Raw genomic sequence first — 51,267 nt, 5'->3', positions numbered from 1 at the left:
AAGGAATTCGGATTCGTTCTATTCTTACCAATTGATGTTTTTTATACACTCGAAAAGATCTGCAATGTGACGTGCAACTGTGCTCAGCAAGACAAACGTTTGCGCTGGACTCAACTGCAGTGGATGCGCAAATAAAGGAAAACGATGAGCAACTGCAGTTGGCACAGCCGAACAGATGGGGGCATGTCACGAGAACCCAACCTCAAGGGCTGGCGTCCTCGGCACGCTGCGCGCAATGCGCTGAACGCAATTTCCAGCTTTCTTGTGATCATATCGGCTCCGTATGCCAACGCGTCGAGTCTGGCGAATCTCGCTAGCGAGGCGCTTGCCCAAGATGCTACGTTCAGGAGTGCAGAAGCTGCATGGCGTGCGGGAATCGAAAAATCCCCGCAGGGGCGGGCGGGATTGTTGCCGCAAGTTGGTATCCAGCAGGTCATCTATCGCAATGGCATGCAGATTCCAGGCCAGACCATACCCGGCTATTCGACAAATGGCTTCACCTTGACACTGAACCAGCCACTCTTGAATTGGGCCGCCTGGGAAAACTGGCAGCAAGGCCGACTCCTTGCGATGGATGCCGATCTTGCGTTGGCTCAAGCGAAGCAGGACTTGCTCCTTCGCGTTGCCCAGGCCTATCTGGCCGCGCTGAATGCACAGGACGACCTTGCGCTTGCCATCGGCCACCGCAAGGCCGTCGCGGAACAACTGGCGCTTGCGAAACGCCGCTTCGCACTGGGCGATGCGACCATCGTTGATACGAACGAAGCATTGGCCGGCTTCGATGCTGCGCGAGCGGATGAAGTCGCCGCGCAAACGCAACGCGATACCAGCTACGCGGCGCTCCAGAAGATTGTCGGCCATCCTGTCGACAGAGTAGACGGATGGCGCGGCGATGCGCATCTGCCGCCCGTGGCGCCCGAGGACCTACAACAGTGGATGGACACGGCCGCCACCGCGGATTATGGGGTGCGTCGGAAAATGATCGCGATCCAACTCGCCAGCCGCGAGCGAAACAAGGCGCGCGCCGGTGACTATCCCACCGTCTCGCTGGTCGGGAATGCCAGCAACGGCAACGCGGCGTTTATCAATGGACAGACGAACTTCTACACCGGCGCGAGCCGCGGCAGCTCCGGCTACGTCGGCGTCCAGATCTCGTTGCCCCTGACCGACGGCCTGATGACCCGCAGCAAGATTCGCGAAGCGCTCGCGCTGGAAGACAAGGCTCGCGAAGATCTGGACGACGCCCAGCGGAGTGCCCGGCTCACGGCCCACGACGCGTATTTGGGCGTCACACGGGGACTGGCGCAGACCGATGCGCTGGCGAGCGCGGTGCGCTCCGCCACGGTCGCATTGCGCTCGAATCAGACCGGCTACCGGGTCGGCGTTCGCGTGAATGCTGACGTGCTCGACGCCGGTGACAAGCTCTACCGGGCTCAGCGCGACTTTGCGCGCGCCCGTACGGAGGCGCTCGCCCAAGCGCTCAAGCTGAAAGCGAGCACCGCCGACCTGGGCGAGGCCGACCTTGCGGCACTCGATACGATGCTGGTCGAGCACACGCCTGCCCGCATCCCGAGCTCCGGCGCATCGGGAGGACACTGATGTATCAACTCATCAGGCGCCATCTGGTGATCGCGGCCGCGTTCGGTATCGCGTCAAACTTGCTGCTGCTGACGCCGACCATCTATCTGCTGCAGGTCTACGACCGCGTGCTACCGAGCCGGAGCATTCAAACGCTGCTGATGTTGATGGCCTTCATGGCGATCGCACTCGGGATGAATATTGGCGTCGATATTGCCCGCAGCCGGATCTTGTCGGACCTGGGCGTGCGAATCGGCAACCGGCTCGAGCGACTCGCGTTGCAGGCGCAGATTTCCGTTCGCGCCTATCGGCTGCCATCGCGCGCGCTCGCGAGTCAGGGTGACATCAATACGCTGCGGGCGTTTCTCGCAGGGTCGGGCGTGATTGCGTTTTTCGACGCGCCTTGGCTGGTGGTCTACGTAGCTGTCATCGGCCTCTTTCATTGGTCTTTGGCGCTGATCGCGGTGCTCAGCGCACTGCTGTTGGTGAGTGTCGCGATGGTCAACGACCGGCTTACGCGCAAGGGTATCGAGTCTTACCTTGCGCGGCAGCGGGAGGGTGATGCGTTCTACCAGCACCTCATCCGCAATGCCGAAGTCATGACCGTGCTCGGCATGACGGAAAACCTGGTGGGTGCCTGGGATGTACGCAAGCGCGACTACATCGCCGCGCAGCGCGACGTGTCGGATCGCAGCGCGTTTTATCGCGACCTGACCAAGGGGCTGCGGCAGGCGATCCAGGTGATCATGATGGCGGCCGGCGCATGGCTGGTGATTTCGGGCCATGCGACGCCGGGCGTGATGCTGGCTACGACCATCCTGCTCGGCAAGGCGTTGGCGCCGATCGAACAGTTGATTGGCAACTGGAGGCAGGCCGGCGAACTGCGCGAGGCATGGCCTCGCCTAGAGGCGCTGCTGGTCAGCCAGACCGAGGCCGAACCGATCGCGTTGCCACCGCCCACCGGCGAAATTCGGGTCGAGCAGATCGCGTTCAGCGTGCCGTCGCGAACGCCAGGTCTGGGGCGGCTGCTGCTGCGCGGTATCAATTTCACGCTGGCGGCGGGCCAAACGCTGGTGATCACGGGGCCTAGCGCGTCCGGTAAATCGACGTTGCTGCGGGTCATCGCGGGGTTGTGGCGACCGCAGGCAGGTGCGGTGCGGCTGGACGGCGCCGACATGGCGCAGTGGCCCCGATCTTCCCTGGGCCGGTATCTCGGGTACGTGCCGCAGGACGTCGAGCTGTTCGCAGGCACCGTCGCGGAAAACATCGCCCGGACCGCGAAGCCGCTCCCGCTCGATTCGGCCGCGATCGTGCGCGCGGCGAAGCGAGCCGAGGTTCACGAGATGATCCTGAATCTCCCCGATGGATACGAGACGCTGATCGGTGATGCGGGAGAGTTGTTGTCCGGTGGCCAGCGTCAACGCATCGCCCTCGCGCGCGCTCTGTACGGCGAGCCTGCACTGCTGCTGCTGGACGAACCCAATGCGAGCCTCGACACGATGGGGGAAGCCGCGCTCGAACGCGTGCTGCGCCATCTGAAAGCCGATGGAATGACCATTATCGCGGTCACCCACCGGCCGTCGCTGCTCGCACTGGCTGACCGGATATTGCGGCTGAAAGATGGTCAAATGGAACGGCTTGAAATGCCATCTGGACCGGAGCAGGCCGATAGTGGCTCGTGCCCAGCGAATGGGCAAACCGACGACGCCAGCGGCTTACCGCAGGGAATCGATTTCGCCGCGTTGCAGGCAAGCCGGTCTTCGTTGCAGGCCGCCCGGGTGCCAACGCTTGATCCGGCGATGGAAGGCAACCGATGAGAACATCCATGCCCTTACTTCGTGTGAGCGAAAGTCTGAAACGCTGGCGGCCTGCGTCCGTGGCATCCGACGGCAGCGTGCTGCCGTTGCCGCGCCGGTTGATCTGCGCCAGCGTCGCCGGGGTCGTCGTCGGTCTGGGTTTGATGTGGGTGTGGGCCGCGCTCGCGCCGATTTCCGGCGCCGTCGTCGCAGAGGGCTCGGTGCGCACCGAAGGTGAACGTAAAACAGTGCAGCACCTGGAAGGCGGGATCGTGAAGCAAATCCTGGTCCGGGATGGCGACCGTGTGAAGGCGGGCCAAGTGCTGGTTGTGCTGGACAATGTGAGTCCGGCGGCCGAATTATCGGCGTTGCAAGCGCAATTTGATGCGGAACAGGCAAAGATCGCACGCCTTTCCGCCGAGCGCGAACTGAAGGAAACGCTGGCGTTCCCGGCTGCGCTGGAGAAACAGCGCGACGATCCGCGCGTTGCCGAGTTGCTGGCACGCGAGTCTTCGCTGTTCATCGCGCGCCGGCGTGCGTTCGTCGACCAGAGCACGATGCTGCGCACCGAACTGGCACAGACCCGCCAGGAAATCGCGATCAGTTCGCAGTTGATTCAGACGATGAACCGCAGCTACGACATGACGCGCCAGCAACGGCGGACCAACGAAACGTTGCAACAGGAAGGTTTCGTTGCTGAAACGAAGGTGCTCGATTTGCGGCGGGCCGAAGCTGATGCACTGTCGCGCGTTCAGTCAGGCGCCGCCGATCTGAGCCGCGCGAAGCAGCGGCAGACTGATCTCGAACTCCGAATTGCCGGGCTGCGTCACGACTATGTGAAGGCGGCCGACGACCAGCTTAAGGAAGCGACCACGCGCGCGATTCAGATTGGCGAGCGGCTACGCCCAGCTCGCGATCAGTCTGCCCGTACCCGCGTGACCGCGCCGGTCGACGGTGCGATCGTCGGCCTGAAGGTACATACGATCGGCGCAGTAATCGCGCCTCGCGAGCCGATCGTTGATGTTGTCCCCGAAGGGGCGCCGTTGATCGTGGAAGCGAATATCCGACCGGATGACGTGCGTGAGATCGCGCCGGGCAGCCACGCCGACGTCCGGTTGACGGCCTACAACTCGCGCACCACACCGATGCTCGACGGCAAGGTCACATACATTTCGGCAGACGCGCTGACCGACAGCGATAAGCGCACGCGCTTCTACGTGGTCCGGGTCGAGGTGCCGGCGCAAGCACTGGAAAAGGCCAACCGTCTCGCCAAGGAGCCGATCGCGCTCGGGCCGGGGCTCCGGACCGAGGTGTATATCCGCACGCATGCGCGCTCGGCCTTCGATTACCTGCTTGAACCGGTTAGGGACGGGATTCGCAAATCGATGCGGGATTAATCCTGCGATGCCATCTCGAAAGTGCCCGGTATTTATTGTTCCGAGTTAAGGCTCTCATGAAGACACGAAAATCTGCTGGTCTGTTTGTTGCGGTTCTGTTGTTATCAGACATCGAATTGATCCCGGTAGGTCATGCCGAAGAAGCGCCACGCGCTGAGCTTGGGTGCCAGATTCGTCAGGCGGACGGGTACCCGCTTGATACGGCAGATCTGACGTTTCAGCAACGTCTCTCGATCACTCGTTGCATAAATGCATCGGCGCGTATGAAACAGGCAGAGTTGATGCGATTAAGGAACGAGCGGCAGACCATCGAGAATATTAAAAATGCCCGCCGGGTGCAAGAGAATCTTTCGAGATCCGGTTTTGGCATGCCGGGGAATCCTTATTTGCCTCCAACGCGGGCAATGTCGATTCCATAATGCATGGGGCATAACTAATGTGCCGCCGCAAGCAAAGGGGGTAGAAAAATGCAATTATTACGAGTAGGGAAGTAATGTTCTCCAGCGTAAAATTATCAAGGAGAAAATTTATTTGAAAAATTTAAGCGCCACCGCTCGTGCACGTTTGAGGGCTTTTATGTCCCTGACGCGAAGCAGAGCAGGTTTTGCGCCATTCTATTAACGTGGTTTTTAGAGGAAAGGTATTGATGAAAGCTATTACAGCAACCGCAGTGGCGACCGCTACCGTGGCAAGCAACATAAGTTGTGCGCAGCCGGTGCCGGCGTCCGACCTGCCGGCCGCGTTGCCGGGAAGTTTGCGCTATGCACAACCTGATGACGCACCACAAATGGCTCCCGTATTGACCAGCCGTCTGAATACCGCGCAACAAGCGAGTTCGCCGACCAATCAGTCCGTTTCGCTGCAAGGTGGAAAAGAGGTGACGCAAATGATTTCCAGACCGAAAACTCCTGTTGAGTTCGTTCAGAACCTCAAGGTGATTTTTGACGGTGATCTTCTGCTGCAAGATGCGTTCTATACCGAGGCCAATCTGAAAGATATTTTCAGCCTCGAAAACGTCAGCGTAATCGAAAACAGGAGTGATTCCGAACAACGACTTTCGATATCTGGGGTCGTGTCAAATTCGATATTTCCTAGAATTAAGACATCTGAATTTTTTGGGGGATCAGTGGCCGGTGCTGGATTCGTGGGCGGAAAAACGATTCACGAGTCAGGCGTAATCACTGCAGCCTTAAACTTTGGAATGTACGAAGGCGGCCCAGATTTTGATGCTGCGGTGAAAATTTTCGCGAATAAATTTGTACGTCTCCCTCCCGAGCCTCTCCCTCATGGCGGTCCAGGCGCGCCCACCGCACCTCATGGTAGCGAAACATGGAGGTATCAGCAGATAGACGATCAATATGAGAAGACTATTACTGCCGGGTTCAATTCGACTGGCAAGCTTTCCAATATTCTTATTGAAATAAAGAAGAATTAAGGGGCTGGTCAATAAAAATGAAAACTACTCTTGAGCAAGATGCTCTTAAGAAGCTGGCCGACTTTTTTGGATTGAACTCGTCCTCATATAATTCAGTCATCGCTGCGGCTGAAAAGTCTTCGTTCCTCGCCGGAGCATTGAATGCTTTTGGTAAATTGGAGGAATGGAAATTCGCGCTCGGAGAAAAAGGTAAAGGGGTTTACACCAATCCGAAAGATAAGGTAATTGCCTTCGATCCCACATGGAGTGAACCGGCAAATATTTTTGCCACCACACTGGCTCACGAACTTGGGCACGCGCTGCTGCCAGGCGGGATGGGCGGTTCGCTTGCGCTGAATCCCGATCAGGCCGTTGCCAATGGCTTGACGAACGAAGGGGTGGCGCTGCTTTCCGAATACATCGTTGCAATCCAGTTGGGCCTAACTGGTGGCGCGACCGGTCACATGCATTCGGACTTATCCGACAGTCGTCTGACGCTGCAACTGAATAAACTGGCGGAGTCGGCCGGTATCGACGTCAAAAATGTAACGTGGGGATCCGCTGCCGCTCAGGCGCTCGCAAATCCCGGTACGGCGTTTGTCGACGCCGCAGGTAAATACTACGGCACGCTCCCGCCGTCCATTGCCAAATATCTGACCTACACCCAATATTACGCGGACTGGTGGATTCTCCAGCATTCCGGCATGGATCCGAATCTCGTCGACTGGCAGAAAATCCAGGGCGATATGATCAAGTACACCAGCTTCACAGTTGATGGCCAGGCAGTATTCACGATTGATACAAAGGGCATTCCGCTGCTGAACGGCGGATGGGTGATGGTGAATGGCGACCTTTCGTTGAAAGGTGCCGTGACGACGTCCCTGTTCGGTCCCAACGGCCAAATCCAGGAACAAGCAAAATTCGACTATACGGGGTTCAAGCTCCAGGACATATTTTATGGGGCTGACGGGAAAGCCACCCAGCGGTACGACTTCCGGCTGGACAACAGCTACACGAAGTACGACTTCAGCGCCGATGGCTCGCAGACCGCAACGTTGTATGGTGTGAACGGCAAGATCGTCGAATACGCGAAATTCAATACCGCTGGCTTCAAGACGCTGGATATCTTCTATGGCGCGGATGGCAAAGCCACACAACAGTACAACTTCAACCTCGACAAGAGCTACACGAAATACGACTTCGCCGCCGATGGTTCGCAGACTGCCTCGCTCTACGGCACGACTGGCCAGATGACCGAGTACGCGAAGTTCAACGCCAATGGTTTCAAGACGCTGGACATTTTCTACGGCGCGAACGGCAAGGCCACACAGCAGTACAACTTCAACCTCGACAAGAGCTACACGAAATACGACTTCGCTGCCGACGGTTCGCAGACTGCCTCGCTCTACGGCACGACTGGTCAGATGACCGAGTACGCGAAGTTCAACGCCAACGGTTTCAAGACGCTGGATATCTTCTACGGCGCGGATGGCAAGGCCACGCAGCAATACAACTTCAACCTCGACAAGAGCTACACGAAATATGACTTCGCTGCCGACGGTTCACAGACCGCCTCGCTGTACGGCACGACCGGCCAGATGACCGAGTACGCGAAATTCAACGCCAATGGTTTCAAGACGCTGGATATCTTCTACGGCGCGGATGGCAAGGCCACGCAGCAGTACAACTTCAACCTCGACAAGAGCTACACGAAATACGATTTCGCTGCCGACGGTTCGCAGAGCGCCTCGCTGTACGGCACGACCGGCCAGATGACCGAGTACGCGAAATTCAACGCCAATGGTTTCAAGACGCTGGATATCTTCTACGGCGCGGATGGCAAGGCCACGCAGCAATACAACTTCAACCTCGACAAGAGCTACACGAAATACGACTTCGCTGCCGACGGTTCACAGACCGCCTCGCTGTACGGCACGACCGGTCAGATGACCGAATACGCGAAGTTCAACGCCAACGGCTTCAAGACGCTGGACATCTTCTACGGCGCGAACGGCAAGGCCACGCAGCAGTACAACTTCAACGTCGACAAGAGCTACACGAAGTACGACTTTGCTGCCGATGGTTCACAAACAGCGACGTTTTTCGGCATCAATGGTCAAGTGAGCGAGTATGCGAAGTTCAATGCAGCCGGTGTCCAGACGCAGGATATTTTCTTTGGTGCGGACGGAAAGGCAACCAAGCAGCTCGACTTCAATCTCGACGGCAGCTACGCTTCTCATGTCTTTAATAGCGATGGCTCACAGTTCGCAGCACTGTTCGGCACCAATGGCAAGATGAAAGAATATGCGACCTTTAATGCGAACGGGTTCAAGACACAGGATATTTTTTACTCTAACGGACGAGCGACGCATCGGTACGATTTTTCCACTGACAATAGTTTCATCGCTCACATGTTTGACGGTGCGGATGAAATGGTCGCACTTTTCGGCGTAAATCATATTATTTACGATTATTATCAGTATTCCTATGGAAAACTGTTCGAGCGTGACATATTCGATGGTCTGGGGCGTCAGATCGAAGCTGACCGATTTAGCACATCAACTGGAAAGCTTACCGGGTTCTCAAAGTTCACATACAACAGCGATGGAACGTACAACGCAAAAAGCTATGATTCGTCGGGATACTTGACCGGCAGTTCGAAATATACCGGCGACGGGCACTTGATCCAGAACAACGCCATCTATATTCCCAGTAGTAGCGACTTCCCCTCTGTTCAATGGAGTTGGGGTTTCCAGATCTGATTGATTCAATGTGCACGCAGGTATGTCTCGTCGAGGACATACCTGCGGTATTGCTCGACTAGGTAACGTGGAACTTCGCCGAGTCGAAGCCAGCGACAACATTAATGTGCCTCGTAAAAGCGTGAGAACCGGTGGGAAACTTTGGTGTTGCAGTCAACGTCGGCCGGCGAGGTGATACTTTCGCGTTTTCAAGCGATGGCGACTGCATTTTGCTCTACGATTGCCCGGCCATCCGCAGATAAAGCAGCGCACCGCCCGCAAGCAGCAGCGGGAACAGGAAGTACCAGCCGGTCGTCATGAACAGCCCGGCCACCGCAATCAGCGAAATCCACGCGCAGCGATACGCGATGCCGCCACGCGGCAGCAGTTTCAGCGCGGCCGCCGCGCCGAGCCCGTACACCATCACGAAACATCCGGACGTCACGAGCACGAGCGGCTTCGGCCCGACATCCGACAGCGCCGTCGCGGCCAGCGCGATGGCCGCGAGCACGGCGATCACGCCGAGGCTGCGGCGCGGCACGCCGCCCACCTGGCTGCCCTGTGCGAGCCATGCGGGCAACGCGCCGTCGCGTCCAAGCGCCGCGCCGAGCTTGGCCGCGCCCGCGAAATACGCGTTCATCGTGCCGAGCGTGAGCAGCAGCGCGGCGGCGGCCGCCAGCGCCTGCGCATGGCCGCCGATGCCGCCCGCGATCAGTTCGGCGAGCGGCGCGCCGGATGCGCCCGCGGAACGCCCGAGCACCGTCACGCTCGCGGCGGCAACCGACAGATACAGGAACCCGACGACCACGACCGCGATGCCGGCCGAGCGCGGCATGTCATGCGCGGGCCGGCGGAATTCGGCCGCGAGGTGCGTGATCGCTTCCCAACCGGCGAAACTCCACACGAGCAGCGCGGCGGCCTGTCCGATCGCGAGCCAGCCGTGCGGGGCGAACGGATACAGGTTCGCGGTGCGCGCGTGCGGCGCCGACGCAAGCACTGCTGCGAGCAGCAACGCGACGAGCAGCGCCGACAACACGAGCTGCATGCGGCCCGACACGGTGACACCGAATGCGTTCGCGGCCGACACGGTCGCGATCAGCGCGGCGGCCGTGACGATGATCGTCGTGTGTCCGCCGCCCGTGACGGCCGCGACGTATGCGCCGCCGAACATCGCGGCGGCCGGCGCGCCGGCCGGTACCGCGAAATAGAAACACCAGCCGACGACGGCCGCGGCCTTCGGGCCGAATGCGCGCCGCGCGTAGGTCGACACGCCGCCCGCATCGGGATAGCGGGCGCCGAGTGCGGCGAAGGTGGCTGCGAGCGGCCCGGACAGCACGACGAGCGCGGCCCACGCGAGCAGCGAGGCCGGCCCGGCGACTTCGGCGGCGAGCGCGGGCAGCGCGATCACGCCGGTGCCGAGCACCGCGCCGATATAGAGCGCGGCACCCTGAAAAATGGTCAGCGAACCCGCGTGATGGACAACGGGCGAATCGGCATGCGAAGGCATGAGCGGCAGTCTCCGGAAGTCTTGTTTTGTGTGGGCGACGCGCGCAAGCCCGCGCGGTCGATCGTTCGATGCTACCCGAACGATGGCGCTCGCGCGGCCCGGCGATTAGTAGTCGGGTATCGCGTGCGTGTCAGCCGATGTCAGCAGGCGCGCGCGAGCCGCAGGCGCGCGTCCTCGCGCGCGGCGGGCGACAGGTCGGGCGCGTAGTGGAACGTACCCGATACCAGCGATGCGACGGGCACGCCGTCGCGGAACAGCACGCGATTGCCGGCCAGCGCCGGCACCTTGTCGCCGGGCAGCAGCGTGCCGGCGAGATTCAGCGGGTCGGCGCCCGTCACGCACACGTATTGCCCGTCGCCCGGTTGCCGTCGCAGTTCGCGCAGGATCGGGATGGCCTCGGGCAGCGCGAACTGCTCGCCGGCAAGCCCGGCGACGAAGCGACCGCCGCGAATCTCGCCGCGTGCCTCGAGGCGCTGCAGCACGCGCACGAGTTCGCGCCAGCTCGGCAGCCAGTCGGCTTCGCGTTCGAGCAGCCGCCAGAACACGACGCCGTAACGGCGCAGCAGCGTCCACACGATGTGTTCGAGCGCGTCCGGATCGGTCGTGGCGAGGCGGCGTTTCGATGCGTGCGCGTCGTCGTCGGGCTGCGAATGACGCTGCACGAGCGCCCAGCGGCCGGCGTCGTCCATCCCGCCGATCAGCGCGCCGCCGCGGCGCGTGCGGGGCGCATACGTCGCGCTGCGCTTGACGGCCGGCTTCAGCAGCGCGCGCAGGCCCGCATAGCTGTCCGCGTTCACGAGGCCGGCCGACACGAGTTCGCCGAGCGCCTGTTCGAGTTCGACGGGCAGCATGTGCAGATCGTCGAGCAGCGCATCGAAGAACATCGCGCCGTGCGCGGCGAGCGTGTCGCGCACTTGCGTCGCGCGTGCGGATAGCGCAGGCTGTGCATCGGGGTCGCGCAGCGCCTGCCACGCGGAAAGATGGCGGCGCGGCAGCAGCACGATCGGTGTGGTCTTCACGGGCGTACCGGCCGCGCGCGCCGGCGCGCCGATGCGGGTCCACACCAGCTTGCCCGAGCGGCACAGCTCGTCGAGGCCGCCCGCCGTGTAGTCGGTGAGTCGCGCGGGCAGCAGTGCGTCTTCCCACGCGCTTGCCGCGGCCTCGTAGCCTTCGAGCTGTTCGACCACGGCTGCCAGCGCGTCGCGGCCGGTGCCGCGCGTGTCGGGCGTCAGGTGCTGCCAGTGGAACAGGAAGCGCATGAAATCGGCGCGCTCGACCGGCTCGATCTCGCGACGCAGCCGCTTCACCGTATAGCGATGAATGCGTGCGAGCAGGTGACGTTCGCACCATTCGTCGGTCGTCGCGCCCGGCGTGAAGCGGCCGCGCATCACGTAGCCTTCGCGCTCCAGCGCCGCGAGCGCCGTCGCCACCGACGCGGGCGGCAGGCCGAGCGGCGCGGCGATCGCATCGAGCGTCAGCGGCCCGAAGCCGGTGAGGCGCGCGCGGATCACGTCGACGAGCGCCGCATCGGCTTCCCACGGCTGCGCGCACGCGGCCGGCACCTTGAGCGCCGGTGTCGCGCGGGCGTCCGGGTGCAGCGCGCGCACGCAGACGAGCCGCTCGACCGGCACCCACAGCGCGGCGCCGCCCGGCGTCGCGAGCTTCGTCGCGCGGCGGCGTTCCGCGAGTTCCGCGAGCCGCTCGGGCCAGCCTGCGTGCGCGTGCGCCTCGCTGTCGGCGACGCATGCGAGCGTGAGCAGCGCGTCGTGCATTTCGTCGGCGTCGCGCACGAGCGGCCACGCTTCGTCGCGCACCGCGTCGATCGCGTCGGCGTCGAGCGCGCCGAGATCGTCGGCCGATTCGGGATCGCTCCAGCGGCGCGACTGCACGGCCTGCGTGCGACGCTCTTCGAGCGGCGCATCGTCGAGGAACGCATAGGGCTTCGCGTTCAGGATCTCGGCCGCCAGCGGCGACGGCGCGGGCAAGTCGCGCGCGATGAGTTCGATCGCGCCGCTCTCGATTCGGCGCAGCAGCGCGAGCCAGCCGTCGGTGTCCATCGCATCGTGCAGGCAGTCGTCGAGCGTCTGATCGACGAGCGGGTGATGCGGAATCTCGCGTTCGCCGACGACGTTCTCGAGGCACGCGACCTGATCGGGGAACACGGTCGCGAGCAGATCGTCGCTCTTCATCCGCTGCAATTGCGGCGCCGTGCGCCGGCCGCCGGTGAAGCGCGGCAGCGCGAGCGCGGTGGTCGCGTTCCAGCGCCAGCGCACGCCGAACATCGGCGCGTCGAGCAGCGCCTGGATCAGTACGTGCTCGGCGTTGGCCGAACGCAGGTAGCGCCACACTTCGTCGAGCGCGAAGCTGTGCGCGAGCGACAGCGACAGGATGATCGCGTCATCGGTCGCCGCGGCCTGCAGTTCGAAGTTGAAGTTGCGACAGAAGCGCTTGCGTAGCGCGAGCCCCCATGCGCGGTTGATCCGGCTGCCGAACGGCGAATGAATCACGAGCTGCATGCCGCCCGATTCGTCGAAGAAGCGCTCCATCACGAGCGTGTCCTGCGTCGGCAAGGCGCCGAGCGCCGCGCGGGTGCGCGCGAGGTAGTCGGCGATCTGGCGGGCCGCGTCCGGCGACAGATGGAGATCCTCGACGAGCCAGCGCAGCGCCGGCGCAAGACGGCTTTCGGTGGCGGCGAGCGCGGTGCCGCCGGGCGCGTCGTCGGGCGAGGCGGGCAGCGCGTCAGTCTCGGTGGCCGCTTTTCGGGGTTTGCCGCGGGTGGTCGTCTTGCCGGCCTCGGTGACGTTCGCGTGCTTCGCCGCATCGGCCCGCGGATGCCGGTCGCTGTCCGCGAACAGCGCGTCGAGCCGCGCGCGCAGCCGGCCGACCGCCGCCGACAGCTCGTCGCTGCGCCCGAGCCCCTCGCCGAGCCAGAACGGAATGCTCGGCGATTGTCCCTGCGCGTCCTCCACGCGCACGCGGCCCGTTTCCACGCGAATGATCCGGTACGACTGGTTGCCCAGCTGAAACACGTCGCCCGCCAGGCTTTCGATCGCGAAATCCTCGTTGACGGTGCCGACCTGGATGCCCTGCGGTTCGAGCAGCACCGCGTAGTCGGCCATGTCGGGGATCGTGCCGCCGGACGTCGTTGCGGTCATCATCGCGTTGCGGCGCCCGCGCACGGTGCCGCCGACCACGTCGCGGTGCAGGTACGCGCCGCGCACGCCGCGGCGACTCGTGAACCCTTCGGCGAGCATCTTCATCACTTCGTCGAAGCGTTCACGCGTCAGCCGCGCGTACGGCGCGGCGCGCGTGAAGCTCGCATACAGCGCGTCTTCCCGCCATTCCGTGCACGCGACTTCGGCGACGATCTGCTGCGCGAGCACGTCGAGCGGCGCTTCGGGAATCCGCAGCGCGTCGAGTTCGCCGCGCTGCACGCAGTCGAGCAGCGCCGCGCATTCGACCAGTTCGTCGCGCGACAGCGGAAAGAGCCGCCCCTTCGGCACGCCGCCGACATGGTGCCCCGAGCGGCCGACGCGTTGCAGGAACGGCGCGATGCCGCGCGGCGAACCCACCTGGCAGACGAGATCGACGTCGCCGATGTCGATGCCGAGTTCGAGCGACGCGGTTGCGACGAGCAACTTCAGTTCCCCGCGCTTCAGGCGCTGCTCGGCGTCGAAGCGGTGCTCCTTCGCGAGACTGCCGTGATGCGCGGCGATTGCATCCTTGCCGAGCCGGTCGGCAAGATGGCGCGCCACGCGCTCGGCGGTGCGGCGCGTGTTGACGAACACCAGCGTCGTGCGATGCGCGGCCGCGAGCCCGGCAATGCGGTCGTACACCTGTTCCCACACGTCTGTCGCCATCACCGGTTCGAGCGGCACGTTCGGCAGTTCGAGCGCGAGATCGCGCTCGCGCGTGTGGCCCGTGTCGACGATCGCGCAGTCGCGCGGCGCGTCGGCCGGCCCGCCGACGAGGAAGCGCGCGACCGCGTCGATCGGCTTTTGCGTGGCCGACAGCCCGATGCGCGGCAGCGCGTGGCCGACCAGCGCGTCGAGACGTTCGAGCGATAGCGCGAGATGGCTGCCGCGCTTGGACGACGCAAGCGCATGGATTTCGTCGACGATGACCGAGCGCACGTTCGACAGCATCTGCCGCCCCGACGTGGACGACAGCAGCACGTACAGCGATTCGGGTGTGGTGACGAGGATGTGCGGTGCGCGCTTGCGCAGCACGGCGCGCTCGGCCTGCGTCGTGTCGCCGGTGCGCACCGCGGTGCGGATCGCGGGCACCGGCAGACCGAGTTGCGCGAGCGATTCCGCGATGCCGGCGAGCGGCGCGTCGAGGTTCACGTGGATGTCGTTCGACAGCGCCTTCAGCGGCGACACGTAGACGACCAGCGTCGCGTCGGGCAGCGTGCCGTCGTGCGCGAGCGCATCGCGCACGAGATCGTCGAGCGCGCACAGGAACGCGGTGAGCGTCTTGCCGGAGCCCGTCGGCGCGGCGACGAGCGTCGAGCGGCCTGCCTTGATGTGCGGCCACGCGAGCGCCTGCGCGCCGGTCGGCGCGGCGAACGTGCGGCGGAACCACGCGGCGACGGCCGGGTGGAACACGTCGAGCGCACGGGTGGCAGGGCGGGTAGCTGTGACGTCCATCGGAGCGTTGAAATAGGGTGCGAGCGAGGTGCGACGTGCGGACGCATCGAACGCGAATCGAATCGTCAGTGTGCCAGACGTCGCGCGCGCGTGCCGGGCATGCGTGCCGACGATTGCGATTCAGATGGGGGGCCTGCACCGTGCTTTCAATGGACGGAAAGTTGCGTGCCTGCCGGTACGCGCGAGCGCGTGCCGAATTGTGTCGAATTGCAACCGGGGGCCAGCCCCACGACTGAATTTTCCCAAACGAGGGATCGTGCGTTATGAGCGTATGAGCGCGAACCGTTCCTAGACGCGCTGCAGCCAGCCGAGCCAGTGTTCGAGCAGCGGCGTACGCGACCACAGCGACTGCGCGAGCCACAGCGTGCCGCCCCAGGCGGCGGCCACCACGATCAGGTCGCAATGCCCGCTGTTCCACAGGTTGAGCGAGTGGCGCCGCCAGATCCACGGTACGCCGAGCGGATTGGGCCAGTCGGCGAGCAGGTGCATCACGCCGCCGCAGGCGAAGCCGAACAGCGGTGCGGCCCACGGCGGATGCGGATGATGGATGAGCCCGTGCCAGCCGAGCGCAAGCAGCGCGACCCAGCCGATACCCCAGTGCGTGAGGGTGCGATGCGTGATCCACAGGCGGCGCTTGCGGCTCCACCAGGCGACTTCGAGCCAGTCGGGCGCGGTGCCGCCCGCGACGCCCGCCGCGAACGCGGCGAGCATGCCCGAGTGCCACGGGCCGGTTGCGCCGGTTTGCGCGACGAGGACGGCGGCGGTGACGCCGGCCGCGAAGCCGGACGCGTGATGCGCATTGTGTGATGCCATAGGGAGCGAGACGAAGAAACGTGAAGCGGCGCGTGCACGAAACGATGATGCGGCGCGCAAGCGGGGCGCTATCTTCGCAGATCGGCCTGTGCCGCGCGCGGGTCGTTTGTAGATTTTTTGGTGCGCAGTGCATGGCATGCCGCGCGGTTCGCAACTTTCGGTTTTGTGCATTGCGCGACGGGGCGCACGGCAGGCGGTGTCGGGCGCTCCACGTGCGCGTCGCGGCGCCGCAACGTGAGCGGCCGAGTACACGCGGCACGCTTTCGTCGCGCGTCGCGTGTTCGACCCTTTTTGTGCCCCTATACTACGAAGCCGGCATATGGCTGCCGGCGCGCCAGCGGCCATCCACGGATCAGGTGCTTGTCGTGCCTGAAGGAGATCCACATGGGGGACATGCAATGACTACGCTGAATCGCTTCAAATCATCCGCCGCCGTGCTGGCGACGGTGGCCGGCATCGGTTTCCTGCCGAACGCGCCCGCGTACGCGAAGGGGCCGCAGCCCGCGGTCCTGACGAGCTCGGCGGTGGCGGTCGCCGACAAATACAGCGCGGATGCCGCGGAGCGGATCTTCAAGGAAGGCGGCAACGCGATCGACGCAGCCGTCGCGATCGCGTTCACGCTGGCCGTCACGTATCCGGAAGCCGGCAACATCGGCGGTGGCGGCTTCATGACGATCTACAAGGACGGCAAGCCGTACTTCATCGATTACCGCGAGCGCGCGCCGCTCGCCGCGACGAAGGACATGTACCTCGACAAGGACGGCAACGTCGTCAAGGGCATGAGCCTGTACGGCCCGCGCGCGGTCGGCGTGCCGGGCACGGTCGCGGGCATGTGGGAAGCGCAGAAGCGCTTCGGCAAGCTGAAATGGAAGCAGGTGCTCGCGCCGGCGATCCACTATGCGCGCGACGGCTTCGTCGTCGACGAACAGCTCGCGCAGCGCGGCGTCGACGCATCGAAGGAATTCGGCGGCAAGACCAACTTCGACAAGTACTTCTCCGGGCTGAAGGCCGGCGTGAACTTCAAGCAGCCCGATCTCGCCGACGTGCTGACGCGCATCGCGAACGGCGGCGCGGAAGGCTTCTACAAGGGCAAGACGGCCGAGCTGATCGCCGCGTCGATGAAGACCGGCGATGGGAACGGGCTGATCACGACCGAGGATCTCGCGCAGTATCGCGCGGTGTGGCGCGAGCCGGTACAGGCGAAGTGGAACGGCTATGACGTGATCACCGCGCCGCCTCCGAGTTCCGGCGGCATTGGCCTCGTGCAGTTGCTGAAGATGAAGGCCGACCTCAAGCAGAACTTCGACGGCGTGAAGCTCAACTCGCCGCAGTACATCCACCTCGTCGCGGAAATCGAGAAGCGCGTGTTCGCCGATCGTGCGCAGTATCTCGGCGATCCCGATTTCTACAAGGTGCCGATCGCGCAGCTGACCGACGACGCGTACATCGCGAAGCGCGCGGCCGAGGTCAACCCGAAGGAGCCGTCGGACACGAAGAGCGTGCAGCCGGGCCTCGGCACGACGATGCCGGAGAAGGCCGAAACGACGCATTTCTCGGTGGTCGACAAGTGGGGTAATGCGGTGTCGAACACGTACACGATCAACGGCTATTTCGGCTCGGGCGTGATCGCCGACGGCACGGGCATCGTGCTGAACGACGAGATGGACGACTTCTCCGCGAAGCCGGGCGTCGCGAACATGTTCGGCGTGGTCGGCAGCGACGCGAACGCGATCGAACCGAAGAAGCGCCCACTGTCGTCGATGTCGCCGACGATCATGACGAAGGACGGCAAGGTGTCGCTGGTGATCGGCACGCCGGGCGGCTCGCGCATCTTCACGTCGATCTTCCAGGTGATCAACAACATCTACGACTTCAGGATGCCGTTGAAGGAAGCGGTCGGCGCGATGCGTTTCCACCACCAGTTGCTGCCGCCGAACACGATCTTCTGGGAGCCGTACCACCCGATCGAAGGCGAACTCGCGAAGCAGATCGAGGCGCGCGGTTACACGCTGAAGGGGCAGGATTTCAGCGGCGACATCCAGGTCATCAAGATCGACGGCAAGACGCCGGAAGCGATGGCCGATCCGCGCGGGCGGGGCGTGACGCGGATTATTCGTTGACGTTGACGTGAAGCGATGCGTGCGCGTCGGCGACAACGGCCGCGCGCGCCGTTCGGCAGCCGGAGTTACGATCCGGCTGCCGAATTTTTTCAGCCGGCCGCTCGGATGAAACCCGCGATCCGCGCGGCAATGGCTTCGGGCGCATCCTCGAAGCAGCCGTGCCCGACGCCCGCCCGCCAGCCGCTCGCTCGGCGCGGGCGGGAACAGCGCGGCAAAGAGCGGCAGAAAGTGTTCGGCGCCGAGCGTTCGGTCGGCGTCTGCCGAGATCGCGGGCGCGGCGCACGTATTGCTCGTCGGCCGGAAGGCCGGGCTGCCGGTCCGGAAGCTGGAGCTGCGTTCGCAGGACGGCCGCGTTCGGGTCGGAAGATACGGTCGTGCTGCCGCCGCCCGACTGATGCGCGGCGAACCGGCGGGCGCCACGCGGGCGGGCTGGCGTGACGTTCGCGCCCCGCTCCGGACGGGCGTGGCCGTCCGTTTTCATGAATTTGACGCGCGACGCTGGGATAATGGACGAGTTTGGCTGCGTCAATGATGGAAGGAGGCCCCATGGGCGACAACGATACCCGCACCGAGACCGACAACCGCACCGATACGGACCCGATGGAAGCGCGCCAGCGCCGTTTCGAGGAGGATCTCGTCGACGCCTACGACGAGGAACTCGAGATGGAGCTCGACGACCGCCGCTTCGACGACGGCGAGGACCTGCTGTTCTCGCCCGAGCGTCGCGAGGCGCGCAAGGAATATTTCCGCGAGCTGTTCCGGCTGCAGGGCGAGCTCGTGAAGCTGCAGGACTGGGTCGTGAACACCGGGCATCGGCTCGTCGTCATTTTCGAGGGGCGCGACGCGGCCGGCAAGGGCGGCGCGATCAAGCGCATCACGCAGCGCCTGAACCCGCGCGTGTGCCGGGTGGCCGCGCTGCCGGCGCCGAACAACCGCGAGCGCACGCAATGGTACTTCCAGCGCTATGTCGCGCATCTGCCGGCTGGCGGCGAGATCGTGCTGTTCGACCGCAGCTGGTACAACCGCGCGGGCGTCGAGCGCGTGATGAATTTCTGTACCGACGACGAGTACGAGGAATTTTTCCGGTCGGTGCCCGAGTTCGAGAAGATGCTCGTGCGCAGCGGGATCCAGATCGTCAAGTACTGGTTCTCGATCACCGACCACGAGCAGGAGCTGCGCTTCCAGAGCCGGATCGCGGATCCGCTGAAGCAGTGGAAGCTGAGCCCGATGGACCTCGAAAGCCGCCGCCGCTGGGAGGCTTACACGGCCGCGAAGGAAGAGATGCTGCAGCGCACGCATATTCCCGAGGCGCCGTGGTGGGTCGTGCAGGCCGTCGACAAGAAGCGCGCGCGGCTGAACTGCATTCACCATCTGCTCGGCCAGGTGCCGTATCACGAGGTGCCGCGCCCGACGATCGATCTGCCGCAGCGCGAGCATCACGAGGATTACATTCGCCGGCCGGTGCCGGACAACATGATCGTGCCGGACGTTTATTGAGCGGTTCGCCCGGTCGATCGCCATGTGACGAAGCGCGCCGCGGTATGCGGCGCGTTTTTTTTAGGTCTGGCGGAGCGGGGCGGTTCGAATGCATGCAGTACGAGTACAGCGTACGCGCGCGCCGCGCGGGCTGTCGTCGCAACGGCTCAGAGATCAGGAAACCCCGAGCGCCCCTGCGTCAGATCGAACAGTTCGGCTCTTGCCGCGGCTTCGGCCGTTTCCGGCAGCTTGATCACGAGCTTCACCGTCATTCCGTATGCGCTGTCCACCAGCGCGTAACCGGCCTGTTCGATCCAGCGACGCACGCGCGCCTCTTCCGGGTAGCCGATCTCGATCGCGAGCCGCGTGTACCGAATGCGCTCGACGCGCTCGGCATCGAGCAGCGCCGACGCGATCGCATCCGTGTACGCACGCACCAGCCCGCCCGCGCCGAGCTTCACGCCGCCGTAGTAACGCACGACCGCGCCGAGCACCCCGTCGAGATCGTGATGGCGCAGCACTTCGAGGATCGGCCGGCCCGCCGTGCCCGACGGCTCGCCGTCGTCCGACATGCCCGACTGGCCGCCCGCCAGCAGCGCCCAGCACACGTGGGTGGCCGCCGGGTGCTCGTCGCGCAGGCGTTGCAGGACCTGCATCGCGGCATCGCGGTCCTCGACCGGAACCGCGTACGCGATGAAACGGCTCTTGCGGATCTCGAGTTCCCGGATGTGCGTGGTCGCGAGCGTGTATGTCATGGTCCTGATCCTAGCCCACAAAACTGTCCCGTTTGAAAGTGGAGAATTCCGGCATGACGTTGTCATCGATCCGCAGCAGCCGGCCCGCATTGGCGATCACGATGAACGTGCCGACGTTGTGCAGGATCGCGGCCCACACCGCGCCGAGCACGCCGGTCGCGGCCAGCACGATCACCGCGAGCGTCCACGCGAGCCCGATCGCCGCATTGGTTGTCGCGGTGCGCCGGCAGTGCCGGCCGAGGCGGATGCAGGTCGGAATCCGCATCAGGTCGTCGCCGAGCAGCACGACGTCGGCCGACGCGATCGCGATGTCGACGCCGCGTTCGCCCATCGCGATGCTGGTCGAGCCGGCCTTGATCGCCAGCACGTCGTTCAGTCCGTCGCCGACGACGAGCGGATGCCGACCGGCGTCCATCTCGCGCATCACGTAATCGAGCTTGTCGTGCGGTAGTGCCTGCGCGACCACGGTTTCGATGCCGGTCTCGGCCGCGACCTTGCGCGCCACCGGTTCACGGTCGCCGGTGAGCAGCGTCTGCCGTGCAAGGCCAAGCGTACGCAGTTCGGCCAGCGCCTCGTGCGCTTCGGGCCGCAGCGTGTCGGCGAAACCGAACCACGCGAGCAGCCGCCCGTCGAGCGCGAGGCCGACGAGCGGCCCGTCGAAACCGTCCGGGGGCGGCGGCAATGCGTCGGTATGGTCGGCGAGCAACACTGGCCGGCCGAGTACCGCCGTGCCTTCAGGCGTGTCGGCGACGACGCCGAGCCCGCGCAGTTCCCGCGTGCGATCGAACGGGGCAACGGTGGTGCTGGCGAGACCGGACGCGACGGCATCGCGAACGAGCGCGCGGCTCGCCGGATGCGCGCTGCCCTCGCCGAGCCGCGCGGCCAGCTCACGCGCGTACGGTCCGTCGATGCCCGGTTGCAGCCACACCTGCCGGACCTGCAATTCCCCGCGCGTGAGCGTGCCCGTCTTGTCGATCACGAGCGAGTCGACCTCGGCGATCTTGTCGAGGAACGCAGCGTTTCGAAACAGGATGCCGTGCCGTGCGCCGACGGCGATCCCCGCGATGGCCGTGGACGGCGCGGCGAGCACCAGCGCGCAGGGACACGCGGCCACGATGACCGCGAGCATCGCCGACGCATTCGCGGACGTGAACCAGACGATCGCGGCGATCAGCAGCACCAGCGCGAGATAAGCGCCCATGTGCCGCTCGAGCACTTGCGTGACGGGCGGCTTCGCCTGTTCCGCATGCTGCATCAGCGCGATGATCTTGCCGAGCGTCGACTCCTCGCCGATGTGCGTGACCTCGATGCGCAGCACGCCGTCGAGATTCAGCGCGCCGCCATAGACGGTGCTGCCTGCTTCGATATCGAGCGGCACGGATTCGCCGGTGATCGGACCATTGTCGACGCTCGACGTGCCCGCCGTCACGATGCCGTCGACCGGAATGCGCGCGCCGGCGACCACCTCGATGCGGTCGCCCGCACGCAACGCGTCGTAGGCGACCTCGGTGACGCCGCCGTCGGCGCCGATGCGGCGTACGCGGCCGGCCGTCAGCCGGCCGAGCGCTCGAATCGCTTCCTGCGAGCCGAGCACGCTGCGCTCCTCGAGCGCATGGCCGAACGTCATCACGATCGGCAGCAACGCGGCCGTCGTCATGTCGCCGATCGCCCAGGCGGCCAGCATCGCGAGCGCGATCAGGCGGTCGGTCACGCCGTGCAGGCTCGGCGAGCGCAGGCTGTGCCACGCGCTCGCGAACACCGGCCCCGCGACGATCAGCGACGCCAGCGCGGCCAGCAGCTGTGCGAGCGTATCGCTACCGGACGCCAGCGTGCGCCACGCGAACGACAGCACGAGCAGCCCGCCCGCGAGCAGCGCCAGCGCGATCTGCCGCGTGATCGTGCGGCGTTCGTCGCCGGACAGTGCATAAGCCGTCGCGGCGGGCGCGGGATCCGGCGTGACGGCCGGTTCGGCGAGCGTATTCATCGGGCGCTCCCGGGCAGGATCAGGTTGGAGGTGTCGTGCGGATCGATCGTCGTCACGCGTCCGGCCTTCGACAGCACGCGCTGCACGCGATCGCGGTAGAGCCGCTCCAGCAGCCCCGGATCGCCGTTCTCGCGCAGCGTCGCGTCGAGCTGCCGGATTTCCAGCGTGTCGGTCTGCGCGGTCGCGACGCGTTCGGACGCCCGCGCCTGCGCGTCCTGGACGATCCGGTCGGCATCCTGCTGCGCGTCCTGCCGCCGCTGTTCGGCGGCGGTGCGCGCTTCGGCGATGGTCCGCTCGGCGAGCTGCAGCGACGTCAGCACCGCGTTGAACGCATCGGCCGCGGCGCCCGGAAGCGCGGGCTGCACGTCGACGCGGGCAACTTCGACGCCGAGCCCCGCGTGCGCCGCATCGAGCGCGCGCAGGTGCCGCTCGATCGCGTCGGCGAGATCGCCGCGCAAGCGCTCGCGGCGGGCCGCCATCTGTCGGTCCGCGGCCAGCTGCTCGGGGCGCGCGACCAGGATCGCGTCGAGATCGCGGGCCGCCGCGACCTCGACGGCCGACGCGGACACGATCCGCTCGAGCGCGGCGTCGAGACGGTCCTGCTGCAGCACGTACGCATACGGATCGCTGACCCGGTAATAAAGCACCGCGCTCAACGCGACGGCACCGCCATCGCCCGTCAGCACGTAGCCGGAACCGGCCAGCGCGTCGGGCAGCCGCGCGACGCCCTGCGCGGACGTCGCGAGCGCCCGCGGATCGCGATCGAGCGAGCGGATCCGCTGTTCGAGCACGCGAGCAGCGCCCGGCACGAGCAGGACCGATTCGAACGGCTGCGGCCAGGCGATCACGAGCCCGGCATCCTGCGTCCGCACGAGCGCGCCGAAGCGCATCACGACCGCGCGGCTGTCTGCCGGAATCCGCCGGATGTTCGAACCGGCCCACGCGCACGCGGCCAATACCGCGACCGCGGCGACGAACCAGAACGACAGGCGCACGGCTTGGGCGCCGGGCCCGAGCGGCGCGGCGGGCTGGGCGCTCATCGGGCCGCCTTGCGCGCCTTCGGCGCCGGTGCGGCCTGCGCCGCCGGGTCGGTCGGGCCCTGCACGAGCACGCGGAACGGCGCGGCATCGGTGCGCAGGATCAGGTTCGTATTGGTACCGACCACCGTGTTCAGCGTGTCGAGCGAGCGCAGCATCGTGTACAGATGCGGATTGCCCGCATAGCTCTTGCCGTAGATGTCGGCTGCATCCTTGCGCGATTGCGCCTCGATGCCGGCCGCCTTGACGTTCGCGTCGGCCAGCGCGATGCGCGCGTCGCGCTCGGCGTCCGAGCGGATCTGCGCGGCTTCGCGATTGCCGTCCGCGGTACGCTGCGCGGCCACGGTTTCGCGTTCCGCGCTCATCCGGTCGACGGTCGCGGCGAGCGTGACGGCCGGCAGCGTGAGCCGTTCGAGCCCGACCTGGGCCACGCGCACGCCATAGGCCGCATAGAGCTGCGCGTCGATCTGCCGGCGCAGCGCGTCCTCGAATTCGCCGATCTTCACCTGGGCCGGATCGGTGTTCACGAGCGACGCGAGATCGTAGCCGGCGGACGTCGTCTGCAGCGCGGAACCGACGAGCGAGCGGATCTGCCGCGCCGCTTCGTCCGGCTCGTTGCCGACCGCGCGCATGAAACGCCCGATGTCGCGCGCATCGGCCGGCACACGCCACGCGACGTAGGCTTCGACGATGATGCGCAGCCCGTCGCGCGTGCCGACGTCCTGCAGGCCGCTCGACGTCGTGTGCAGGCGCAGGTCGACCGGCGTCACCGCATCGATCGGCGCGGGCAGGCGCCACGCGAGCCCCGGTTCGAGCAGCACGCGCACGGGGCGCCCGAAACGAGTGATCACCGACGCCTCGCCGGCCCGCACCTGCACGAAGCTCGCGACCGCGAGCGCAACGAGCACGCACAGCAGCGCGACGGCGGCGCGCACGCGCAATGCGCCGGGCGGCTGCGGTGCGCCGTGATGCGCGTGGTGGTCGTGGCCATGGCCGTGGTGCGCATGGTCATGCGTGTGTGAATGAAACAGACTCACGATGTCGCCCCGCATGCGGCGTCGCCTGCGCTCGGCGCGGCGGCGCCCATTGCCGCCGGATTGCGCCGCCCGCGCGGAACGCGCCGCGTCATGTCAATGGATGCCGGCCAGATCGCCGGCGGGAGTGTTGCGCAGATCGACGGTTGACCGCGTGCCGTCGGCCAGCCGGTCGTCGATGATCGTCATGCGTGCGTTGCGCAGCCCGCGTTGCAGCCGGTCGAGGTAATACTCGAACGGGAACGCGGGGCCGCCGAGCCGGTACGCGACCAGATCGGCGTCGAAATCGACCTGCTGCACGCGCGCCGACGACAGCGTGTCGCCCGCCTGCGCTTCGGCCTGCGCAACCCTGGCGAGCGCCTGCTGCCGTGCGTTGCCGAGCAGACCGGCCGCGAAGCCGCGCGCCTGCGCGACGCTGCCCTGCGCGCGGATCTGCGCGGCCTGCACGTCGTGAAAGGCGGCCGCCGCGCCGGTCGGCGGATGCACGCTCTCGATCACGACCGCGATCACGTCGACGCCGCTCTGCAGCCAGTCGAGCTGCTGCTGGATCGCGCGCTTCAACTGCTCGGCCATCGCAGCCTGATTGGTTTCGAGCAGCGATTCGAGCGTATGCGACGCGAGGTAGTGCACCAGCTCGCGATTGGCGCTCACGCGTACCGTGCTTTCCGGATCGATCGTGCGATAGAGCGCCGCGCGGACGTCGGCGTCGGTCGGACCGAGACGGTAGTCGACCCGCACGTCGGCGTTGACAATCTGGAAGTTCTGGCGGTCGCCGTTCGCGCCGGCGATCACCTGGGTGGTTTCCCTGGGATGCGGCGCATCCCATAGGCGATTGAGGCCGTCGGGCGTCGGACCGTCGGCGGGCACGGCACGCGGGTCGGCGCCGCCTCCGTTCGCGCTGCCCGCGATCGCGACCTGGTGCACGGCGCCGTTGTCGACGATGCGCGCACGCCCAAACGGCCAGGGCAGCCCGACGTGCAGGCCCGGCTGCCAGACGGCGACCGGCGCGCCGAAACGTTCATAGACGGCGCGCTGTTCGGGGTTCAGCACGACGACGGCCGTGAGCAGCCACGCCGCGGCGACGGTCGCGCCGAGCGCAACGGGCAGCAGCCGCACGAAGCTGCGCCAGCCCCAGCTTTGCCTCAGGTCGATGCCGTAGCGATGCCGCAGCTCGGCGCCGAGCGACGCGAACGGCGCCGGGCGCCGGCTCAGCAGCCCGGCAATCGCGCTGGTCGGCACGACGGCGCCGCGCGGCACCGCAAACCACGACAGCACGCCGCGAACGGCGAGCTCGGCCGCCACGGCGGCATTGAGCAGCGCGGTCGCCTGCACGAGCCAGTCGGCCGTGCGATGCCGGACCGCGAACCACGCCGCGGCCAGCACGCCCGCGAGCGCGGTGGCGAGCGCCACGCGCAGCATCCGCGTGAGCGATGCGGACACGGCCGAGCGGCTCGCGGCCGCTGCGTGATGGCGTTCGGTGACGAGTGTAAGAAATGCGAGCACCAGGCATGCGGCGCCAGCTGCGAGCGTGAGTTCGGGCGCAGCTATTGCACGAACCAGGACGATGGGTGACTGCGGCTGCCATGCGAGAGCCGCAAGTGCGATGGAGATCATGGAAGCCGTCGTGACTACCCATGGCCGCCAGTCGATCGCGGCGATGATTTTCTGCCACGAATTGTCGCCATGCGCCTCAGGTGCAGGCTCCGACTCTGAGGCCGCCTTGCGGCGAACAGCATCGCGCAACCAGCCCGCCAGTAGCGTGGCGATTGCTCTCTTGGGCGGATGGCGGCGTTCGCAGTCGCCTAACCGTACGCCGATCGCCACGACGAGCACGTTGCACCATGTGCTGGCGAGCGACGTGCACCACCGCAGGTCCGCTGGCAGGAGATCTACGGTGCCCAGCGCTCCAAGCGCTGCGACCAGCAACGCGCTGGCCCCTGCGACCAGCGTGAGCGCGTCGCGATCTGCCAGACTACGGGGAATTTCGTGGTTGTCTTCCTCGTGTTGACCCATCGTGGTCCCTTACGTACGCGTTACAGGGTGCGCAGGTACCCGCGTGGATTCTGCGAGCGGCAATGTAGCGCGGTAGATGACGAAACTCAAGGAGATCAACGTGATTTGGATAATGAACAACACTGGCCATTAGTTTGTCGCAGGCAACTGAACCGCACGGGGAATCGTGGAGGCTGGTTTGTTTAAGTTAATGCTGACACGTCAGCGGCATTCCAGACCCTCGGCACGCCGTAGACCCGCATGTTGGCCTGCCACACACGCTTAATCTCCGGTTGCAAAAGCTCATCGCGTTTCGCGCGGGCGCAGCGTTTCGACGGATCGCGAAGTCGTGCTGCATGGCGTCGGTAGCCCGACGGGGCAATCCGCAAGACCTTGCAGATCGGCTCGACCCCGTCGCGCTTGACCCAATCCAATAGCGTCTGCGGCGTGCAGCCGATCATCGGCGCAATCGATTCGACTGCCGCCACATCGACGGGTGCTCGCTACGCTGCTCGCGTACCAGGCGCACTGCGCGCTTTCGGACTTCCGGGGAAAACTTGCTTGCCTTCTTGTTCATGGCTCCATTCTCTCAAGAGTGGGAGCCTCCACAAAACTCGGTGCGGTTCATCCGGCGGACCCGGCGCGATCCATCGGAATTCGCCGTCGTCTTTCGACGAACGGCGCAGGAGGCATCCGCGTTGACGAACGTGCCGGACGGCGAGTTACCGGAAATTGACGCATCGCCCCCGTCGACATTGCGTGGCCGGGCGCTCCTGCCGCCGAGACGCGCGGCACGGTTGTTCGGACCGCATCGCTGCTCGCGACGGCTTCACGAATCGCCGTGAGCCCGGTTCCGCCATGCTATGCCCCGGGCGAGGGCCGCCGGACGATGGGGCCGACCGTCGCGCGGCGTATTCGTCGCGCGGCGGGCACCTAGAAATCCGACCGCACCGTCAACATCACGTTGCGTGCGTCGCCGAATACGCTGTAATAGGTGCTGGGCGGGCGAATGTAGTACCTGCGATTGAACACGTTATTCAATTGCAACGACGCCGTCACGTGCTTGTTGAAACGATATCCCGCTTGTGCGTCGAAAACCGCATAGGCACCCTGTTCGACGCCGCGCGAAATACGCGTTTGCGCGAGCATGCCGCCCCCGAACGAGAATCCGCGCAACGGGCCTTGCGACAGCGTATACCGGGTCCACAGCTTGAACAGATGCTTCGGATCCGTGCCGTCGGTGAGATCGGGCGAGTCGTTCTCGTAGTGTGCGTTCAGATACGTGTAGCCCGCATAGAGATTCCAGTCCGGCGTCGGCTGGCCGGTGAGTTCGAGCTCGATACCCTGATTGCGCGCCTTGCCTGCGGATACGTAATAGAACTGATGGGCAGGGTCGGCCACGGCGCGGTTGGCGTCGTTGATGCGGAACAGCGCGGCGTTCGCATTCAGGCGGCCATCGAGCAGGCTGCTCTTTATGCCCACTTCGTACTGCTCTCCCGAGCGGGGCGGCAGGCCCGGCCCCGAGTACGTGCCTTGCGTTTGCGCATCGAGGAAACGCGCATAGTTGGCATAGGCCGTCAGCGACGGCACGATGTCCCACAGCAAGCCGGCGGACGGCAGGAAGCGATGATCGACCTGTGCGTTGGTCGTCCAGTCCGCGACGCTCGGCAACGTCGACTGCGTGCGGTCTTGCAGGAACGCCTCGCGGCCGCCGAGCACGAGCGTCAGCGGCGTGGCGAGCTTGATACGCGCCTGCGCATAGACGCCGTATTGCACGGTGCGGTGACGGGTGCCGAACGTGTACGGTACGTCCACGGCCGGCACCGCATCGGGATCGTAGAGACTGTAGGCGCCACCGTACGGGCCGCTCAACGCGCGGAAACCCGATTGCGCGCCCGACGTCATCACGGCGTAGTTCGCGCCGATGGTCAGCGTATGCGTTTGCCCCCAGAGGCGGATCGGGCCCGAGACGTTGGTGTCCGTGCCGAACCAGTCATAGCTCGTGCGCTGCCGCTGGTCTCCGAAGCGCGCGAGGCCGTTTGCGGTCGCGCCGGGGCCGGAGTACGCGTAGTAGGCCTTGGAGAGTTCGTGGCGGTAGAACAGCGTGGTCGAGGATTGCCACGCGCTTTCGAACCGATGCACGAGGTTGGCGTTGACCTCTTGCAACGAGGTGTACGCATAGTTCCAGCTCGGACTGAAGTTCCGCGTATATTCGCTCGGCACGCGCCCGGTGAGCGCGGTACGCGTACTGTTCAGCACGGCGCCCGCACCGTAATCGATGCCGGAGATCGGCGAGACCTGATAGCCGCCCGAGAGCGACAGCGTCGTGCGCGGCGTGAGATCCCAATCGAGCGCACCATAGGCCATCACCTCCTTGCTGCGCGTGCGTTCGATGGATTGCATGCCGGTGCCGCCCACGAGAACGGCGCGTCCGCGCAGCGTGCCGTCCTTGTTCAGCGGCCCGGTGACGTCGATCATCTGGCGCACGCTGCCGAACGAATCGACCTGCGTTTCCGTGCCGAGGTGGAACTGATCCTGAGGGCGCTTGCGCACGAGATTGACGACGCCGCCCGGCTCGCCCATGCCATCGATCGAGCCTGCCGGGCCGCGCAGGATTTCGACGCGGTCGTACATCGCCAGATCGAATTGCAACTGGTACTGCAGGCCGCTGAGCGTCGGAACCCCGTCGAATTCAATGCCGAGCTGCGAGCCGCGCGCGCGGAAGTACGCCGTGCCGTCGCCGTAGTCGATCGAACTGACGCCGGTCACGGTGCGCAACGCCTGCTGGATGGTCGTGACGTTCTGGTCGTCCATCCGCTCGCGCGTGAGCACGGAGACCGAGTTCGGCGTCTCCTTGATCGATTGCGCGACTTTTCCGCCGATGGTGGCCCACTTTGCAGCGTAGTTGCCGCTGCCTTCGGTGGTCGCATCGGCGTCCCTTGCGCCCACCACCGTCAAGACGGGCAGCACGTCGCCGACCGGCGCGGGCGTGCCTTGCGCGTTCGCCCACGAGGAGGCGAGGCACAGCGCCGAAAAGGCGAGCGGGGCGCGGCTGCAGCGTCCCGTCGTCGTGGGCCGCGCGCGCGGGTGGTCTATTCTCGTTGTCATGGTTGATCATCCCGAGGTTGAAAAACGTCGAACTGCTTCCTCCCGCCAGCGGCGGGTTGAAAAATGGGGGGGACGATCGTTATCGACGGGCATCTGAAGGGCTCGTCTATCTTTGAATCAATGCACTACCGAACAGCTGCCGGACCGACATCGTGGTCGATCTGGCGACCCGTGACGCAATTACCGCCGCAACCCGCGCAGCATCACGAGCGCGATGAGCCATGGTCCGCCGAGCAGCGTGGCGACGAGGCCGGTCGCGATTTCCTGCGGAAAGGCGATCTGCCGCCCGAGCCAGTCCGCCGCCACCATCAGCAGCGCGCCGAGCGTTGCGGCCAGATAGAGCTGCGGCACGGGGCGGCGTGCACCGGAAAACCGTGCGATATGCGGCGCGATCAGCCCGACGAACGACAACGGCCCGACGATCACGGTAGCCGCCGCCGTCGACAGCGCCGCCAGCAGCAGCAAGGCGAAGCGCGCGCGACCCACGGGCACGCCGACGCTCGCCGCGACGTCCGTGCCGAGCGCAAGCGCGGCGAGCCAGCGTCCGGTCAGCGGTGCGACGGCGAGCGTGAGGAGCGCCAGTGCCGCGACGCTCCATGCGATGTCGGGCGCGACGTAGTAGGTGGATCCGATCAGCAGATCGACGAGCACGCCCGCGCGCGGATCGCCGCTTGACATCAGCGCGCCGACTACCGCGTTGAACAGCGCACTGATCGACAGCCCGACGAGCAGCAGGCGCTCGGGCGCGAATCGCGCGCGCCGTCCGAACCAGACGAGCAGCACCAACGTCGCCAACGTGCCGGCCACGCAGCCTGCCACCAGCGCGGCGGGGACGAGGCGGTGACTCATGAACAGCACGGCGACCATGCCGAACATGCCGCCGGAACCGACGCCGAGCACGTCCGGACTCGCCATCGGATTCGCGCTCATGCGTTGCAGCAGGGTTCCCGCGACTGCGAGCAGAGCGCCCGCCGCCAGCGCCGCGACGAGGTGGGGTACGCGCCAGAACAGCAGGCTTTCGATTTGCGTGAGCGTTGCGACGCTCGTGCCGGTGGGGCCACGAGAGACCGCCAGCGACAGCAGGCATGCAAGCGGTAGCAGCATGATCCACGCCAGCGCCGTCGCACGAGGCGCGCGACGATCATGCCGGGGGCCTGCTGCGGCATGCGCATCGGGCCGCGTGCGCAAACGGGGCAGCAACCCGACGAGCAACGGCACGCCCACGATCGCGGTCGCGCTTCCGGTCGCGATCACGTGCGCGGAAAACATGTCGGCCCGCGCGACCGCGCGCACGATTTCATCGGTGAGCCACAGCAGCGCCGCACCGATGAGCGGCGACCACACGAGTCGCGCGCGCCACTGCCGCGCGCCGGCCAGGCGGCCCAGCAACGGCGCGGCCAGGCCGATGAAGCCGATGACACCGACTTCGGCGACCACGAACGCCGTGAGCGCGACCGCGACGAACAGCGCGGCGCCGCGCACCCATCCGACCGCGACACCGAGATGGCGCGCTGTCGTGTCGCCTGCATCGAACAGACTCAGCGGGCGACAGAGCAGCGCGGTGCCGCCCGCGCAGGCGGCGAGCTGAATGCCCAGATGCAGCGTCGGCTGCCAGCCGTTCTGGTCGAGCGCGCCGCCGCCCCAGATCTGCAAGCCCGCAAGCCTGTCGAAATGCACCACCGAGATCGCGAGACTGATCGCGCCGCAGTACATGTTCACCACCATGCCGCCGAGGATCACGCCGAGCGGCGACATACGTTGCACCCATGCCAGCCCGAACACCACGAGCATCGCGGCCGCGCCGCCCGCAAGCGCCAGTGTGCTTCGACCGACGGCCAACCAGCCGGGCATCCAGATCGTCGCGACGGACAGCGTGAGATACGCGCCGGGGAACACCCCGAGCGTCATGGGTTCCGCGAGCGGATTGCGCAGCACCTGTTGCATCAGCGCACCCGCCAGGCCGAGTGCGGCGCCGCACAGCAGCGTCATCGCGACGCGCGGCAGCAGGCTGTAGTGGACGAGCAAGGCTCCCACGTCCTGCGTATCGGCGGTGGCCGCGAGCGCGCGCCACAAGGGCGTGCCCGCCAGTGCGCGATGCACGTCCGTGGCGGTCAGGCACGCGGCCAGTACGACCATGGCGCCGACCAGCGCCAGGCGCCGATCGCTCGTCCGCGCGGCGCGTCCGGCCAGCACGAGGTTACGCAAGGCCGCCTCCGTCGTGCTCCGGTGTGGCGAGGGCGATCGAGACGGCCGCGGCGAAGCGGCGCATCGACACGAGTCCGCCGAAGGCCGCGATCACCGGCAGCACCGCGACGCGTTTCTCGCGCACGGCTGGCAGCGCGCGCCACAACGGGTTTTGGTTCAGCGCGGCACGCACGGCGGCGCGCAGCGGACCGATCAGCAGAATGTCCGCGTGCGGGACGTCGAACAGGCGTTCCAGCGCGACGGTGGCTGAACCGGTCACGGAGGTGCGCCACGGCGTGGAGGCCGCACGGCTCGTCGCGTCGCGAGGATGGGCAGCATTGTCGACACCGATGCGCGCGAGCACGTCGTCGAACAGGCTACCCGTGCCATAGACGCGAAGATGTCGCTCGTCGAGTGCTTCGGCGACGATCACGGCTCGCGCCGGGCGAGCTCCGGTGTTCGCGATCCGGGCGGCCACCGACGCGAACTCCCGTTGCGCGGCGGCGATCAGCCCGGTGGCGCGTTGCGGCGCGTCGATCGCGCGCGCCATCGCGGATGTTTCGTCGCAGAGCACCTCGAGAGGCCGTGCAGCGTTCATGTATGTGCCCAGCGTGAGCGTCGGCGCGATGCGTCGTAGCGGCGTCATCAACGCCGCATGCGCTGGCGTGACGATGATGAGATCCGGCGCGAGCGCCAGCAGCACTTCGAAATTCGGCTGATAGAGCAGGCCGACGTCGGCGACGCCGGGCGGCAACGGCGGCGTCACGATGCCGCTCGCGTACCAGTCGGGCAACGGAATGCCGACGGGCGCGCGCCCGAGCGCGAGCAGCGTTTCCGTGAGTTCCCAGTTGAGCACGACGATGCGGTGCGGGACCCGTGTGGCCGCCGCAGCGACGCATTGCGCGGAGAGCTGGGGGCCCAGGCCGGCGAGCGCGGTGAGCGCGACGAGCAGTTGCCGGCGGCGCGGATTGGCAACGAGCAGCTTCATGCCGGAAACCCCAGACGCCGTCCGCTGATCGGATCGGCGCTCACGCGCATCGGTACGCCGTAGATCGATTCGAGGTGCGCCGGGTCCATGATGTCGGCGGCGTGCTCGCGCATCAGCAGGCGGCCTTCGCGCAGCGCGACGATACGGTCGCAGAACCGCGCGGCCATGTTCACGTCGTGCAGAACGACCACGGCGCTCATCGCCCGCGTCGCGCAGAGCGTGCGCACGAGTTCGAGCACGGAGAGCTGATGGTTGAGGTCGAGCGCCGACGTCGGTTCGTCGAGCAGCATGCAGCGGCAGTCCTGTGCGACCAGCATCGCCAGCCATGCACGCTGACGCTCGCCGCCCGACAGTACGTCGACGGGACGATCGGCATGACGGAGCACATCCGCTGCACGCATCGCGTGCTCGACGTGCGCGGCGTCTTCTTCCCCGAAGCGTCCGAGCGCGCCATGCCACGGATAACGCCCGAGAGCCACCAGTTCGTGCACGGTCATGCCGTCGGTGGGCGGCGTCTGCTGCGGTAGATACGCGACCTGACGCGCGAACTGGCGTGCGCCCCAGCCGGCGAGCGGCTTGCCCGCGTAGCGAATCGTGCCGGCAGTGGGGGCGAGCTGGCGAGCGAGCAATTTGACGAGCGTGGATTTGCCCGAACCGTTGTGCCCGAGCACCCCGGTCACGCATGCGGGTTCGATCGCGAGATCGATCGCTTGCAGCAGCGGACGGCCGCCGGCGACGTACGACACGCGTTCGAGCGAGAACGTCGCGGCATTGCCGGTGTTGCCGCAGGTGGCGCCGGCTGCTTCGTCGCGCACGATGTGGCTCATGCCGCGCTCGCCATGTCGCTGCCGCCCGTACGCCGCGCATTGTCCGGGCCGGCCGTGTTCGCGGTCATCGCGGCGATTCGCCCGTTCTCGAGCTTGACGAGGCGGTCGGCGAGATCGAAGTAGCGATCGTCGTGCGTGATGACCAGCACGGTCTTGCCGTTCGCCTTCAGCGCGGGCAAAAGCGTCCGATAGAACACGTCCTTGAAGGCCGGGTCCTGGTCGGCGGCCCATTCGTCGAAGACGTAGAACGGTCGGTCCTCCAGAAAGGCGACCAGCAGCGCGAGGCGCTTGCGCTGACCTTGAGAAAGGGCGAGCGTGGAGAACGTGCCGCGCTCGATGCGCACCTTGTGGTCGAGTTGCAGCGCGACGAGCAACGCACGCGCCATTCCTTCGCGTTCGCCGGTCAGGCCGAGCAGCGAATCGAACAGATGAAAATCGCTGAAGACCACCGAAAAACGCTGTCGATACTTGGCACGCGTCGCGTCGTCCACGGCGACGCCGTCGACGAGCAGGCGGCCGCGCTCGGGCGCGTAAAGGCCGACGAGCAGCTTCGCGAGCGTGGTCTTGCCGCTGCCGTTGCCGCCGACGAGATACACGAGCTCTCCCGCGTCGAACGTCAGGTCGATGGGTCCGAGCGTGAACAGGCCGTCGTCGCTTTCGCGCACATAGCGATGTTCGACGCCTTCGAACACGATGCGCGAGAATCCTTCGGCTGGGGCCGGTGCGGTGGCGGAATCGGCGTGATTGCCCGGTTCGGCCGGCAGCGCCGCTTCGAGCTCGCCGATGCGCTCGAACGCAATGCGTGCCGAGCTGAGCGACGGCAGTGCCGCGAGGAGCCCTTCGACCGGCATGATCAGATAGAGGAACACGAGCGCGTAGCCCGACATGACGTGCGCGTCGGCGCCGAACAGATGCGCGAGCACGAAAGTCGTCAGGCCGACGAAGCCGAACAGCAGCAAATTGCCCCAGCTTGCCGCGAGCGCGTGCAGCACGTAGCCGCGCGTGCGCTGCACGCGCACCGCTTCCACGTGCGGGGCGAGCTCGCTGCCGACGAACGCGTTCGCGCGCGCGCGATGCAGCTTGAGTTCCTTGGCGCCGTCGAACAACGCACGAAACTGGCTCAGCAGCTTGTCCTCGCGGTGGCGCGATGCGCGCAGATGACGTAGCGCCCGGGCGCTCACCCGCTGTGTGCCGAGCGTGCCGGCGCCGAGCACGCCCAGCGCGACCGCGAGGATCGGCAGCGACAGCGTGCCGAGGTATGCGAGACAGCCGACGATCACGGCGCCCTGCATCGCAATGGAGGGCAGGCTCACGAAGAACACGACGACGCTGTCGAGATCCTGGGTCAGCGCGCCCATCGCACGGGCCGAGCCGCACCGCTCCAGATCGCGGAACGACGCGGCGGTAATGCGTCCGATCGTCTGCATGCGCAGTTGCGCCTTGACGCGTTGACCGAGATACATGAATAGCGCCTGCGAGCCGATGCGTGTCACGAGCACGAGTGCGGCGAGCAGGGCGAAGCGCTTGCCCAGCTCCATCAGCTGTGTGCCCGACGCTTGCAACGCCTGATTGATGAGTGCCACGAGCGCCGCGTTCGCGAAGCCGCTCGCGAGACTCGTGAGCAGCGCGACGGGCAGCAGCCAGCGTGAATAGCGGATCAATGAGGCAATCAGAGGCATGAGTCGTCGAAGGTCGTGCGGACGTGCTGGTGGCACGTGTGGTGTCTCATATATGAGAATGAGACGTATTAAAAGCAGAGAGCAGGATTCGGCCGTAGCCATTGATGGATAAGGAGATTAATGCCTCACGCAGTCGAAAGGTAGACAGGCAATATCGATTTTTTGACAAAATTTGGTAAATCTGAAATATCATGGCTCACTTCCTTTCGACCGACCCCGATGAAGGCCTTTCTGCTCAAGCGCTATCCGCTGGCGCGGGTGCCGCTACCGCGCCAAGTGGCCGCCACCCTCGTGAATTACCGTCAAGGCGAACGCGTTGCCTGGCATCAGCATCGCCATGGCCAGCTCGTCTTTGCCGCCAGGGGCGTCGTCCGCGTGCTCACGCCGGCCCGCACATGGACACTTCCGCCGTCGCGGGCGGTGTGGTTGCCGTCGGACGTCGATCACGAGCTGCACGCGGTGGGCGAAACCGCGCTATGCAGCGTCTATGTGGAGCCCGAAGTATTTCCGTGGCCCTGGGAAGAACCGGCGGTCATCGCCGTGTCGGTGTTGCTGCGGGAGCTCGCGCTCACGGTCGTCGACGGCGCGGATACATATACGGCCACGAGCCGTGCCGGGCTCGCCGCGTCGTTGCTGATGAAAGTGCTTGCGGAAACGCCGAGCCTCGCCGAGCCCGGTGTGCCTTTGCCGCGCGACGAGCGCCTGCTCAAGCTGTGCGAGCACATGATGAACGACCCCGCGAGCGATCTCACACTGGACTTCTGGGGCCAACAATTCGGCGCGAGCGGCCGTACGCTCGCGCGCCGGCTGCATGCCGAGACGGGGCTGACGTTCGTGGCCTGGCGGCAGCAGATGCGCGTCGCGGAAGCGATCACACGCCTCGCGCTCGGCCAGTCGGTGGCGCGGGTGGCGAAAGATCTCGGGTATCGCAGCGCGAGCGCGTTCATTGTCATGTTCCGACGGATCACGGGCGAATCGCCGCAGCGATATCTCGCCGCGAGCTGAGCACGCGTGATTCGGGCCGGCCCGTCGATGCAGCGGCCGCCGTCGGTGGCGGATGGATTCAGTTGCGTCGACGTTGAAACGGCCGCGGTGTCGACGCGCTCGGGGAACAGACACGCCTTCGATGCCTCTTGCTTCCTGTCCCCGGAAGGTTCGGCGGGGGCGTCGGCGTAGCAGCCGTGTCGGAAGGGGCCGTGATTCCGGCAAATCAAATTGAACGGCGAGTGCTCGATAACGAGCCAGCGCCCACGATCGGGGATCCTCGATCGTTGGAATGAATCATCCCTGCGGCGGTCTTCGGTCGCGACAGCGCGGAGCAGGGCGCGTACTCGTCGAGAACAGGATTTCGATGCCGCGCGCGGCCTCACCGCACACCGACCGACGACCGTAGCGCCGCCCCCAGCGTGCGCAGCGCCTGCCGGGCGCGCGCATCGGTCAGGCTCGAATAGAGCACCACGTCGCGCGTCGGCAGCGGCGGCAGTCCGTAGCGCGTTCCCACGTCGACGGTGCCGGCGGGTGCCACGCGATGCCCGAGCGCCGCGACGGCCAGGCCCGCGGACACCGCCGCACCGATCGTCGCCACGCCGCCGCCGACAAACACCTCCGTCCACGCGACGCCGGCTTCGTCCAGCGCGCCGACCGCCATGCGGCGCACGCTGCACGGCTCGGCCTGCGTGGCGAGCCGCAGCGGTTGCGGCGGATGGTATTCGAAATCGGCCGCCGCCATCCAGCCGAACGACTCCGACAGGATGGTTTCGCCGTCGAGCCGCCGGCTGTCGTGCTGCAGCGCCACGGCCGCATCGAGCTGGCCGCGATCGAATGCGTCGAGCACGTCGCGCGAGGCGGCGACGCGGATCTCCAGCACGAGCGCCGGCTCCGCTTCGCTCATCCGTCGCAGCAGCATCGGGAGATCGGCGCCGACGACATGGTGGCTGACGCCGATCACCAGCCGTCGCTGGCTCGTGCCGAACGCGCTGATTGCGCCGTGGTGGGCGGCCACCAGTTCGCGCGCCGGCTCCAGGAATGCGGTGCCGTCGGCCGACAGGCGAACCTGCCGTGGCGTGCGTTCCAGCAGGCGGCGGCCGAGCCCGTCTTCCAGCCGCTTGATCTTCAGGCTCACCGCGGACTGCGTGGTGTCCAGTGCTTCCGCTGCTCGCGTGAAGCTCTTGAGATCGGCGGTCAGCACGAATGCCTGGACGGCTTCGATGTCGAGCGTTTTCATCGCACCCTCGTTCATTTCAAAATCGAATCATTGAAATATTCTGCCATCGTATTTTCAAATGGTTCAAGGTCTTCTACGCTGCTTTCATGTTGTCCGGAATGCCGTCCGTTTCCTTGCCAGGAGTCGATCATGCTGACCGCGTACTACGTGCACCGCCTGCCGGCGGACTACGACCTCGACGTCATCCGCCAGGGCGTGCGCGAGCGCGGCCGCCTGTGGGACGACACGCCGGATCTGCTGTTCAAGGGATTCCTGCTGCGCGAGGCGGGCCGCCATGGCGTGACGGAAAACGGTTACGCGTCGTTTTACCTGTGGCGCAACGAACAGGCGTTCGCGCGGTTCGTGACGGACAGCTTCGGCCGTGCGCCGATCGACACCCAGGTCGCGCTCGATGCGCGCAAGGGCCGTGCGTCGACGGGACGTTTCGCGCGTCTGGAAACGATCGAGATTCCGGCGGACGCCGATCTCGATGCGGCACTGGCGCGGGAGATCGCGCGCAATCGCGACGCGGCGGCTCGGCAGGGCGTGGTCGCGGCGGCCGTCAGTCTCGATCCGCTGCGCTGGCGGCTGACGCGTGCGCTCGTGACGGAACATGAACCGGACGACGGCGGCGCGGGCACGGTGTACCAGGTTCTGCATCTGGCGAGGCCGCTGCTCGACACACTGGAAGCGGGCAGCGTGTGATGGCCGGCATCGTGTCGCGACTGCCGGCCGGCGTGGTGATTGCCGCGCATCTGGCGGGTGTGGTGGCGGGCATCGCCGCGATTGCGGCGCTTGCGACGATGCTCGCGCTGCTGTTCAGATAACGCGCTTCAGCGCAGTGGTGGTTCACGAGGGGCGCCGCGCATGCGATGCACGGCGCCCCGGTCGCTTCATCGCGGCTTGCTCAATGGCCCTGCAAGCGGATGTCGCGCGACGACGCGCCGACATACACGGTTCCGCCCGGCACGACCTTCCATCCGTTGCGCGACGTATCCCAGACGCTCTGCATCCGCGGCGAAACGGTCACGCGCACACGCCGCGCCTCGCCCGGATTCAGCCGGATTTTTTCCCAGCCGACCAGCCGCTTCGGCGGCTCGTCCTTGTACGGCACGCCGAGATAGACCTGCGGTATTTCCGCGCCGGCCACGCGCCCGTCGTTGCGCACGGTGAACGCGACGCTCAGCGAGCCGTCCCATTGCTTCGATACCGACAGACCCGAATACGCGAAGTGCGTATACGACAGGCCGTAGCCGAACTCGAACATCGGCTTGATGTTGCGCGCGTCATACCAGCGGTAGCCCATGTCCAGCTTTTCCGCGTACACCGGGTCGGTGTCGAACGTGCCGTTTTGTCCCCACGTCGGCGAGTCCTGATCGCGCGCCGGGAAAGTCACGGGCAGCTTGCCCGACGGATTGACCGCGCCGAACAGCACGTTCGCGATCGCCTTGCCGCCGGCTTCGCCCGGATACCACGCCTCGACGATGGCCGACACGTTGTCCTTCCACGGCATCAGCACCGGGTTGCCGCTCTGGACGACGACGATCGTATGCGGATTCGCGCGCGCGACGGCTTCGACGAGCGCATCCTGGTTCGACGGGTTCGCGAGGCTCAGGCTCTGCAGATCGCCGAAATCCTCGCCGGCCGGCTGCGCGACCACGACGACCGCGACATCCGAGCGGCCCGCGAGCGCCGCGGCCTGATCGATTTCCTGCTGCGTGTACGCGCGGAACGGCGACTGCTGATCGCTGTTGCCCGCATACGTGACCTGCGCGGCCGGCGCCAGCGCGCGGATCGCCGCGACGATCGGCACGTCGACCTTGAGCCACGGATTGCGCCACCAGCTGCACCCGGTCGACGACCCGAACGTCAGGCCGCCGCAGCCGGCGAACGAACCCGATACCGGGTCGCGCGTGTTGCCCGAGCCGCCGCCGGACAGCACGGCCGCATCCGCATGGCCGCCGATCACGGCGATACGCGACAGCGCCGACGCGACGAGCGGCAACTGGTTTCCATCGTTCTTCAGCAGAACGATCGACTGCTCGGCGGCCGCCTGCGCGAATCGGTTGGCGGCCGCGAAATCGATCGTGCCGCCGCCCTGGGCCGGATCGTCCATCACGCCGACGCGGATCATCACGGCGAGCTTGCGGCGCACCATGTCGTCGAGGCGGGCGGTCGACACCGAGCCGTTCGCGATCGCCTGCTTGACGGCCGCCGGCGTCAGGTACACGCTCGGCCCGACGTCTTCTTCCTCGTCGAGGCCGGCGTTGATCGCGGCGGCGGTGCTGTGCGTGGCGCCCCAGTCGGACTGCACCTGGCCCTGGAAGCCCCACTCGTTCTTCAGCACGTCGTTCAGCAGGTGAGGGTTCTCGCACGCATAGGCGCCGTTCAGGCGGTTGTAGCTGCACATCACGCTGCCGGGCCGGCCGCGCTTCGCGGCGATCTCGAACGGCAGCAGGTACAGCTCGCGCAACGTGCGTTCGTCGATCTGCGTATTGCCGCCCATCCGGCCGTGCTCTTGCTCGTTGCCCGCGTAGTGCTTGATCGTGGCGATGACTTTTTGCCGCTGCGTCGCGAGCGTGCGTTCGGCGAGCAGGTCGCCGGCGAGCAGCGGATCCTCGCCGAGATACTCGAACAGGCGGCCGCCGCGCGGCTCGCGCGCGAGGTTGGTGCCGCCGGCGAGGCCCATGCCGAATCCTTGCGCGCGCAACTGGATCGCGACCTGCTTGCCGAAGTCGTACGACAGCCGCCGATCCCAGCTCGCGGCGACCGCGATCGTGGCCGGAAACGTCGTGCTGGCCTGCGACGTGCTGCCGGAGCCGGTCGCCGAATCGACCATGTTGAGATCTGGAATGCCGAGCCGCGGCACGCCCTGGATGTAGCCGGCGCCGCCGCCCGGCACCTTCGACATTTCGTATTGCGAATGAATGAATTGAAGTTTTTCGTCGAGCGTCATCTTGCGCACGAGCAAGTCGGCGCGCCGTTGCGCGGCGGCCGACGCGAACGTGTCGGTCGCGTCGCCCTGCGCATTGAAATCGGCGTCGCCGGCGTAGGCCGTGGTGCAGAGGGTCGCTGCCAGCACGACGGCCGGCCAGAGTGTGTCCCGCATGTTGCTCTCCATGATCGTATTGCCGGTTGTTCGAATGATGTCTGGAGCTGCGTACGCCCGATGGATTCGCACCGGACGCATTCGACTGGCGATGCAGGGTGGTTGCGCGTCGGCATGCCGGCCAGGCGGGGAATCGTTACGGCCGGTTGGGCTCGATCGACCAACGCGGACGGCGACGCGGACCGTCCGGCACTGACGAATCGGATGTAGCGATTCTCTGCAGCGACTAATCGTACGAATGTAGTTTGACTACAGCATCGGTGTTTCTACCGATCCGTGTGATCTTTATTTCGTAGGGGTGGGCGGTGGGGTGAAAAGGCGGTCATCGTTCCCGATCGGGTATGCGCGGCGGAGTAAGAAGTACCTGTGCGCGGGCGTTCGGAGGGGGCGGAACGTTGGGACGTGTATGCCCGTACGGCACGGTTCGTTGCGCGCGCATCGAACGGACAGCATCGGGATGCCGGCCGCCTCGTGGGGAAAGCCGCGCAGCAGCGACGATGGGCTAGCCGCGTCGAGCGACCGGACTGCCGGGCATCGGAATCCCGGCGCGATAGACGACGGTCGCGAGTGCCGCGGCGACCGCGGCCTCGGCCGTCAGCACGGCGACGGCGGCGCCCCGCTCGGCGAAAAACCTGGCGAGCACGGGCACCAGCACGATGTTCAGAATGCCCGATGACATCAGGATGCGCGTGAATGCCGACTTCATCCCGAGCGGAAGCATCGTTTGCACGCCGAACAGGTCGGTCATGCCGGCCATGAACGGAATGAAGGCCATCCAGCGCAGCACCTGGACCGTCGGTTCGTATGACGGGCCATACAGGATCCGCACGGCGAGCGGCGCACCGAAGAAAATCGCGAGCGAGATGCCGAGCACCATCGCGACCTGAACGACGAACAGCTTGCGCAGGAACGAGAACGCGTCGTTGCGCGCGTGCCGCATCAGGTAGCTGATGCGCGGATAGGTGGCGGCCTTCAGCGGCTGCAGCATGCTGAGCGCCGCGCGGATCAGCTTGTCGCCGGCGGCGAAGTAGCCTGCCGCGACGTTGCCCGATACGAAGCCGAGCAGCACGGTGTTGGTCGACGCATAGAACGCGATGGACGTCGACGCGAGGAACACCTGCCAGCCGCCTTTCAGCGATTCGGCGATGTCGGCCGTGCCGACGCGCACGAAGTCGATTTCACGGTTGAAGTACAGATAGGCTGCCAGCGCGATCGCGGACAGCGTCGGCACCGCGGCGTTGACGATCATCGCGCGGTCGATGTCCGCCGGGCTGTGCACGAGCGCAAACATGGCCGGCAGGCTCAGGATGCGCCCGACGAACAGGATCATGCTGAGCGCGCGCAGCTTTTCCATTCCCTGGAAATACCAGCCCGGCGTGAACGCCACGCCGGCGACCATCCCGAACCCGATCAGCAGCAGGTCGCGGTCTTCGCCGAAGCGCTCGACCGCAAAGGTCAGCGCGATGAGCACGACGAAGCAGATCACCGCGATGCCGATCTGCGCGTATAGCGTCGCCCAGAAGATGCGCGAGCGTTCGGCGCGGTTGTCGCGAGCGAGCGCGATGCGTGGCGTGGCGGTCAGGTCGAAGCTGTAGCTCGTGCAGTTGGTGAGATACGCGATGACGGCGAGCGAGAACGCGAGCTGCCCGTAGCCCTCCGGCCCGAGGGCGTGCGTCAGCAGCGGTGCGATCAGCAGCGGCACGGCGTACATCGAAATCTGCAACGTCAGCAGCAGCAGGAAATTCTTCTTGAGGTTTGACATTCGCTCGGTCGGCGCCGTGAGTGTCGCAGTGCGGCGGCATGAGGCCGCGGTGCGCGCGTGCATCCGGTCGGCGCTGACCCGGATTGCATGGGTTGGAGGCGGTCCGGCGTCGCCGGGCACGGCCACATCGTATGGCGGCCATGATACGGGCCGCACGGGACGACTATGTTCGCGAGCCTACCGTTCGCGGATTCCGTTCGGGCGCGCGGCATGAATCCCGACACCGCGCGCGTCGTCGTGCGTTGTCGTGTCGCGACGGCGATGAATCTATTTGTAAGCTGCCGCACCGAAGGGCGCGCGAACCGAGTGCTTTAATCGATCGCACTGTTTTGGTTCACGGTGCAAACCGCCTGACGATGCCTCGGTCACGCAACGTCACCTCCCGCGTGCATGGCGAGCAGGGCAACGCATGGAACCGGCGGGCCGCGCAGGGGCGCGGCGGGGGCTGCTGCCACGCGTGCATCGACGACTCGCACGAGCGTGGATCGCTCATGCCAGTGGAGCGGCCCGAACGCTTGTCCGCGTCCGATAAAAATACCGATCCGAGGAGTACCGATTGAAGCCGATTACGTTCGGCAGCTGCGTGGGGTGGCTGCACGAAGGACAGACGACACAAGGTGTGATCCTGTGCGAATCGTTGGGACACGAGGCATCGTGGACGCACAAGCTCATGCGGGCGATCGCCGAGCGCCTTGCCCGCGACGGCGTCACGGTGTTGCGATTCAACTATCCGTGCACCGGCGATTCCGCGGGCGACGATCGTGACGCCGATCGGCACGCCGCGACCATCGGCAGCATTCACGATGCGATCGATCTGCTGCGCGACCAGGTCGGTGTCGCATCGCTGACGCTCGTCGGAATCCGCGCGGGCGCGCTGTTCGCGATGCTGGCCGCCGCGGGCGACGAGCAGCATCCGTCGCCGCGCGTCGACGCATTGGTGGCGCTCGCGCCGGCCGTGCGCGGACGCGCTTACCTTCGCGAGTTGTCGTTCGTGCATCGCCAGTGGCTCGACGTCACGTCGCCTGCGATTCGCGTCGCCCATCGTGACGAGCCTTGCATGAACGTTCTAGGGCACCGCTTTCCGGATGATTTCGTCGCTGCGTTGAAGGCGGTCGATCTGTGCGACGTCGTGCGGGATGCGCCGAGGCTGCCTGGCGCGATGCTGCTGATCCAGCCCGATCAGGACGGACCTGCGTTGCGCGACGCGCTGCTCGCGCGGGGCGTGAGCGTGGCGGCCGATCCGTTCCGCGAATGGCCGACGACGATGCTGGACGGTACGCGTTCGCGCCTACCGCTCGCGGCCATCGACACGCTCGCGCGCTGGATCGGCGAACGCGTGCCGCGCACGGCCGCCGACGTCGACCCGACGTGGCGGCACGATCCACCATGGAACGGCGAATCGGCCGCCGCGCTCGACATGACCGACATGACCGAGCAGGTCGTCGCTGTGGGGCCGGATCGACTGGTCGGCGTACTGTGCCGTCCCGCCGATACGGGGCCGGCGAATCCCGCCGCTCCGGCGCTCGTGATCGCGAATACGTCGACGAATCCGCGTAGCGGCGAAGGGCGCTTCAGCGTGCGTCTCGCGCGGACGCTCGCACGCGCCGGCGTCACGACGCTGCGGATCGACGTAAACGGCGTCGGTGACAGCGGGCCGGCCGCGCTCGACGACCAGTCGGGTGTCGTGTATTCGGCGCAGTCGAGCGACGACGTGGCGGCCGCCGCCGACTGGCTGCGTGCGCTTGGCCATGCTGACGTGATCGCGGCCGGCATCTGTTCCGGCGCCTATGCGGCATTGCATGCGGCCGTGAAGACACCCTCGCTCGGCGGCGTGATCGCGATAAACCTGGCGCGCTTCGTGTGGCCGGCCGGGCTCTCGCTCGACGCGGTGCAGAAGCAGCGGAACAACTCCGTGCGCGGCTACTGGCTGTCGGTGCGCGACTGGCAGAAGTGGAAACGCCTCGTGCGCGAACGGCGCGATTTGCGGCCGATCGTGCGCGCCGTCGCCGCCAATGCGGTCGCGCGGGTCAGCGTACCGGTGAAGGAGGCGGCCGCGCGCGTCGGCTGGAAGCCGCGCGCCGGCACACCACGCGGCGTGATGCATGTGCTTGCGCAACGCAATGTCCGGACGACCCTGGTGTATGGCGCGCTCGATCCCGGCATCGACGATGTCCGGCGCCACTTCGGCGCGATCGAGCATGCGTTCAGATGCTCGCGTCACGTACGGCTGCACCTCGAGCCGCAGGTCGATCACGCGGTGTACGGCGCGGTCGGCACGGACATCGTGATCGAGCGGTGCTTGCAGGCGCTCGGTCGCGACTTGACGCGGCCGGCCGTGCACGTTGCCGATCCCGTCGCGCGCGAAGCGGCTGCGGGATCGTACGCAAACGTGTCGGTCGGCAGCCCGTGAGGCGCGCGGTGCCGCATGCATCGCCGCTTTGGGGCGCGATCCCCGCTCCGTATGAAGATCGACGTTCGGTGGGGTCGCTCACAGACGCGCCGTTCGCCGTGGTGTCCAATCCCTTATCGATGCATGCACGGCGGTGCCGCGGCATGACCGGCCGGGATCGATCAGTCCCGATCGCCCGGCTTCGCATACGGTGATTTCGCGTAGGGCGATGCGTACAACGTGTCGCTGCGCCATACGTCGTCGGCGGGTGCATTGGCGACCTGCGCACGATGTGGCCGCGTCGGCACGAGCGGCCGGCGCAACGCGATGCGGGCTCGCGTGTCGGGCTGGACGGCGGCGCTCGCGGCTGAACGAGCGATCGCGGGCGCTGTCGCCGCGGAGGCAGCCGTGACTGCGTCGGCGGCTTGCGCCGAGCGTTGTGGCGACACCGAGGCAACGAGCGTCGACGACGCGAAGGGCGGTGTGTCGGCAGGCGTGCCGGACAGCGTTTGTGCACCGGCGGTACAGAGGAAGCCGGTCGACACGATGCAGACGAACGGCGTAAGCGACGAAGAGAAGTTCATGGCGGATCGTACGGAGTGACGTGCGGTGAAGAGGGCGGTGCGGCCATGCAATACATGCCGCGCTGGGCAAGCGTAATGCCGGAATTCGCCGCGTTTGGCGGGTTACCGCACAGTTTTGGAAGGACACCATGTCAATCACCACGCAACCGGAATCGATGCGCGGCGCGCCGCGGCCCGGCGCCCGTCGCGCACCGTGGCTGTCGCGTATGGCGATCGTGGCGGCCGCATGCGCGCTGAGCGCGTGTGCGCTGTCGCCCGGCATGACTTACCGCGCGCCGGCCGAGCGCGACGCGAATGCGCGCGTGAGCGCCGACGCCTCGGGTTCGGGCGGCCTCGACGGCGTGCAGAACGTGTCGAGCGAGGATCTGATCGAGATCACGCCGGCATTCGTCGCACAGCACCAGGCGGGGCGGTCGGCCAACGTCGACGCGGAGATCCGCCGGCTGTTCGGCAAGCCGACGCCGTACACGATCGGCCCCGGCGACGTGCTGAGCATCGTCGTGTGGGACCACCCCGAATTGAACCTGCCGACGACACAGACGGTCGGCGGCGGCGACGGTGTCGGCGCGAGCTCGGTCGCGACGGGCTATACGGTCGACGCGACCGGCAACGTCCAGTTCGCGTACGCGGGCCTCGTGCACGTGGCGGGGTTGACCGAGGCAGAGGCGCGCGCGCTGCTGATGAAGCGGCTCGGCGAATACGTGCGCAAGCCGCAGCTCGCGTTGCGCGTGCAGAGCTACCGCAGCAAGCGAGTCTATCTCGACGGCGAAGTGCGCACGCCGGGTCTGCAGATCGTCAACGACATGCCGATGACGCTGCCCGAGGCGATCGACCGCGCGGGCGGTTTCACGCCGACGGCGGATCGCTCGCAGGTCTCGGTGACGCGCGGCGACACGACCGTCAACGTGAGCCTGCCTGCGCTGATCGCGGCGGGCGTGAACCCGTCGAACATCCTGTTGCGCGACGGCGATCTCGTGCGCGTGCGCGCGACGAGCGACGCGAAGGTATTCGTGCTCGGCGAGGTATCGCGGCCCGCGACGCTGACGTTGACCGACGGCCGGATGAGCCTCGGCGAAGCGCTCGGCGACACGGGCGGCGTGAGTCAGTACACGTCGGACGCGCGCCAGGTGTTCGTCGTGCGCCGAGGCCCCGACAACCGCCCGCGGGTGTACCACCTCGACGGCAGCTCGCCCGCGTCGTTCGCGCTCGCCGATCAGTTTCCGCTCGAGCGGCGCGACGTCGTGTTCGTCGATGCGTCGTCGCTGGTGCGCTGGAGCCGCGTCGTGAACCTGCTGATTCCGTCGTCCGCGCAAGGGGCGCTGACGGCGAAAGCCATTTCGCCGTGATGCACGAGGCGGATTTCGTGACCGCGACCGTGCGTCGCGCCATACGGGACTGATGCTGTATGAACACTTCGACCCTGCCTGACCCGCACAGCGGGCGCATTTTGCGGCCGTCCTATCCGGTGCGCCGCTACTGGAGCATGCTGTACGGCGGCCGGCGACTGATCGTTTGCACGGCGCTCGCGGGCGCGCTCGCGGGCGGCCTGTATGCGCTGTTCGCGGCCCCCGTCTACCGCTCCGACATCCTGTTCCAGGTCGAGCAAAGCCCGACCGATTCGAAGCAGACGTCGCCGCCCGGCGATCCGTCGTCGGTGTTCGATCTGAAGACCGATGCATCGACCGAGATCGAGGTGCTCAAATCCCGTGCGGTGCTCGACCGCGCGATCGATAGCACGAACCTCGCCCTCGACGCACGGCCGCATTACCTGCCGCTGATCGGCTGGCGCTTGGTGAACGCGGCCGACGGGTTGTCGTCGCCGTTGCCGGGCGGATATGTGTACGGCACCGAGCGCATCGACGTGCCGACCTTCGACGTGCCCAAGCGCCTGCTCGGCAAGCGCTTCGCGCTGACCGTCGGCGACGACGGCGCCTACACGCTGCAGCGCACGGGCTTTTTCGGCCGGAAAGGACCGGTATGGCAGGGCCGCATCGGCCAGCCGCTGCACGTCGAGACGCCGCAGGGGCCGATCGACGTGTTCGTGCGCGACGTGGCCGGCCAGCCCGGCGCACGCTTCGACCTGACGCGCTACAGCGACGAGGAGGCGACGACGTGGCTGCAGAAGAACGCGCTGATCTCGGAGCGCGGCAAGCAGTCGAACATGATCGGCGTGACGCTCGACGGCATCGATCCCGTGCACGACAGCCGTGTGCTGAACGCGATCGGGGATGCGTATCTGGCGCAGAACACGCAGCGCAAGTCCGAGGCGGCCGACAAGCTGATCCGGTACATGGACGGCCAGTTGCCGCAATTGAAGGCGCAGCTGGAAGCGGCGGAGAGCCGTTTCAACGCATTCCGAGCATCGCATGGGACGGTCAATACGAGCGATGAGGCACTGGCATTGCGTCAACAGTCGGTCGACATCGAGACGCGTGTGCAGACGCTGCAGCAGCAGCGCGAGGAACTGCTGACGCGCTTCATGCCGAAGCATCCGGCCATCGTGGCCGTCGATGCGCAGCTCGCCGATGCGCAGCGCTCGCTCGACACGACCCGCAAGCAGATCCAGCAACTGCCGGGCGTCGAGCAGGGCGTGCTGCAACTGCAGCGCGACGTGGCCGTCGACACCGCGCTGTACACGAACCTGCTCAATACGCGCCAGCAGATGGTTCTCGCGCGTGCCAGCAAGACGGGCACCGTGCGGATCGTCGATACGGCGAAGGTCGCCGAGCAACCGATCGGTCCGCATCGCGGAGTCGCGGTGGTCGGCTTGCTGATGGTCGGCCTGCTGGCGGGCGCGGCGATCGTGATCGCCCGGCAGCGCGTCGTCGGCACGATCGGCGACGCGGAGGAAATCGAATGGGCGACGGGTTTGCCGGTGTTCGCGACGGTCCCGCACAGCGCCATCGCGGCACAAGCGGAGCTGCAATCAAAGGTACGCCGGCGCGGCCGCCACATGCTGGCGACGCAGGCCGAGGGGCAGGACGCGGCGCTCGAAAGCCTGCGCAATTTCCGGGCGTCGCTGCAACTGTCGATGCCGGCCGCATCGAATCCCGTCGTGCTGATTTCGGGGCCGACGACGGGCGTCGGCAAGTCGTTCGTCGCGGCCAATATCGCGTCGCTCGTGGGCGCCGCGAAACGGCGCGTCCTGCTGATCGATGCCGACTTGCGCAAGGGCTCGCTGCACGACCGGTTCCGCTATAGCCGCGCGCCGGGGCTGTCCGACGTGGTGGCGGGCACCCACACGCTCGACGAGGCAATCAAACGCGGCGTCGCACCGGGCCTGGATTTCATCGCGATGGGCAACGTCGTGCCCGATCCGGGCGAACTGCTGCTGCAGCCCGCGCTCGCGGAACTGATCGAGCGGGTCGCGTCGCGCTACGACATGGTCGTGCTCGACGGCCCGCCGTTGCTCCCGGTCGCCGATGCATTGGTACTGGGCCGCCTGGCGGGCACCGTGTTCCTCGTCGCGCGTAGCGGCGTGACGACGTTGACGGAACTCGACGAAAGCGCGCGGCGGCTCGAGCACGCGCATATCGGCGTGCGCGGCGTGATCCTGAACGACTACAAGGGCGCGCCGGGACGGTACGACTACGGCTATAACGACGCGAACACGCATCAGGCCACCGCCGGGTTGGCGGGGATGATGGCGCCGCGGCAACGGGCGGAACGCCCGTCATGAACCGGCGAGCGGGCAGGGTGGGGGCCGGGCCGCGGCAAGGCCCGGCGACGCTGCGCAGGATGGCGCGCGTGCGCAGTGCCGCGGGCGGTTATACGGGCTACTGGTGGGAAGATCCGGCCCGGCTCGTGCTGATGTTCATCCTGCCTTTGTACGGATTGCTGTCGCTCAGCCTGCTGGGCGACCAGAAGTCGATCGCGCGAATCTATTTCGACGGCTACTACGCGTTCGTCGGCGCGCTGTTCCTGATGGTGGTGGCGGCGACGGCGTGGCTCGCGACGGCCGAAACGCGGACGCGGCGCGGGCCGCCGGAAATGCCCGTCGAGGTGCCGCCGCGCGTGCTCGATTGCCTGTTTGCACTCGCGCTGTTCGGCAACCTCGTGATGATGAGCGGCGTCATCGCGCGTCCGGCGCTGCTGCTCGAGTTCCTGCACGGACAGGCTACCGCGTACGACATGCTCCAGCAGATCGGTCGCATCACCGGGTTGAGCTCGTTCACGCAGGCGACGTCGCCGTTCGTCGCACTCTATTTCTACGTGTTCCGAACGCCGGTGAAAGGCCTGAACCGCTACAAGATCTACATGGCCGTGCTCGCGGTGCTGACGCTGCTGCGCAGCTTCCTCTTCGCGGAGCGCCTCGCGTTGATCGAGATGGTGATGCCGCTTGCGCTGATGGTCGTGCGGTTCCGGCTGCACGGCCGGTACGCGCGGCTGCTGACGCTCGGGCCGTACGCGGCGATCCCGCTGTTGTTCGCGCTGTTTATCGCGAACGAGTACAACCGGTCATGGGAAGCCTATTACGTCAACGTCTACGACAACATCTTCGACTTCGCGCTCGAACGGCTCGGCCTGTACTATTCGACGTCGCTGAACAACGGTGCGGGGATGCTTGCCGTGCTCGGCTGGGGGCAGGGCCATCCGATGTTCACGTTCGACTGGCTGATGCGCTTTCCGGTGATCGGCGCGACGTTCCAGCCGTGGTTCGATTCAAGCGACAGCTTCAACCTGTTTCTGAACAGCTACGCAGACCCGGAATTCAACAATCCGTCCGGGATCTTCGTCCACTTCTATGAATGGGGCTGGTTCGGGCTGCTCGACGCGGCCGTGCTCGGCTGGATGGTCGGCCGCAGCTATGCGGGCTGGCGCAGCGGCAACGGGTTCTGGTGCTGCGCGCACGCGGTGCTCTACGTGTCGTTGATGGAAATCATGCGCACGCCGAATCTGTTCAGCGGACGCAATTTCCTGCCGATCGTGCTGCCGATCATCGTGTTCCATTGGTTCGGGAAGCGGCCGGCGAGCGTGGCGACCGCCTCCGGACGCGGGACACGCGCCGCGCAAACGAACGGGCGGGACGGCAGTGCAACGGCATAGCCACTCGCTGGACGTCCGCCCTTCGGACGATCGCGACGCTCACGCGGTACGCGTGCGGACCGCCGTGTCGCGTCCTGGCCACGACGGGAAACCGGCAATGGGCGCGAACCCTGTCCGCAATGCGACCCGATAGACGACGATCGGGATCGCGACACCGGCCAGCGTGCCGAGTACGAGGTGTACTGCGAGATCGGTGATGCCGGCGCGCATCAGCACGATCCGTACGGCCGCCATCGCGAAGATGTGGGTCAGGTAGATCGGCATCGATGCGCAACCGATCGCCGCCAGCCATGCGGCGCGTGCCGGCCGTGACGCATACCGGTGCGCGAGTTGCAGCGCCAGCGCGATGCCCGAGAACGCGGCGGGAAGCGCCCAGATGCTCGTCGCACTACCGAAGCCGTGAGCGAATACGACTGCGGCGACGAACGCCGTTGCCGTTGCGGCGCATGCGGTTGGCCCGCTGTTGCGCGCGAGCCAGCCGGGTAACGCCTGCGACGCGAGGACGCCCGCCACGAAGAACGGCGCGTTCATCAGCGTGATCGACAGGATGCCCCACTGCGTCGCCGCGCCGAACATCAGCCCGAGCACCGCGCATCCGGCGAGCCAGCCGCGCGCTCGCGATGGCATGGGGGCACGCGTCACGTTCGGCATGGCCGCCGCGAAAGCCCGGATGCCGAGCATGCAGAGCATCAGCGCATACAGGAACCAGAACTGCGCGAACGGTCGCCAGCCGATCGCGAGCAGGTCGTTCAGCGTGAACGGATGATTGGTGCCGTGCGACGCCATTGCAATCTGCACGGCACCCTGCGCGATCGACCACAGCAGGTACGGATACACGATCGTCCTGATCTTCGACCACAGGAACCCATGCGGCGTGCGGCGCAGCGAGCTGCAGACATGCAGGCCGGACAGGAAGAAGAACAACGGCATGTGGAACGTGTAGATCATGTAGTCGTTCCAGGCGAATGCCGTGTCGGCCGCGCCCGCCGGCACGAGGTCGGCGGAGACGGCACCGCGCAGCACGTGCCCGTATACGACAAGAATGATTCCCGCGCCGCGGGCGACATCGAGGCTGGTTTCGCGAGCAGTCATGAT

The 51,267-nt window shown here is 66.4% G+C and carries 33 protein-coding genes and 2 pseudogenes; 15 read left to right on the top strand and 20 right to left on the bottom strand.

Annotated elements, in window-relative coordinates; translation table 11 throughout:
• Positions 1-144: 144 nt before the first annotated feature.
• The 6 genes from AC3IFE_RS09465 (at position 145) to AC3IFE_RS09440 (ending at position 8,947) form a co-directional block, all read left to right on the top strand.
• Positions 145-1,599: a TolC family outer membrane protein gene (locus tag AC3IFE_RS09465; protein ID WP_489190356.1), complete on the top strand. Its 1,455-nt coding sequence runs from the start codon at positions 145-147 to the stop codon at positions 1,597-1,599.
• Entirely contained in the window at positions 1,599-3,395 is a 1,797-nt protein-coding gene (locus AC3IFE_RS09460; protein WP_489190355.1) for a type I secretion system permease/ATPase, read from the top strand. The genes AC3IFE_RS09465 and AC3IFE_RS09460 overlap by 1 nt, the downstream gene beginning before the upstream one ends.
• A gap of 8 nt (positions 3,396-3,403) precedes the next feature.
• Entirely contained in the window at positions 3,404-4,771 is a 1,368-nt protein-coding gene (locus tag AC3IFE_RS09455; protein ID WP_489190354.1) for an HlyD family type I secretion periplasmic adaptor subunit, read from the top strand.
• Positions 4,772-4,827: 56 nt separating this feature from the next.
• The gene (locus AC3IFE_RS09450; RefSeq protein ID WP_489190353.1) at positions 4,828-5,190 is read left to right on the top strand and encodes a hypothetical protein; all 363 of its coding nucleotides are present in this window, start codon (positions 4,828-4,830) and stop codon (positions 5,188-5,190) included.
• Positions 5,191-5,417: 227 nt separating this feature from the next.
• Positions 5,418-6,206, top strand: a complete 789-nt coding sequence (locus AC3IFE_RS09445; RefSeq protein ID WP_489190352.1) for a hypothetical protein — start codon at positions 5,418-5,420, stop codon at positions 6,204-6,206.
• A 17-nt stretch (positions 6,207-6,223) separates the two neighbouring features.
• Entirely contained in the window at positions 6,224-8,947 is a 2,724-nt protein-coding gene (locus tag AC3IFE_RS09440; RefSeq protein WP_489190351.1) for a hypothetical protein, read from the top strand.
• A 214-nt stretch (positions 8,948-9,161) separates the two neighbouring features.
• Here the strand turns inward: AC3IFE_RS09440 and AC3IFE_RS09435 are convergent, their stop codons facing one another.
• From AC3IFE_RS09435 to AC3IFE_RS09425, 3 genes are all read right to left on the bottom strand, one after another.
• A complete protein-coding gene (locus AC3IFE_RS09435; protein WP_489190350.1) occupies positions 9,162-10,433 on the bottom strand; it encodes an APC family permease in 1,272 nt (423 codons plus the stop codon).
• A gap of 140 nt (positions 10,434-10,573) precedes the next feature.
• On the bottom strand, positions 10,574-15,082 hold the full coding sequence (locus AC3IFE_RS09430) for an Lhr family helicase (protein ID WP_489190349.1): 4,509 nt from the start codon (positions 15,080-15,082) through the stop codon (positions 10,574-10,576).
• A gap of 288 nt (positions 15,083-15,370) precedes the next feature.
• Entirely contained in the window at positions 15,371-15,895 is a 525-nt protein-coding gene (locus AC3IFE_RS09425; protein WP_489190348.1) for a metal-dependent hydrolase, read from the bottom strand.
• 398 nt (positions 15,896-16,293) lie between these two features.
• Here AC3IFE_RS09425 and ggt point away from each other — a divergent pair, with 398 nt between their 5' ends.
• A complete protein-coding gene (gene ggt, locus AC3IFE_RS09420) occupies positions 16,294-18,015 on the top strand; it encodes a gamma-glutamyltransferase (protein WP_489190347.1) in 1,722 nt (573 codons plus the stop codon).
• A gap of 89 nt (positions 18,016-18,104) precedes the next feature.
• Here the strand turns inward: ggt and AC3IFE_RS09415 are convergent.
• Positions 18,105-18,291, bottom strand: a pseudogene (locus tag AC3IFE_RS09415) (alpha/beta fold hydrolase); the annotation flags it as partial.
• 270 nt (positions 18,292-18,561) lie between these two features.
• On the opposite strand from AC3IFE_RS09415, the gene ppk2 reads away from it, so the two are divergent.
• Positions 18,562-19,512 carry a polyphosphate kinase 2 gene (ppk2, locus tag AC3IFE_RS09410; protein WP_050010849.1) on the top strand — a complete coding sequence of 317 codons (951 nt, stop codon included), beginning with the start codon at positions 18,562-18,564 and terminating at the stop codon, positions 19,510-19,512.
• Between the two features lie 146 nt (positions 19,513-19,658).
• Here the strand turns inward: ppk2 and AC3IFE_RS09405 are convergent, their stop codons facing one another.
• The 11 genes and pseudogenes from AC3IFE_RS09405 to AC3IFE_RS09355 all read right to left on the bottom strand — a co-directional run bounded on the left by AC3IFE_RS09405 (position 19,659) and on the right by AC3IFE_RS09355 (position 35,079).
• On the bottom strand, positions 19,659-20,246 hold the full coding sequence (locus AC3IFE_RS09405) for an IMPACT family protein (RefSeq protein WP_489190346.1): 588 nt from the start codon (positions 20,244-20,246) through the stop codon (positions 19,659-19,661).
• A gap of 10 nt (positions 20,247-20,256) precedes the next feature.
• Positions 20,257-22,230, bottom strand: a complete 1,974-nt coding sequence (locus tag AC3IFE_RS09400) for a heavy metal translocating P-type ATPase (protein WP_489190345.1) — start codon at positions 22,228-22,230, stop codon at positions 20,257-20,259.
• On the bottom strand, positions 22,227-23,270 hold the full coding sequence (locus tag AC3IFE_RS09395) for an SPFH domain-containing protein (protein ID WP_489190343.1): 1,044 nt from the start codon (positions 23,268-23,270) through the stop codon (positions 22,227-22,229). Before AC3IFE_RS09395 ends, AC3IFE_RS09400 begins: the two co-directional genes overlap by 4 nt.
• On the bottom strand, positions 23,267-24,319 hold the full coding sequence (gene hflC, locus AC3IFE_RS09390; RefSeq protein WP_489190342.1) for a protease modulator HflC: 1,053 nt from the start codon (positions 24,317-24,319) through the stop codon (positions 23,267-23,269). The genes AC3IFE_RS09395 and hflC overlap by 4 nt, the downstream gene beginning before the upstream one ends.
• A 78-nt stretch (positions 24,320-24,397) precedes the next feature.
• Positions 24,398-25,915: a protease modulator HflK gene (gene hflK, locus AC3IFE_RS09385; protein WP_489190341.1), complete on the bottom strand. Its 1,518-nt coding sequence runs from the start codon at positions 25,913-25,915 to the stop codon at positions 24,398-24,400.
• Positions 25,916-26,526: 611 nt separating this feature from the next.
• Positions 26,527-26,870, bottom strand: a pseudogene (locus AC3IFE_RS09380) (IS3 family transposase); the annotation flags it as partial.
• Between the two features lie 356 nt (positions 26,871-27,226).
• On the bottom strand, positions 27,227-29,401 hold the full coding sequence (locus AC3IFE_RS09375; protein WP_489190340.1) for a TonB-dependent siderophore receptor: 2,175 nt from the start codon (positions 29,399-29,401) through the stop codon (positions 27,227-27,229).
• 180 nt (positions 29,402-29,581) lie between these two features.
• Entirely contained in the window at positions 29,582-31,606 is a 2,025-nt protein-coding gene (gene fhuB / locus AC3IFE_RS09370) for a Fe(3+)-hydroxamate ABC transporter permease FhuB (protein ID WP_489190339.1), read from the bottom strand.
• Positions 31,599-32,573, bottom strand: coding sequence for an iron-siderophore ABC transporter substrate-binding protein (locus AC3IFE_RS09365; protein WP_489190338.1), 975 nt, complete (start codon positions 32,571-32,573; stop codon positions 31,599-31,601). Before AC3IFE_RS09365 ends, fhuB begins: the two co-directional genes overlap by 8 nt.
• Positions 32,570-33,400: an ABC transporter ATP-binding protein gene (locus AC3IFE_RS09360; protein WP_489190337.1), complete on the bottom strand. Its 831-nt coding sequence runs from the start codon at positions 33,398-33,400 to the stop codon at positions 32,570-32,572. The genes AC3IFE_RS09365 and AC3IFE_RS09360 overlap by 4 nt, the downstream gene beginning before the upstream one ends.
• Complete coding sequence (locus AC3IFE_RS09355) at positions 33,397-35,079, bottom strand: cyclic peptide export ABC transporter (RefSeq protein WP_489190336.1); 1,683 nt, start codon at positions 35,077-35,079, stop codon at positions 33,397-33,399. The genes AC3IFE_RS09360 and AC3IFE_RS09355 overlap by 4 nt, the downstream gene beginning before the upstream one ends.
• A 219-nt stretch (positions 35,080-35,298) precedes the next feature.
• Here AC3IFE_RS09355 and AC3IFE_RS09350 point away from each other — a divergent pair, with 219 nt between their 5' ends.
• Positions 35,299-36,084, top strand: a complete 786-nt coding sequence (locus tag AC3IFE_RS09350) for an AraC family transcriptional regulator (protein ID WP_489190335.1) — start codon at positions 35,299-35,301, stop codon at positions 36,082-36,084.
• A 361-nt stretch (positions 36,085-36,445) separates the two neighbouring features.
• On the opposite strand, the gene AC3IFE_RS09345 is transcribed toward AC3IFE_RS09350, so the two are convergent.
• On the bottom strand, positions 36,446-37,303 hold the full coding sequence (locus AC3IFE_RS09345; RefSeq protein ID WP_089470555.1) for a LysR family transcriptional regulator: 858 nt from the start codon (positions 37,301-37,303) through the stop codon (positions 36,446-36,448).
• Positions 37,304-37,432: 129 nt separating this feature from the next.
• Between AC3IFE_RS09345 and AC3IFE_RS09340 the strand changes: the two genes are divergently transcribed.
• Complete coding sequence (locus AC3IFE_RS09340) at positions 37,433-37,987, top strand: DUF4865 family protein (protein WP_489190334.1); 555 nt, start codon at positions 37,433-37,435, stop codon at positions 37,985-37,987.
• On the top strand, positions 37,987-38,109 hold the full coding sequence (locus AC3IFE_RS09335; protein ID WP_256979735.1) for a hypothetical protein: 123 nt from the start codon (positions 37,987-37,989) through the stop codon (positions 38,107-38,109). The genes AC3IFE_RS09340 and AC3IFE_RS09335 overlap by 1 nt, the downstream gene beginning before the upstream one ends.
• An 80-nt stretch (positions 38,110-38,189) precedes the next feature.
• Here the strand turns inward: AC3IFE_RS09335 and AC3IFE_RS09330 are convergent, their stop codons facing one another.
• Positions 38,190-40,391, bottom strand: coding sequence for a glycoside hydrolase family 3 C-terminal domain-containing protein (locus tag AC3IFE_RS09330; protein WP_489190332.1), 2,202 nt, complete (start codon positions 40,389-40,391; stop codon positions 38,190-38,192).
• A 502-nt stretch (positions 40,392-40,893) separates the two neighbouring features.
• On the bottom strand, positions 40,894-42,153 hold the full coding sequence (locus AC3IFE_RS09325) for an oligosaccharide flippase family protein (protein WP_089470557.1): 1,260 nt from the start codon (positions 42,151-42,153) through the stop codon (positions 40,894-40,896).
• Between the two features lie 556 nt (positions 42,154-42,709).
• On the opposite strand from AC3IFE_RS09325, the gene AC3IFE_RS09320 reads away from it, so the two are divergent.
• Positions 42,710-44,563, top strand: coding sequence for a serine aminopeptidase domain-containing protein (locus AC3IFE_RS09320; RefSeq protein WP_489190331.1), 1,854 nt, complete (start codon positions 42,710-42,712; stop codon positions 44,561-44,563).
• Between the two features lie 161 nt (positions 44,564-44,724).
• On the opposite strand, the gene AC3IFE_RS09315 is transcribed toward AC3IFE_RS09320, so the two are convergent.
• The gene (locus AC3IFE_RS09315; RefSeq protein WP_089469646.1) at positions 44,725-45,126 is read right to left on the bottom strand and encodes a hypothetical protein; all 402 of its coding nucleotides are present in this window, start codon (positions 45,124-45,126) and stop codon (positions 44,725-44,727) included.
• A gap of 128 nt (positions 45,127-45,254) precedes the next feature.
• Here AC3IFE_RS09315 and AC3IFE_RS09310 point away from each other — a divergent pair, with 128 nt between their 5' ends.
• The 3 genes from AC3IFE_RS09310 to AC3IFE_RS09300 are packed head-to-tail and all read left to right on the top strand — an operon-like array spanning position 45,255 to position 50,172.
• The gene (locus tag AC3IFE_RS09310; protein WP_089469647.1) at positions 45,255-46,472 is read left to right on the top strand and encodes a polysaccharide biosynthesis/export family protein; all 1,218 of its coding nucleotides are present in this window, start codon (positions 45,255-45,257) and stop codon (positions 46,470-46,472) included.
• 59 nt (positions 46,473-46,531) lie between these two features.
• Positions 46,532-48,805, top strand: coding sequence for a polysaccharide biosynthesis tyrosine autokinase (locus AC3IFE_RS09305; RefSeq protein WP_301737922.1), 2,274 nt, complete (start codon positions 46,532-46,534; stop codon positions 48,803-48,805).
• Positions 48,802-50,172, top strand: a complete 1,371-nt coding sequence (locus tag AC3IFE_RS09300) for an oligosaccharide repeat unit polymerase (protein ID WP_489190330.1) — start codon at positions 48,802-48,804, stop codon at positions 50,170-50,172. The genes AC3IFE_RS09305 and AC3IFE_RS09300 overlap by 4 nt, the downstream gene beginning before the upstream one ends.
• 39 nt (positions 50,173-50,211) lie before the next feature.
• Here the strand turns inward: AC3IFE_RS09300 and AC3IFE_RS09295 are convergent, their stop codons facing one another.
• Positions 50,212-51,264 (bottom strand): acyltransferase family protein, encoded by a 1,053-nt coding sequence (locus tag AC3IFE_RS09295; RefSeq protein ID WP_489190361.1) that lies wholly within the window; start codon positions 51,262-51,264, stop codon positions 50,212-50,214.
• Between the last annotated feature and the right edge of the window lie 3 nt (positions 51,265-51,267).

Source organism: Burkholderia sp. APQ4-4ca, from assembly GCF_057837105.1.
The sequence above is the reverse complement of the archived record's forward strand: the minus strand, read 5'-3'. Positions and strand labels throughout refer to the sequence as shown.

Bases quoted from the DNA above. Each gene is read 5' to 3' on its own strand.
- AC3IFE_RS09465 (WP_489190356.1), top strand. From the start codon at position 145: ATGAGCAACTGCAGTTGGCACAGCCGAACAGATGGGGGCATGTCACGA.
- AC3IFE_RS09460 (WP_489190355.1), top strand. From the start codon at position 1,599: ATGTATCAACTCATCAGGCGCCATCTGGTGATCGCGGCCGCGTTCGGT.
- AC3IFE_RS09455 (WP_489190354.1), top strand. From the start codon at position 3,404: ATGCCCTTACTTCGTGTGAGCGAAAGTCTGAAACGCTGGCGGCCTGCG.
- AC3IFE_RS09450 (WP_489190353.1), top strand. From the start codon at position 4,828: ATGAAGACACGAAAATCTGCTGGTCTGTTTGTTGCGGTTCTGTTGTTA.
- AC3IFE_RS09445 (WP_489190352.1), top strand. From the start codon at position 5,418: ATGAAAGCTATTACAGCAACCGCAGTGGCGACCGCTACCGTGGCAAGC.
- AC3IFE_RS09440 (WP_489190351.1), top strand. From the start codon at position 6,224: ATGAAAACTACTCTTGAGCAAGATGCTCTTAAGAAGCTGGCCGACTTT.
- AC3IFE_RS09435 (WP_489190350.1), bottom strand. From the start codon at position 10,433: ATGCCTTCGCATGCCGATTCGCCCGTTGTCCATCACGCGGGTTCGCTG.
- AC3IFE_RS09430 (WP_489190349.1), bottom strand. From the start codon at position 15,082: ATGGACGTCACAGCTACCCGCCCTGCCACCCGTGCGCTCGACGTGTTC.
- AC3IFE_RS09425 (WP_489190348.1), bottom strand. From the start codon at position 15,895: ATGGCATCACACAATGCGCATCACGCGTCCGGCTTCGCGGCCGGCGTC.
- ggt (WP_489190347.1), top strand. From the start codon at position 16,294: ATGACTACGCTGAATCGCTTCAAATCATCCGCCGCCGTGCTGGCGACG.
- ppk2 (WP_050010849.1), top strand. From the start codon at position 18,562: ATGGGCGACAACGATACCCGCACCGAGACCGACAACCGCACCGATACG.
- AC3IFE_RS09405 (WP_489190346.1), bottom strand. From the start codon at position 20,246: ATGACATACACGCTCGCGACCACGCACATCCGGGAACTCGAGATCCGC.
- AC3IFE_RS09400 (WP_489190345.1), bottom strand. From the start codon at position 22,230: ATGAATACGCTCGCCGAACCGGCCGTCACGCCGGATCCCGCGCCCGCC.
- AC3IFE_RS09395 (WP_489190343.1), bottom strand. From the start codon at position 23,270: ATGAGCGCCCAGCCCGCCGCGCCGCTCGGGCCCGGCGCCCAAGCCGTG.
- hflC (WP_489190342.1), bottom strand. From the start codon at position 24,319: ATGCGGGGCGACATCGTGAGTCTGTTTCATTCACACACGCATGACCAT.
- hflK (WP_489190341.1), bottom strand. From the start codon at position 25,915: ATGATCTCCATCGCACTTGCGGCTCTCGCATGGCAGCCGCAGTCACCC.
- AC3IFE_RS09375 (WP_489190340.1), bottom strand. From the start codon at position 29,401: ATGACAACGAGAATAGACCACCCGCGCGCGCGGCCCACGACGACGGGA.
- AC3IFE_RS09365 (WP_489190338.1), bottom strand. From the start codon at position 32,573: ATGAAGCTGCTCGTTGCCAATCCGCGCCGCCGGCAACTGCTCGTCGCG.
- AC3IFE_RS09360 (WP_489190337.1), bottom strand. From the start codon at position 33,400: ATGAGCCACATCGTGCGCGACGAAGCAGCCGGCGCCACCTGCGGCAAC.
- AC3IFE_RS09355 (WP_489190336.1), bottom strand. From the start codon at position 35,079: ATGCCTCTGATTGCCTCATTGATCCGCTATTCACGCTGGCTGCTGCCC.
- AC3IFE_RS09350 (WP_489190335.1), top strand. From the start codon at position 35,299: ATGAAGGCCTTTCTGCTCAAGCGCTATCCGCTGGCGCGGGTGCCGCTA.
- AC3IFE_RS09345 (WP_089470555.1), bottom strand. From the start codon at position 37,303: ATGAAAACGCTCGACATCGAAGCCGTCCAGGCATTCGTGCTGACCGCC.
- AC3IFE_RS09340 (WP_489190334.1), top strand. From the start codon at position 37,433: ATGCTGACCGCGTACTACGTGCACCGCCTGCCGGCGGACTACGACCTC.
- AC3IFE_RS09335 (WP_256979735.1), top strand. From the start codon at position 37,987: ATGGCCGGCATCGTGTCGCGACTGCCGGCCGGCGTGGTGATTGCCGCG.
- AC3IFE_RS09330 (WP_489190332.1), bottom strand. From the start codon at position 40,391: ATGCGGGACACACTCTGGCCGGCCGTCGTGCTGGCAGCGACCCTCTGC.
- AC3IFE_RS09325 (WP_089470557.1), bottom strand. From the start codon at position 42,153: ATGTCAAACCTCAAGAAGAATTTCCTGCTGCTGCTGACGTTGCAGATT.
- AC3IFE_RS09315 (WP_089469646.1), bottom strand. From the start codon at position 45,126: ATGAACTTCTCTTCGTCGCTTACGCCGTTCGTCTGCATCGTGTCGACC.
- AC3IFE_RS09310 (WP_089469647.1), top strand. From the start codon at position 45,255: ATGTCAATCACCACGCAACCGGAATCGATGCGCGGCGCGCCGCGGCCC.
- AC3IFE_RS09305 (WP_301737922.1), top strand. From the start codon at position 46,532: ATGAACACTTCGACCCTGCCTGACCCGCACAGCGGGCGCATTTTGCGG.
- AC3IFE_RS09300 (WP_489190330.1), top strand. From the start codon at position 48,802: ATGAACCGGCGAGCGGGCAGGGTGGGGGCCGGGCCGCGGCAAGGCCCG.
- AC3IFE_RS09295 (WP_489190361.1), bottom strand. From the start codon at position 51,264: ATGACTGCTCGCGAAACCAGCCTCGATGTCGCCCGCGGCGCGGGAATC.